The 57,671-nt window shown below is 46.8% G+C and carries 51 protein-coding genes and 2 tRNA genes (1 of these 53 running past the window's edge); 31 read left to right on the forward strand and 22 right to left on the reverse strand.

The window, feature by feature from the left end; translation table 11 throughout:
• Positions 1-191: 191 nt before the first annotated feature.
• The 13 genes from ACYQ2M_RS13095 to ACYQ2M_RS13155 form a co-directional block, all read right to left on the reverse strand.
• Positions 192-1,892 carry an ArnT family glycosyltransferase gene (locus tag ACYQ2M_RS13095; protein ID WP_459916801.1) on the reverse strand — a complete coding sequence of 567 codons (1,701 nt, stop codon included), beginning with the start codon at positions 1,890-1,892 and terminating at the stop codon, positions 192-194.
• 58 nt (positions 1,893-1,950) lie between these two features.
• Positions 1,951-4,026, reverse strand: a complete 2,076-nt coding sequence (locus ACYQ2M_RS13100; protein ID WP_459916802.1) for a tetratricopeptide repeat protein — start codon at positions 4,024-4,026, stop codon at positions 1,951-1,953.
• Positions 4,027-4,045: 19 nt separating this feature from the next.
• Positions 4,046-4,825, reverse strand: a complete 780-nt coding sequence (locus ACYQ2M_RS13105; RefSeq protein WP_459916803.1) for an ABC transporter permease — start codon at positions 4,823-4,825, stop codon at positions 4,046-4,048.
• The gene (locus ACYQ2M_RS13110; RefSeq protein ID WP_459916804.1) at positions 4,822-5,745 is read right to left on the reverse strand and encodes an ABC transporter ATP-binding protein; all 924 of its coding nucleotides are present in this window, start codon (positions 5,743-5,745) and stop codon (positions 4,822-4,824) included. The genes ACYQ2M_RS13105 and ACYQ2M_RS13110 overlap by 4 nt, the downstream gene beginning before the upstream one ends.
• The gene (locus tag ACYQ2M_RS13115) at positions 5,738-6,433 is read right to left on the reverse strand and encodes a hypothetical protein (protein WP_459916805.1); all 696 of its coding nucleotides are present in this window, start codon (positions 6,431-6,433) and stop codon (positions 5,738-5,740) included. The genes ACYQ2M_RS13110 and ACYQ2M_RS13115 overlap by 8 nt, the downstream gene beginning before the upstream one ends.
• Before the next feature lie 27 nt (positions 6,434-6,460).
• Positions 6,461-6,847 carry a type IV pilin protein gene (locus tag ACYQ2M_RS13120; RefSeq protein ID WP_459916806.1) on the reverse strand — a complete coding sequence of 129 codons (387 nt, stop codon included), beginning with the start codon at positions 6,845-6,847 and terminating at the stop codon, positions 6,461-6,463.
• Between the two features lie 584 nt (positions 6,848-7,431).
• Positions 7,432-7,830, reverse strand: coding sequence for a type IV pilin protein (locus tag ACYQ2M_RS13125; protein WP_459916807.1), 399 nt, complete (start codon positions 7,828-7,830; stop codon positions 7,432-7,434).
• A gap of 374 nt (positions 7,831-8,204) precedes the next feature.
• Positions 8,205-9,620 carry a sigma-54-dependent transcriptional regulator gene (locus ACYQ2M_RS13130; RefSeq protein WP_459916808.1) on the reverse strand — a complete coding sequence of 472 codons (1,416 nt, stop codon included), beginning with the start codon at positions 9,618-9,620 and terminating at the stop codon, positions 8,205-8,207.
• A 125-nt stretch (positions 9,621-9,745) separates the two neighbouring features.
• On the reverse strand, positions 9,746-11,038 hold the full coding sequence (locus ACYQ2M_RS13135; RefSeq protein ID WP_459916809.1) for a dihydroorotase: 1,293 nt from the start codon (positions 11,036-11,038) through the stop codon (positions 9,746-9,748).
• A complete protein-coding gene (locus tag ACYQ2M_RS13140; RefSeq protein ID WP_459916810.1) occupies positions 11,022-11,960 on the reverse strand; it encodes an aspartate carbamoyltransferase catalytic subunit in 939 nt (312 codons plus the stop codon). Before ACYQ2M_RS13140 ends, ACYQ2M_RS13135 begins: the two co-directional genes overlap by 17 nt.
• Positions 11,961-12,072: 112 nt before the next feature.
• Positions 12,073-12,726 (reverse strand): signal peptidase I, encoded by a 654-nt coding sequence (gene lepB / locus ACYQ2M_RS13145; RefSeq protein WP_459916811.1) that lies wholly within the window; start codon positions 12,724-12,726, stop codon positions 12,073-12,075.
• 300 nt (positions 12,727-13,026) lie between these two features.
• Positions 13,027-14,187: a homocysteine biosynthesis protein gene (locus ACYQ2M_RS13150; RefSeq protein WP_459916812.1), complete on the reverse strand. Its 1,161-nt coding sequence runs from the start codon at positions 14,185-14,187 to the stop codon at positions 13,027-13,029.
• Positions 14,188-14,205: 18 nt separating this feature from the next.
• Positions 14,206-15,585 carry a M23 family metallopeptidase gene (locus ACYQ2M_RS13155; RefSeq protein WP_459916813.1) on the reverse strand — a complete coding sequence of 460 codons (1,380 nt, stop codon included), beginning with the start codon at positions 15,583-15,585 and terminating at the stop codon, positions 14,206-14,208.
• Positions 15,586-15,895: 310 nt separating this feature from the next.
• Between ACYQ2M_RS13155 and kdsA the strand changes: the two genes are divergently transcribed.
• The 17 genes from kdsA to ahbD all read left to right on the forward strand — a co-directional run bounded on the left by kdsA (position 15,896) and on the right by ahbD (position 29,584).
• Positions 15,896-16,708, forward strand: a complete 813-nt coding sequence (gene kdsA / locus ACYQ2M_RS13160; protein WP_459916814.1) for a 3-deoxy-8-phosphooctulonate synthase — start codon at positions 15,896-15,898, stop codon at positions 16,706-16,708.
• Positions 16,705-17,226 (forward strand): KdsC family phosphatase, encoded by a 522-nt coding sequence (locus ACYQ2M_RS13165; RefSeq protein ID WP_459916815.1) that lies wholly within the window; start codon positions 16,705-16,707, stop codon positions 17,224-17,226. Before kdsA ends, ACYQ2M_RS13165 begins: the two co-directional genes overlap by 4 nt.
• 29 nt (positions 17,227-17,255) lie before the next feature.
• Positions 17,256-17,810, forward strand: a complete 555-nt coding sequence (lptC, locus tag ACYQ2M_RS13170) for an LPS export ABC transporter periplasmic protein LptC (RefSeq protein ID WP_459916816.1) — start codon at positions 17,256-17,258, stop codon at positions 17,808-17,810.
• Positions 17,811-17,918: 108 nt separating this feature from the next.
• Positions 17,919-18,503, forward strand: coding sequence for an LptA/OstA family protein (locus ACYQ2M_RS13175; protein ID WP_459916817.1), 585 nt, complete (start codon positions 17,919-17,921; stop codon positions 18,501-18,503).
• Between the two features lie 2 nt (positions 18,504-18,505).
• Positions 18,506-19,228: an LPS export ABC transporter ATP-binding protein gene (gene lptB / locus ACYQ2M_RS13180; RefSeq protein WP_459916818.1), complete on the forward strand. Its 723-nt coding sequence runs from the start codon at positions 18,506-18,508 to the stop codon at positions 19,226-19,228.
• 1 nt (position 19,229) lies between these two features.
• The gene (rpoN, locus tag ACYQ2M_RS13185; protein WP_459916819.1) at positions 19,230-20,666 is read left to right on the forward strand and encodes an RNA polymerase factor sigma-54; all 1,437 of its coding nucleotides are present in this window, start codon (positions 19,230-19,232) and stop codon (positions 20,664-20,666) included.
• A 12-nt stretch (positions 20,667-20,678) separates the two neighbouring features.
• Positions 20,679-21,245, forward strand: a complete 567-nt coding sequence (hpf, locus tag ACYQ2M_RS13190; RefSeq protein WP_459916820.1) for a ribosome hibernation-promoting factor, HPF/YfiA family — start codon at positions 20,679-20,681, stop codon at positions 21,243-21,245.
• 29 nt (positions 21,246-21,274) lie between these two features.
• The gene (locus tag ACYQ2M_RS13195; RefSeq protein ID WP_459916821.1) at positions 21,275-21,733 is read left to right on the forward strand and encodes a PTS sugar transporter subunit IIA; all 459 of its coding nucleotides are present in this window, start codon (positions 21,275-21,277) and stop codon (positions 21,731-21,733) included.
• Between the two features lie 117 nt (positions 21,734-21,850).
• Positions 21,851-22,732, forward strand: a complete 882-nt coding sequence (rapZ, locus tag ACYQ2M_RS13200; protein WP_459916822.1) for an RNase adapter RapZ — start codon at positions 21,851-21,853, stop codon at positions 22,730-22,732.
• Positions 22,729-23,148, forward strand: coding sequence for a PTS sugar transporter subunit IIA (locus ACYQ2M_RS13205; RefSeq protein WP_459916823.1), 420 nt, complete (start codon positions 22,729-22,731; stop codon positions 23,146-23,148). Before rapZ ends, ACYQ2M_RS13205 begins: the two co-directional genes overlap by 4 nt.
• Before the next feature lie 90 nt (positions 23,149-23,238).
• Complete coding sequence (gene tpiA / locus ACYQ2M_RS13210; protein WP_459916824.1) at positions 23,239-23,997, forward strand: triose-phosphate isomerase; 759 nt, start codon at positions 23,239-23,241, stop codon at positions 23,995-23,997.
• A gap of 6 nt (positions 23,998-24,003) precedes the next feature.
• The gene (secG, locus tag ACYQ2M_RS13215; RefSeq protein ID WP_459916825.1) at positions 24,004-24,312 is read left to right on the forward strand and encodes a preprotein translocase subunit SecG; all 309 of its coding nucleotides are present in this window, start codon (positions 24,004-24,006) and stop codon (positions 24,310-24,312) included.
• 12 nt (positions 24,313-24,324) lie between these two features.
• Positions 24,325-24,409, forward strand: a tRNA-Leu gene (locus ACYQ2M_RS13220).
• A 147-nt stretch (positions 24,410-24,556) separates the two neighbouring features.
• A complete protein-coding gene (locus tag ACYQ2M_RS13225; RefSeq protein WP_459916826.1) occupies positions 24,557-26,302 on the forward strand; it encodes an AAA family ATPase in 1,746 nt (581 codons plus the stop codon).
• The gene (gene ahbC / locus ACYQ2M_RS13230; protein WP_459916827.1) at positions 26,299-27,507 is read left to right on the forward strand and encodes a 12,18-didecarboxysiroheme deacetylase; all 1,209 of its coding nucleotides are present in this window, start codon (positions 26,299-26,301) and stop codon (positions 27,505-27,507) included. The genes ACYQ2M_RS13225 and ahbC overlap by 4 nt, the downstream gene beginning before the upstream one ends.
• A 2-nt stretch (positions 27,508-27,509) precedes the next feature.
• Complete coding sequence (gene hemB, locus ACYQ2M_RS13235) at positions 27,510-28,484, forward strand: porphobilinogen synthase (RefSeq protein WP_459916828.1); 975 nt, start codon at positions 27,510-27,512, stop codon at positions 28,482-28,484.
• On the forward strand, positions 28,481-29,584 hold the full coding sequence (gene ahbD / locus ACYQ2M_RS13240) for a heme b synthase (protein WP_459916829.1): 1,104 nt from the start codon (positions 28,481-28,483) through the stop codon (positions 29,582-29,584). Before hemB ends, ahbD begins: the two co-directional genes overlap by 4 nt.
• A 408-nt stretch (positions 29,585-29,992) precedes the next feature.
• On the opposite strand, the gene ACYQ2M_RS13245 is transcribed toward ahbD, so the two are convergent.
• The 4 genes from ACYQ2M_RS13245 to ACYQ2M_RS13260 form a co-directional block, all read right to left on the reverse strand.
• The gene (locus ACYQ2M_RS13245) at positions 29,993-32,083 is read right to left on the reverse strand and encodes a 6-phosphofructokinase (protein ID WP_459916830.1); all 2,091 of its coding nucleotides are present in this window, start codon (positions 32,081-32,083) and stop codon (positions 29,993-29,995) included.
• Positions 32,084-32,160: 77 nt separating this feature from the next.
• Entirely contained in the window at positions 32,161-32,892 is a 732-nt protein-coding gene (locus ACYQ2M_RS13250; protein ID WP_459916831.1) for an amino acid ABC transporter ATP-binding protein, read from the reverse strand.
• Positions 32,889-33,902, reverse strand: coding sequence for an amino acid ABC transporter permease (locus ACYQ2M_RS13255; protein WP_459916832.1), 1,014 nt, complete (start codon positions 33,900-33,902; stop codon positions 32,889-32,891). The genes ACYQ2M_RS13250 and ACYQ2M_RS13255 overlap by 4 nt, the downstream gene beginning before the upstream one ends.
• A gap of 326 nt (positions 33,903-34,228) precedes the next feature.
• Complete coding sequence (locus ACYQ2M_RS13260) at positions 34,229-35,056, reverse strand: transporter substrate-binding domain-containing protein (RefSeq protein ID WP_459916833.1); 828 nt, start codon at positions 35,054-35,056, stop codon at positions 34,229-34,231.
• Between the two features lie 426 nt (positions 35,057-35,482).
• Here ACYQ2M_RS13260 and ftsY point away from each other — a divergent pair, with 426 nt between their 5' ends.
• Positions 35,483-36,391, forward strand: coding sequence for a signal recognition particle-docking protein FtsY (gene ftsY / locus ACYQ2M_RS13265; protein WP_459916834.1), 909 nt, complete (start codon positions 35,483-35,485; stop codon positions 36,389-36,391).
• A gap of 11 nt (positions 36,392-36,402) precedes the next feature.
• A complete protein-coding gene (locus ACYQ2M_RS13270) occupies positions 36,403-36,813 on the forward strand; it encodes a YebG family protein (RefSeq protein WP_459916835.1) in 411 nt (136 codons plus the stop codon).
• Positions 36,814-37,027: 214 nt separating this feature from the next.
• Here ACYQ2M_RS13270 and ACYQ2M_RS13275 read toward each other — a convergent pair whose 3' ends face one another.
• The 3 genes from ACYQ2M_RS13275 to ACYQ2M_RS13285 all read right to left on the reverse strand — a co-directional run bounded on the left by ACYQ2M_RS13275 (position 37,028) and on the right by ACYQ2M_RS13285 (position 40,706).
• Entirely contained in the window at positions 37,028-38,233 is a 1,206-nt protein-coding gene (locus ACYQ2M_RS13275) for an acetate/propionate family kinase (RefSeq protein ID WP_459916836.1), read from the reverse strand.
• A gap of 39 nt (positions 38,234-38,272) precedes the next feature.
• Positions 38,273-38,980: a GntR family transcriptional regulator gene (locus ACYQ2M_RS13280; protein WP_459916837.1), complete on the reverse strand. Its 708-nt coding sequence runs from the start codon at positions 38,978-38,980 to the stop codon at positions 38,273-38,275.
• A 322-nt stretch (positions 38,981-39,302) separates the two neighbouring features.
• Positions 39,303-40,706 (reverse strand): aminotransferase family protein, encoded by a 1,404-nt coding sequence (locus ACYQ2M_RS13285; protein WP_459916838.1) that lies wholly within the window; start codon positions 40,704-40,706, stop codon positions 39,303-39,305.
• 370 nt (positions 40,707-41,076) lie between these two features.
• On the opposite strand from ACYQ2M_RS13285, the gene ACYQ2M_RS13290 reads away from it, so the two are divergent.
• The 6 genes from ACYQ2M_RS13290 (at position 41,077) to ACYQ2M_RS13315 (ending at position 47,925) form a co-directional block, all read left to right on the forward strand.
• Positions 41,077-41,925, forward strand: a complete 849-nt coding sequence (locus ACYQ2M_RS13290) for an aminotransferase class IV (protein ID WP_459916839.1) — start codon at positions 41,077-41,079, stop codon at positions 41,923-41,925.
• Entirely contained in the window at positions 41,925-43,121 is a 1,197-nt protein-coding gene (gene alr / locus ACYQ2M_RS13295; protein WP_459916840.1) for an alanine racemase, read from the forward strand. The genes ACYQ2M_RS13290 and alr overlap by 1 nt, the downstream gene beginning before the upstream one ends.
• Positions 43,118-44,428 carry a CapA family protein gene (locus ACYQ2M_RS13300; protein WP_459916841.1) on the forward strand — a complete coding sequence of 437 codons (1,311 nt, stop codon included), beginning with the start codon at positions 43,118-43,120 and terminating at the stop codon, positions 44,426-44,428. The genes alr and ACYQ2M_RS13300 overlap by 4 nt, the downstream gene beginning before the upstream one ends.
• Before the next feature lie 44 nt (positions 44,429-44,472).
• Positions 44,473-45,381, forward strand: coding sequence for a hypothetical protein (locus ACYQ2M_RS13305; RefSeq protein ID WP_459916842.1), 909 nt, complete (start codon positions 44,473-44,475; stop codon positions 45,379-45,381).
• A gap of 151 nt (positions 45,382-45,532) precedes the next feature.
• Positions 45,533-46,516 carry a D-alanine--D-alanine ligase family protein gene (locus tag ACYQ2M_RS13310; protein WP_459916843.1) on the forward strand — a complete coding sequence of 328 codons (984 nt, stop codon included), beginning with the start codon at positions 45,533-45,535 and terminating at the stop codon, positions 46,514-46,516.
• Between the two features lie 575 nt (positions 46,517-47,091).
• Complete coding sequence (locus ACYQ2M_RS13315) at positions 47,092-47,925, forward strand: N-formylglutamate amidohydrolase (RefSeq protein WP_459916844.1); 834 nt, start codon at positions 47,092-47,094, stop codon at positions 47,923-47,925.
• Positions 47,926-48,122: 197 nt separating this feature from the next.
• On the opposite strand, the gene ACYQ2M_RS13320 is transcribed toward ACYQ2M_RS13315, so the two are convergent.
• Positions 48,123-48,923: a sulfite exporter TauE/SafE family protein gene (locus ACYQ2M_RS13320; protein WP_459916845.1), complete on the reverse strand. Its 801-nt coding sequence runs from the start codon at positions 48,921-48,923 to the stop codon at positions 48,123-48,125.
• 687 nt (positions 48,924-49,610) lie between these two features.
• On the opposite strand from ACYQ2M_RS13320, the gene ACYQ2M_RS13325 reads away from it, so the two are divergent.
• Positions 49,611-49,742 (forward strand): YjbQ family protein, encoded by a 132-nt coding sequence (locus ACYQ2M_RS13325; protein WP_459916880.1) that lies wholly within the window; start codon positions 49,611-49,613, stop codon positions 49,740-49,742.
• A 272-nt stretch (positions 49,743-50,014) separates the two neighbouring features.
• Here the strand turns inward: ACYQ2M_RS13325 and ACYQ2M_RS13330 are convergent.
• Positions 50,015-50,090: transfer RNA gene (locus ACYQ2M_RS13330), tRNA-Thr, on the reverse strand.
• Between the two features lie 53 nt (positions 50,091-50,143).
• Between ACYQ2M_RS13330 and mfd the strand changes: the two genes are divergently transcribed.
• From mfd to ACYQ2M_RS13355, 5 genes are all read left to right on the forward strand, one after another.
• Positions 50,144-53,713, forward strand: coding sequence for a transcription-repair coupling factor (mfd, locus tag ACYQ2M_RS13335; protein WP_459916846.1), 3,570 nt, complete (start codon positions 50,144-50,146; stop codon positions 53,711-53,713).
• A 160-nt stretch (positions 53,714-53,873) separates the two neighbouring features.
• Positions 53,874-54,839, forward strand: coding sequence for a SurA N-terminal domain-containing protein (locus ACYQ2M_RS13340; protein WP_459916847.1), 966 nt, complete (start codon positions 53,874-53,876; stop codon positions 54,837-54,839).
• A 450-nt stretch (positions 54,840-55,289) separates the two neighbouring features.
• Complete coding sequence (gene mgtE, locus ACYQ2M_RS13345; RefSeq protein ID WP_459916848.1) at positions 55,290-56,654, forward strand: magnesium transporter; 1,365 nt, start codon at positions 55,290-55,292, stop codon at positions 56,652-56,654.
• Complete coding sequence (gene recO, locus ACYQ2M_RS13350; RefSeq protein WP_459916849.1) at positions 56,655-57,425, forward strand: DNA repair protein RecO; 771 nt, start codon at positions 56,655-56,657, stop codon at positions 57,423-57,425. It begins immediately after the preceding gene.
• A 30-nt stretch (positions 57,426-57,455) separates the two neighbouring features.
• On the forward strand, positions 57,456-57,671 hold the start of the coding sequence (locus ACYQ2M_RS13355; protein WP_459916850.1) for a GHMP family kinase ATP-binding protein. It continues 828 nt past the right edge of the window; 216 of the gene's 1,044 nt are visible here — the first part of the coding sequence; the start codon lies at positions 57,456-57,458; its stop codon lies beyond the right edge, outside the window.

Below are 57,671 nucleotides of genomic sequence, written 5' to 3' on the forward strand. Positions count from 1 at the left end.
TGGCATCATTTTTTTGAGTACAGCTTCTCTTCGTTCCGTTGTGTATCGCATGAACTTCCTCCTGTATTTCTATAATAGAGTTTTTCAGTTCATGTGACAACTATCCTAACAGTGGGGGGTTGTCTCGTCTAAGTCATCATAGCCCAAACTTTATCATAAAAGGAGGCTTATTTAAGCATTAAAACTAAGGTTCACGTTTCCTTTAATTCATAAATTGAAAACCCCTTTTCATCAAACTTCATTTCACTCCAATTCCTGATAAAATCCAAAAACAGATTCCTCTTGTTTTCATCCTTTATATCTGAAAATATGCGATCTTTAAAAGATGAATTATTTATCATCAAGTGTGTAATCCCTAATTTGTGAAGCTCATCCCGAATTTCCCATGGAAAAGAAACACTATTAATCAATCCATACAACAATTTTATATTTCGACCTTCATCTGGAAAATATTCACGATTACAATAATAGCCACGCTTGCCAATATAAAAGAACAAAATTTTAGCATTGGAAGAAAGGTGCTCATTAATATATTGAAATGCCGGATATTCATACCGATACGAACTTATATACTCGTCTTTTGAAACGTTGCCGCTAAGATAGGAAAAAGGCTTAATATATTCAAACTGTTCTAAAAAATAACCGCCATGGGACCAAGTAAAAAAGATCAAGAGCAGTGCCCAAAATCCGAAAACAATTTCCCTTTTCATTGTTTTAAAATAACTATTCCGCAATAAAAAAATAATATTTTTCAAACCATATACTGATAAAATCACCAGACAAGGGATCACCGGTGAAAGATATCTTATCCTAACGACACTACCCAAAATAGCAAACAAAATAAATAAAACAGAAAATGAGACCAAAATCTTTTTTTCAGATTTATATGGATCAATACTGCCAGGAATAGACACAAAAGAAAAAAGAGGAAGAAACAATAACAGAATGGAAAGTTTTCCATCAAAAAGCTGAAAATCATTATCTTTTCCCTGAAAAAAAATTCTTATCGGCAGCAATACGATTTCCCACCACTTCTCTCCATATACAAACTTTCTGTAGGCAAACCTGCCAATCGCCATTTTTCTTTCCACAGATTGAGGCAAAGCTTCAATCTTAGAACTGATATCGCATTTCGGGTTCATTTGAACATTAAAATAACTATTATAAAGTGGATAAACGGGATTCCGGGTCCAAACATAATTTCGGGTCATCCATGGAGAGAAAACAATAAGGGCCATTAATCCAAAAATCAAACCAGCCCCAACAGCTTTAATCTGAATATTAGAAGTACCAATTTTAAAGCGAGAATAAATAAAAGGAACAAATAATGTCAAAAGAAAAAAAACAATCAAGCCATTGTACTTGGTACCCATGGCCAATCCACAACAGGTACCTGCTAACAGTAAATATTTAACTTTAAAATCTGTCTCAATCCATTTCAATATACCCAGCAAAGCAGCAGTGGAGAAAAAAATCAAACCTAAATCAACGTATACGGTGATGGAAAGTTTTATGATAATGGGAATGGACAAAAAAAGAAACGCGCCCCAAAGTCCCCAGTTGGTATCCATCCGTTTTTTTAAATATTTAAAAATTAATACCGCTGTCATCAAAGCAAAGGAAAAATGAATAAATTTAGGCGCTATGTCAGACCCCAGATACAGAGCTACCATATATAACAGATCAAGGTTCATGGGATAATAGGAATAAGACATGCAGGGCAGTGGGAAAAAACCGCCATGTTCCAGGTAAAGCTTGGGTATTGCCAGGTGATGCACCAGGGCATCTCGGCTGATGGGGGGGGCCAGGCTCAGTATGATAATGCAAATGCAAAGAAGAAAAATGGCTAAGCAAAGACTTATCAAATAAAAATTTACGGGTCTGAACTTCAAATGCACCATTTTTTTTATATTTAAAAAGAACAATTCACAGACCCTGTTTCTGCCAATTCTACAGCTGTTTATTCATTGCAAGTTTTACAGACTCCCTTAATCTTCCAAGAGAAAGATCAACCATTGGGAAAGTTTCTTTTTCCAGTTCCATAATCTTATCTAAAATTACCGGCAAGGGAAATCGAGATAACATTTGCTTTAAATACAAGTTTTCCATATCGAAACGGTCCGCATTAACTGCATTTTCAACAAGCACAAAATATAAAAATAATTGATCATCAAAGTTCATGCCATCAATGGCCAGACTGAGATAATGATTTGCCTTGGCTGAATTATGGAGGTGAAAATGGTATAATCCAAGGTACATTTGAGATTTGGCATTTAACGGTGATAGTTTAAATGATTTCAAAATATAGGATTTTGCTTCACGGGGCCTGTCCATTTTCAACAGCAGATGGGCTTTCATATAGAGATAAACAATATCCGGTCGTTTCTTCTCATGAATCAAAATACCAACTTGCTTTTCAGCGGTCTCCAGTTGATTCGTGGAAAGCAGACTGACAATATAATTGTATCTGGCATTATTGGAGTCAGGGTAGGCTTCCACAGCCTTTTGCCCATAAAAAACAGCCTTATCAAATTCTTTTTTTTGCATATAATTAAATTGAAGGTTGTCATAGGAGACCATCCTGGAATAATCAGGGCTTTTATCCTCCAGGGACAAGGCTTTTTTATTTAATGCAATGGCAATGTCATACATCCCATTCCGTTGGTAATAAAGGCTTGCCAAATTTTGATAACACCTGGGGTTACCCGACGCCGTCTTAATGGCCGTTTTCCACAGCGTCTCCTCCGTCTGCCAGTCAAAATTGCGGGTATAGGTTGTAAAACCAGTTAAAAACAAAAAAGCGGTTGCACTAATTGCAATCACAGAAAACATCCACTGATTTCTTTTTCGATAAAAAGTCAAGGCGTTATGCAAGCCCGCTGCAACAGGAAGAAAAAGAAACATTGAGGGTAGATAATTTCGATGTTCAAAAATCAATTCCAAAGGAAGGATGGTGGACTCCACAAGGTGATTCACAAAATAAAACAATACTACAAAACTCACAAATGGCCGTTTTTTTATATTTGCAACACCAATGCCCAAGAGAGAGGCAATTGCAATAATGGACGGTAAGGTATTCCAGGGAGAAAATAAAGATTTAGATATTTTGATATCATGTACAATTGAATAATTTGAGGCTACAGGATAAACTATCTGCTTAAAATATAGAATTAAAATTCTGGATTCAGTCATCAATCTTTCCCAAAGGGTAAACGGCCTATGAGTGTAACCGTTCAAAAAACCAAAAGGATTTTTATAAAACAAAAATGCGGCACCAATTAAAAATATTATACTGAAAATGCCTCCTAATATGAAAAGCATTTTTTTTTGAAAAGATATTTGCTCCAATTTATGAAAAAATATAATTTCAACAAGAAGAATACTCAACGGGAGAAGCGCAGCATTTTCTTTACACCCAACAGCCAAAATTCCGTTCAACAAAAAAAGCAAACAGAAAACCAGACGTCCCCTTGTGGATGATGCCAGGCGAGCTTTTAAATAACAATAAATAGAAATGATATAAAACATGGCCGCCATGGAGGCCATTCTCTGGACAATATAGGTAACGCCTTGGGACTGAATGGGGTGAATAACCCATAGAATGGTAGAGAGAAGGGCAATGGAATATCTCTCCTTCAAATATTTTTCTCTTAAATTATTTGTTTTAAATAAGTGCAGGGTGGCAAGATACAAGAATAAAGCAGAAATGATATGGATAACCGTGTTAACAAGATGGTATCCCCAAACATTACTCTTTCCAAAGTACCAGTTGAGTGCAAAGGACAGCATCGCCACGGGACGATAAAAAGAATTACCATTGTAATAGCCACCGTTTATTGCGGCTTTCATGGAATTCAGAAGAGAAGCGGGGTAAAGATCTGATATATGAAGTTTGGGATTTTCGACAATATTTCCAAAATCATCAAAATGCCAAGAAGCATTAAAAGTATTACTGTAAATCAAGCTAATAAAAATAGATATCAACAAAAAAGCGGATATCCTCTTTGGACAAAATCTTTCAGTCAAAGTATTTTTCCAATATCTTTTACAAAAGTCTTCTTGATCTGAAGATCAAAATAGCCACCAACAGTGCAGTGATACTCCAGGAGCATGACAGCAGAAGACTTTTAATCATCATGTTCAGTTCAATTGGTTCATTGTAAAGCGTTGGAGCACGATAATTTAAGGCTTCTAGGTTGGGAAGGGCATGATATAACAATATTAACAATTTTTTAAGAAAAATTTCAGATGTGTTGACAGAATAGATATAAAGATATTTGCTCCAGTGTCCCAAAAAGAATAAACTGGTGAGGATAAATCCATGTAAAAGTGGAGACGTCATAACCGCAAAAAGAAGGCTGAATGCGGCAAGTACAACCCATTCCGAAAAAATAAAAAACAACGTTATAAAGAAAGAGAATGTCAGCGATTTTCCTGCAATCAACAATTGAATTGAAAAAGCGGAGGAAAGCATAAAAAAAAGAATGGCCATCACCACAACGATACCACAGAATTTTCCAATAAAAAATTCGGTCCTGCCCACCGGCCTTGATAGAATTAAATAGATAGTTTTCTTTGTAATTTCCTGCTGAATGACCTGAGCGCCCAAAAAGATAGCGCTGATCACCCCCCAGTATCCCATAATCCAGAAACCCATATTCAGAATGACTCGTTTTTTGTCGCCAATGGCCATATTCCCCAGTATATCTGACAAAACAAAAAACATTACACCGGAAAGGAAGAGGATAATAAAAGTTTTATTGCGCATATTTTCTCTGACAATATTGAATGCCAGGGTCATAATCTGAATGATTCTTCTATTCATTTGAACATGTCCTTGAAACTCGGATAAACCGACGTTAAAGAATCAATTGATATTTCATCCTGCTGACTGGCAAGTGCTATCAGTTGTTTTTTTCCTACATGGTCCAATTTAACAAAAAACGATCCGTCAGGCTGTCTCTCAATGTGATTCATGTGAAATGTCGATTTAATGCGCTCTATCATTTGAGGATCAGACTCATTAATATTAAAAACAACTTGATATTTTTTTTCAATAACGGGCAAATCCTTAAAACTTCCTTCCCACTGTATACTGCCTGAAGCGATCATCGCTATACGATCCGAGAGTCTCTCGACATCCGACATGATATGAGAGCTGAAAAGCAGAGTACCACCGCTCTTCTTGAATTCCATGAGGATATCGTGAATATTTGCTCTCCACAGAGGATCCAATCCACTCATAGGTTCATCAAGAATCAAAATCTCAGGCTCGTGCAAAAACGCCTGGACAAATCCCGCCCGCTGCGTCTCCCCTTTTGACATGGCACTCAAAAGGGTGTCGGTTTTGTGAGTCAATTCAAATTTATCTAAAAGGAAGGGAACTCTTTTTTTTAAATATTTACGGGGCAGGCCTGACAAAGAACCTAACATTTCCAACCATTCACCAAGTTTCAGATATGGGGGAATATATTGACTTTCAGTCAAAAATCCAATTTTGGATCTAATGGAAGAGGCAAAAACAGATTTCCCGTCAATTGATACAAAGCCTGTGTCCGGTTTAAGTATTCCTGCTGCAAGTTTGATAGTGGTTGTCTTGCCAGCGCCGTTGGGACCGACAAGCCCCAGAGAGAAGCCTTTGGGTATTTTTAAACTCAGATCTCTAATGATATTGACCGGCTTCATGAGAAAACCCTGTCGGATAGAATAATTGACATTATTCCATTCAAGAGTCGTATCAGTCATGATCGTCTGTTTCCATTTTTCTTATTTTATTTTGTATGACTTGTCTTTGTTGCGAGTTGTCTATAATTTCCAATGCAGCTCTGTCAAACATATCGATAAAATCCTGGCTGTCTGATTTCAGAGCTAATGTGGCAGAAAGGCTTGCTAGATATGAAGGTGCTCCTTTAATCTTGGAAGCTTTTAATAAAGAAATGGAGGCGGATTCCATATCCTTGAAATGCTTCCAGGCTATATATCCACTGAGAAAATGTAATTCCCAAACCAAGGGAAGATGTTTCAATCCTTTATCGATGATGCCCATGGCCTGAAAAGGAGAATCTGCCTCAATAAAAAGGGATATAGCCCCAAAAGTGTAAGGCAGTTCCCACTTTGGCGATAGATCGGTAATGAGTTCAAGCAGGAATGACAGATAATCATACTGGTTATCCGTAATGGAGTGTGCCCCAAAATAATAGCAGGTTCTCATCCATATTAAATCACTCAAAAAATCAGGATCAGCTGGCGAAAACAGTCGGGCGGGAAGTGTGTTCAGGGGAAGATATGTAATCTCATCACCACTTTGAGTCTCGCACCATGGACAGTCAGGATTGTCAAATGTGTATGAAAATCGATGAGTCATCAGATCTGATTGCAGGGAAAAGGTAATTGTCGAAAAAATAAATATTAAACATAATATTAATATTTTCATATCGTTAAGCCAATAAAGATTAAATTATTATTTACAGGCATTATCTAAATTATTGAGGACACCATCCTGATTCATGGTCCACCTGTCATTTCTACCTTGTAATGTTGCGGTGGCAGTCGCAAGGAAGGTTGTCGATGTGGGGACAGAAATAATGATAGAATAATTTGAAGTTCCTTTTGTGGCAAATCCGATGGCGCTCAGGCTTGTGGTGTACATATCATATGACGCAAAGTATGCCTCTTCTGTTGTTCTTACCGCGCCCAAATTATATTTTGCTTCAGACTGCTTGGCCTTGCATTGATAAAGAATGAAGTTTGGAATTGCAATGGCTGCTAGAACGCCAATAATTGCTACAACAATCATCAATTCAATTAAAGTAAAACCTTCTGATATATCAGAAAAATGTTCCATCATGATCACCTCGCTCAAACAAAATTTAGGCGTGATCTTAAAAAAAGGCTCATGTTACGTTATTAGGTCTCATTATGCACAACGGCACTTAATACCTGACTCTATTATAACTCTCTATTCGCTCATTTTGAGGGTTTAATCATTAATTTTGAAGTTCAGGCATTGTTATCAAATAGATAATCAACAAATTTATATATTTTAAAAAAACATTTTGGTCCTTTTTAATTTTTAATCATGTCTTTATATCAATAAACACATAGAACAAATAAGTGAATGCTGAGTTGAGGAGCACCCCACGTGGTTTTACTGCACCAACTCGTTGTTCAGTGTGCTGCGGCACGCATCATACCCATTTTCAAAACCCTATTCAGTGTGCCGCAGGAGCACTGAATAGGGTTTTAGAAATATCAAAAATATATTATATTTCAAACTATCGAATGTATTGCCGAAAATTTTCAAGATCTCACAATCAAGTAAAAAACAAGACCCCGAAATCCAACAAAAACCACCAAAAGTAAAATTATAGGGGCGAAATATCAAAACGATAAATACGCCCCATAACGAACATTATAGAAAAAAATCCTATTTTAGTTCTGACATGCGTTAGTCGTGTTGGTTAAAGTTCCATCGTTAGTAATTGTCCAAACATCATCTCCCGCTGCAGTTTTAACACCATTACCTTGGGATGTCGCTGTAGCAGTAAAAGTCGTGGTTCCAGCACTAGTATATGTATATCGATTATTTCCTTTTGTTGAAAAACCAATAGCCCCCATAGTGACAGCGTATTCATCATGCTCTGCAAAATATGCTTCCTGCATGCTCCGGATGGTTCCCAGATTGGATTTTGCTTCAGACTGTTTAGCCTTACACTGATAGTTCAGAAAATTTGGAATAGCGATGGCTGCCAAAATACCGATAATGGCGACAACGATCATCAACTCAATCAACGTAAAACCTTTTTCATTTCTTTTAACTTTTTGAGACATAATGTCCTCCTGAAATGGATTATTGGATTAAAAAAATAACATAAATACATATTTAGTCAAAGCATAAATCATACCAAAGCTTAGATCCTCTCAAAGATACACACCTTAAAATACTGATATATATAACAAATATTTATTACAAACGCAATTTCACACAAAGAATCTACTTCAATAGGAACTCTGTTCATTGACAAATTTGGGTAGAAACATAACAAAATTTATATCTACAAGTTTAAACATGAACACGGTCAACCAATTTCACGAAAGCATCCATCAAATATATTACCAAAACAGTGCCTTCCTGAAGAGCATTATACTAGTGAATCTAAGGCGTTTTCCCAATTTAACTCCATAGGGCATCGTGTTTTTTCACATTAATGATCTTTCCCTTCCCCTTCAGCATCCCCCTGTTTAGCAATCCGATACCGGATAGACCGCAAATTTATACCCAGCAACTCAGCAGCACGACTCTTATTACCCCCGGAAACCTCCATAGCCTTCCTCAAATAAGCCCCTTCAATGGAAAAAAGAATCTCATCAAGATTAACGCCATTCTCCACCTCCTCCAGATCAAAGCGCTGGTCTTTAATCCCTTCTATCCACCGACGTCTCTTATGTGTGGAAATAGTCAAACTCTCAGGCAGAATAATATTGGTGGAAGACAACGCCACACTGCGTTCAATCAAATTTTCCAGCTCCCGAACATTACCAGGAAAGGTATACTGATTCAAAAAATCCAGGGCATAGGACGATATCCGGGAAATATCCTTTTGCATCTTTGCAGAATATTTTTCAATAAAGTGGTTGGCCAAAAGATTAACATCCCCGGCCCGATCCCGCAACGGCGGCACCTTGATGGGGATTACATTAAGCCGGAAAAAAAGGTCCTCCCGGAAATTGCCGTCTATCACCTCATTTTCTAATTTTTTATTGGTGGCGGAGATGATACGCACATCCACAGGTATTTCTGAAGTTCCCCCCACGGGTTTCACGGAAGTCTCCTGTACCACCCGCAACAGCTTCACCTGGAGCATGGGGGTAAGCTCCCCGATTTCATCCAAAAAAATGGTACCCTGGTGGGCCGCTTCAAACAACCCTTTTTTGTCGGACACTGCCCCGGTAAATGATCCCCGGGTGTGGCCAAAAAACTCACTTTCAATGAGGGTTTCCGGAATACCCGCACAGTTCACCACCACAAAGGCGTTGTCCTGTCGGTCACTCAGATCGTGAATAGCCCGGGCAATAAGTTCTTTACCCGTGCCGCTTTCCCCGGAAATAAGCACATTGGTCTTAGTATTGGCAATCTGGCGGATGAGCTCATAGATGCGCACCATACCGGAACTGTCTCCAATGATTTTGCCGAAATGGGCATGGCCCTCTTCCCTGGGAGATCGATTTCTCCGGAGACAATCAGGTCGTTTAAGTGCCAGCCCCTTCTCAATGGAGCGCTTAAGTTCCGTAGTGTTAAAAGGTTTAGGAACAAAATCAAAGGCACCCTCGTTCATGGCTTCCACCGCCACCGCTGTGGTGGAAAAGGCAGAAATCATTATCACAACAGTGTCCGGGTCTTTCTGCTTGGCCGCCCGCAAAATATCAAGCCCGGTGAGATCTCCCAAGCGAATATCACACAAAATCATATCAAAGGACTTCTTTTCAATGATTTTAAGAGCCTGTTTCCCATTATTGGCAAGGGAAATCCCGTACCCCTCCTGGGTGAGCATCACATCAAGTAACTCACGCATGCTCAGTTCATCATCCACCACCAGAATATGTGCAGAACAAGTGTTCATTATCCCCTTTACGATCCTATTTTTTTAACTGCAGAGATGTACAGACAAAGTGGCCCATGTTGTGAGCAAGTCCCAGACAAATTTAAAGGCATCTGTAATGCAGCAAAAAAATAACCATCAAACGGTTAAACATCCTTTTCAAACACCACCCGACCCTGAACCAATGTCATCCACGCCTCCCCCTTTACATTAAATCCCACAAAGGGCGTATTCACCCCCTTGGAGAAAAAGGTATCCGGATCAATGGTGTGATAGGCTTCGGGATCAATAATCGTTATATCTGCTGGATTACCCGGTTTCAGATCATTGTCAATGCCCAGAATGGCCGCCGGATTTTTGGACATCTTTTCAATTAACTGGGAAAAGGTCAGTTGCCCCTCCTGCACCAGCCCAAGGGATAAAGCAAGGGAAGTTTCAAGCCCCACTATGCCAAAGGCCGCCCGGTCAAACTCCACCTCTTTTTCCAGGGGAGAGTGGGGGGCATGGTCCGTGGCAATGATATCCAGGGTACCGTCCATCAGACCCCCGATGATGGCCTGACGATCTTTTTCTGTTCGCAGTGGCGGATTCATCTTGGCATGGGTGTCATACTGGGCTACGGCCTCGTCGGTGAGGGTAAAGTAATGGGGGGCGGTTTCTGCGGTTACCTTTACGCCCCGGGCTTTGCCGTGGCGGATGGCATCCACGGATTCTTCGCAGCTCACATGGGCAATGTGAAGGCGGGCACCGGTGAGTTCAGCCAAGGCAATGTCCCGCATGATCATGATGCTTTCCGCGGCATTGGGAATGCCTTTGATGCCCAGTTGCGTGGCCGTGATCCCTTCGTTCATGGCACCGTCCCGGGCCAGGGAAAGATCCTCGGCATGGGAAATCACCGCAAGCCCCAGACCGCTGGCATACTCCATGGCCCGGCGCATCACCCGTGCATCGGCAACAGGCCGGCCGTCATCGGAAATGGCCACCATACCCTTTTGTTTCATGTCCCCATACTCTGCAAGCGTGTTGCCTTCAAGGCCCCGGGTGATGGCACCCACGGGCAGGATCCGGCATAAGCCCAGCTCTTTGGCACGGTTCACAATATAGGCGGTGACCTGGCTATTATCATTCACAGGAGCGGTATTGGGCATGGGGCAAATGGTGGTGAACCCACCCCGCACGGCTGCCTTTGCACCGGTTTCAATGGTCTCTTTATATTCGTGGCCCGGTTCCCTTAAATGCACATGCAGATCAATGAGTCCCGGTACAGCGATCATGCCCGTGGCATCAATATTTTCAATTTTTGTACCGTCTTCCGACTCAAACTCACCATCGGGATCAATTAATTGCTCAATATATCCGTTCCGGATGATGATATCCCTGTATTCCCCATCCACATTGCCGGGGTCCACAATTTTTGCGCCCTTAATCCTTGTCAGCATATTTTTTTCCTCCTGCCACCAGATAAAACACTGCCATGCGCAATGCCACGCCATTGGTCACCTGCTCCAGGATCACCGAACGTTCGCCATCGGCCACCATATTGGCAATTTCCACCCCCCGGTTCATGGGGCCGGGGTGCATGACAATGGCATCCTTGCGGGCCAGGGCCAGGCGTTCCCGGGTAAGGCCGAACCGGGTGGCATATTCCCGTTCCGATGGAAATAAAATGGTCTCCTGGCGTTCTTTCTGGATGCGCAGCATCATCACCACATCAGCGCCTTCCACACAGGATTCAATATCCGGAGCCAGGTGGCATCCCAGGGTTTCAATGCCCCTGGGGATCATGGTGCCGGGAGCCGTCACAGTAACTGTGGCCCCCATCTTCGTAAACCCGTTAATGTTGGACCGGGCCACACGGCTGTGGGCAATGTCGCCGATGATGGCAATTTTAAGGCCGTCAATGCCCCCCTTTTTTTCCCGCACGGTCATCATGTCAAGCAATGACTGGGTGGGATGGGCGTGGAGCCCGTCACCGGCATTGACAACGGAAGGGGATAATTTTTTTGCAATGAACTGGGCTGCCCCCGATGAAGAATGGCGTATGACAATAATATCCGGGCTCATGGCCTCCAAATTTTTCACCGTGTCAATGAGGGTTTCGCCCTTTACAATACTGCTGGAGCCGGTGGATATGGAAATCACATCAGCACTCAATCGTTTGGCGGCAATATCAAAGGAGAGCTTGGTGCGAGTACTGGGTTCCTGGAAAAAAAGAACGATGGTTTTGCCCCGCAGGGTGGGCACCTTTTTCACCGGCCGTTTATTAATCTCCTTCATGCCCTCGGCTGTGTCCAGGATCATGGTGATGTCCTGGGACGAAAGGGATGCAATATCCAGAAGATCTTTGTGTTCAAATCGCATGGTGTAAATGTTCCTGTTAGGCTTGATCACAGACTCGGGCAGTCATCACAATTGGCGGGTCACCCCCGGAGTCGTAGATGAAAGCCGTCGATGTTGCGATCAAGTTCTCCTGTTATTTTAAAAGGTGCCCCAACCGATTCCAGCGGACACCGAATTCATCGCTGTTCCAGGACCAGTAAATGATAAATGCCTTCCCTTTTACCGCCTTTAAATTTACAAATCCCCAGAAGCGGCTGTCATGGCTGTTATCGCGGTTGTCGCCCATGACAAAAAGTGAATTTTCCGGCACCGTCACCCGGGGAAGGTTATCCCGGGCACTGAACTTTGCAGGAATAATGTGGGGATCTCTGTACACGGCAAAGGCGGAATGATCCTGGAGTTCTCCATTGACATAGAGTTTTTTATTCTTGATCTCGACGGTGTCCCCGGCCACACCCACCACCCGTTTAATGAAATCCTTGTCCGGATCTTCGGGATATTTAAATACCACAATATCCCCTCTTTTGGGGTCTTTCACCGGAATCAGGGTGTACCCGTCGGTGAAGGGCACCTTAACGCCATAGATGAATTTACTCACCAGAATATGATCCCCAATGAGCAGGGTGTCTTTCATGGAACCAGAAGGAATTTTAAAAGCCTGCACCACAAAGGTTCTGATAAAAAGGGCCAGCACAACGGCAATGAGAATGGCCTCTATGTTTTCACGCAAAGCACCCTTAGGTTTCTTTTCTGCCCCGACGGCCGGGGCGCTGGATTGATTTTTCAATGGGATCTGTCCCTATTTTTTTGTAAGAAAACACTGCCTCAAAATACCGACAGCAGAGCCCCCAGCGGCCATGCGGTCCGGCCCGATCGGACCCAGAGGCGATCCGTCCTTTTGCCCTGCCGGGCGCTAAGAAGCGCAGGCTGTGAGGACAAACCTGACCGCAGTTCCTGCGCTTTAGACCGGCAGGACAAAATGGCCGACGAAGGTCCCGGGCCGCATGGCCGCTGGGGGCGGCATAATGCCATTTTCATTCTTCGTTGTGACAGGATAATCTGTCATGTGCTTTAAAAAAAAGAATACTTAAAAAAGATGCTGGGGTTCCCCCAGAAAAAACGTACCGTTTTTAATGGATTCCTTCAACAGCATGGCAATCTTGCGGGCCTTTATCATGCTGGACAAAGGCACTGTGGGAATTTCTTTGCCCTGGATCATGATGGTGCCACTTTTAAGCTCCGCATAGCTCACCTGCCCGTAACTTTTTGAAATCCCCTGGGGATAATCATGGCCATAGTCCACCACCTGGGTGAACAGATCGGCATCACTTACGGACGTAAAGGTTGCCATCTCTTCGTTTAAAATGGGAATGGGAATGCCAAGTCCCACGGAAAGCGAAACCCCATACCCCCTTATGCTTTGACCCACCAGCCATTCCGGAGACATTTCCTTCAGATTCCCCATGACAAAAAGGGTTCCGGCCGGGGTAACGGGCGTACCGTTGAGTGCCCGCTGCACATCACTTTTATGCTGGGTACCGCTCCAGGAAACATACCCCTGGGCACCCCCAAGGAAAATCCGTGTGCCGATGCCGATGGTTTTAAAACAGGGATCATTAAAAAGCGGACTCAATTCCCCGGCGGAGCAATAATTGGCGTTGGCCATGCCCGGTTTCAATGTACCCATATAGGTATACTTGATTTTATCGGCCCGGTTGATGGCGCAATTATAATTCTGATATCCGTTTCTGGGATTGCACATGATGGCCTGGGGAATATCGGCCAGGGTCATGGCCTTTTCAATTCTTCGATTGGGGTAACAGTCGGTGCCGTAACTTTCCGCACGCACCTCAATTTTTTTACCCGCCACCAGATCATGGATGACATGGGCTCCACCATAGTTGAACTCTCCGGGATGAATTTTATTCAACGGATCATCATCACTTACCTGGGTGGCACCCAGGAAACAGTCCACAGCCGCCACACCAGAATAGGCGGGCACATCATTGAACCAGGTTTTGGTGGTTCTGATAACAGGTTTGGATTGGCCGATATTAATAAATGCGCCGGAGGAACACATGGGGGCAAAGGTGCCGGTGGTCACGACATCCACCTGGGCTGCAGCTTCCACCGGGCCATGTTCTTTGACAATACCAATGATTTCTTCGGCCGTCACCACAACGGCATCACCTGATTTTATTTTTGCGTTGATTTCAGCATAGGTCTTGTTGACCTTGAATTCGCCCATGTCTACACCTGATCCTTATTATAATTGAGATTTTACATCTTCGATTTTATCAAGAATATTGTTCTTCAACCATGACATATCCCACCATTCCACGGGATTTACAAACACATTGTGCACAGCCACCCCGAAATGAAGATGATCACCCCCGGCAAGCCCGGTGGCACCGGTGCGCCCGATGATATCCCCCCGGTTAACGCTATCTCCTTTTTTCACGCTGATGGAAGACAGATGGGAATAAATGGTGGCAACCCCCATGCCATGGTCGATCATGACCAGATTACCGAAAATACCTATATTATCCGTGATGATAACCCGGCCGGTGTTGGCCGCCGGCACCGGGGCATTGGACACCGATGCCAGATCTATGCCCATATGATATTCTTTGTCAATGGTCTTGCCATTATATTTGTAGGTTCTATGATCGGCAAAGCTTGCCCGGTTGGCCGCCCCGGAAAGTCTTAAAAATTTTCCCTTCCACAGTATGTCATGGGCAGAGTCAGCCACCAGGGGCTCAAAGACGGCCTCAATATTTTGTTGCCTGAGTGTTTGATTGATGTAAATAAATTTTTCAAGCTCTGGTTTGGCCGCCTTTGTAAACTCAAACTCTTTTTCCTGAAGTTCAAATTCGGGCATCTTCCGGGAAAGAAAGCTGTCAGAAATATTAAGGGTGTCTTTTTTAAACCGTTTTTCCCGGATGTAGTGATAAAAGCCCCTTTTGGCCATGTTGCCTGCGGCATCAACTGCCTGGACAAAAATCTCTGTGCCCGGCCCCTGGAGATGACTCAGGGCAAAAAAAGACGCATGCACAAAGGGGTCTTTGAACAGACCGGAATAACCGGGGAAGTAATTATCTCCCACCCGGACACCACTTTGAACATCAGGCTCAAAGAGACGGTATACGGCAAGACCACTGCCTCCCCGTGAAATATTATGGACCTTGGTGAGCACTTCAATGCGGGGGGGGCGGGTATCAATAATAACCTTTTGCTCCTGCATGGTGAGATTGCCTCTGTTCCAGCCGTTCCAGGAGTGATCCCAGGCCTCCACGGTGATAAGGGCCTCTCCGTCCACCATGCCGTATTTCCAGGACTCCACAGGTACTGTGAGGTTTTCCGTCTGATCTCCTCCCCCCATGAAAAGGAACTGGTATCCCATGAAGGGATATTTTTTATCCAGCAGTACCTTTTTTTTATCTCCCTGGGAAATGGTGATTTTCACCTGTTTCAGGCCGGTGCCCCGGTCCCTGACGGTGGTGGATATATCATAGGATCGTTTTAGATACGCCGATGGTAATACCATTTCAATATCAGGATCTTTTTGCTCAAATTCATTAAAAAGCAACCAGCCGCAGGGAAGAAGCACGAACACAACAAATATAAAAAAAAGGAATTTCCTCATTAATAGGTCCTAATCTTTTCAGTAGGTTATCATTAAAAGATAAAAACCTGAATAAAATAGCAGCTCTGGCACAAGTTATCAAGGTCTTTTCCATTGTTGACTTTTACCCATCGGAAATATAGGTTTTAATGAATATAAAGCATAAATATTCGACCTGGTAATGTAAATGTTTGGGCAGTGCATTATATTTGCATGTTTGGGCTGCGTAGCATACTAATACAATACTATGTGAGCATACCCCAAACAGGTGAAGATGGGGTGTTGACCGAATATTTACTATAAAAAATCCGAAACCATGGTAAAACAAAACATGAATTCATTTTTGCAGCATACAGATTCCAACGAAAAACCTCCCTTTTTTCTCATATCCGGTCCCTGTGTCATTGAAAATCATGACACCACCTGTGAGGTGGCCCGGGTCCTTCAGGATCTCACAAAACGACTTGGCATCCCCCTTATCTTCAAAGCCTCCTTTGACAAGGCCAACCGCACCGCTTTTGATGCGTTTCGGGGGCCCGGCATGGACAAAGGCCTTGAAATCCTGGACAAAATAAAACAGGATCTGGGTCTAAAAATCATTTCCGACATTCATCTGCCCGAACAGGCACAACAGGCCGCCCGGGTGCTTGATTTTCTCCAGATACCAGCCTTTTTATGCCGCCAAACAGATCTTATTGTGGCGGCGGCCCGCACCGGAAAACCTGTCAACATCAAAAAAGGACAGTTCCTGGCCCCCTGGGATTGTATGAACATCATTGAAAAAGCAAAATCCGCCGGATGCCGGCAGGTGAGCATCACCGAAAGAGGCACAAGTTTTGGTTACAATAACCTGGTGGTGGATTTCCGATCCGTGGCCATTATAAAACAAATGGGGGTTCCCGTTATTTTTGATGCCACCCACAGTGTCCAATTGCCGGGGGGCAGCGGAAATGCATCTGCCGGCGAACGGCAATATGCCCCCATGCTGGCCCGGGCAGCCATGGCCGCCGGGGCCGACGGGCTTTTCATAGAAACACACCCAGATCCGGATAAAGCACTTTGCGATGGTCCCAATTCCATCCCCCTCCATGAAATGGAAACCCTCTTATCCACCCTCATTAAAATCAAAAGGGCAATGCAATGACACAGACCAACAAAATGGCTGATATCCAGCTGCTGTTACTGGATGTGGACGGAGTTTTGACCGATGGCAGTATCACCTATTCCGATACAGGGGCGGAAATCAAAACCTTTAATGTCCGCGACGGCCTTGGGTTGCGTCTGCTCATGAAAGCCGGGGTGAAGGTGGGCATCATCACCGGTAGAAAATCCGATGCCCTTGTGATGCGATGCCGGGATCTGGGAATTGAAATACTTTACCAAGGCGTTAAAAACAAATTAACGGCGTTTCAAACCATCATTGAAAAGACAGGCATCCCAGCTGCAGCCACTGCGTTCATGGGCGATGATCTGCCGGACCTTGCCGTTTATCATGCCGTGGACCATTTTATCACCGTGGCAGATGCCCCCATTGAGGTTATTTCCCTTGCCCATTACACCACCAGCGGCAAGGGCGGGCGAGGGGCCGTCCGGGAAGTGTGTGAAAAGATACTAAAGGCCAAGGGACTGTGGTTGAAAACCGTCCAGGGCTTTCTGAAATGAAATCAGGCCTGAAGGACAGAAACAGGTTTTTGTTAATACTTGCAGTCTTCATGGCATGCGTTGTGGTGGCCCTTTTGTCTTTATACGTGGTTAACCGCATCACCCAAACGGCACCGGTGATACAAAACATCGACATTGATTCCAAGACCCTTGTTTCCCTTGGTGTCATGCGCCAGACATCCACCCGAAACGGCATCAAGGAATGGAGCCTTGAAGCCGCCTCCGCCAGAATATTAAGGCAGGAGCACCTGGCCGTTCTCACCGATGTTTCAGTTCATTTCTTTCTTGCCGGGGGGGATGAAATTCATCTGACTTCCCGGGCCGGTACCCTGGACACGGAAAAGCACGACATGACATTTTCCGACACCGTGGTGGTGCGCCATCAAGAACACGTTCTTAAAACAGACCGGTTGCAATATGAGAAGAAAAGACATATAATCTACTCATTGAATCCTGTGGTTTTAACCAGTCCCCGGGCAGAAATGACAGCCAACGAACTCACCCTGGACTTAAACACCCATGTGGTCCGACTCACAGGTGATTTTAAAGGATTCTTCCAGCCCGTGGCCGAAGATTTTAATTAACATAATTTTTTGATATACCGGGCATGTCCTGACAGATACTCGTCCGTCATAAGTTCTATGATTTTGCCTTAACACCACAAATACATCATCCACTCAAAGGGCTTATAAATGATAAAAATCAAACCCTTATTTTTCACTGCGCTGGGCCTTATTACCATGTTAATGCTTCCGGAGTTCCATTGCCTGCTCCAGGCCGCAGACAAAACAACAGATGCCCGACAGGAAAAGGTTCGCATCACCTCAGACAGCATGATATTTGATGAGGCAAATTCCCAGGTGGAATTCAAAGGAAATGTGGTGGCAACCCGACTGGACGTCACCATACATGCCGATCATGTCAAGGTGATACTTTATTCCGAGGCAGAAAAAAAAGACCGGAAAACCACCGACACCACCGCACCGGGTGCTGACAATATCAAGCAGCTCATTGCCTCGGGAAATGTCCAGATGGTCCAGAATGATGGAAAAGCAACGGCGGACAAAGCCGTTTACACTCCCGAGGAGCAAACCATCATTTTAACCGGCAACGCACCCACGGTGATATCTGCCGGCAGCCGTGTAACAGGTAAAAAAATAACCCTGTACCAGGACACCCGCCGGGTGGTGGTGGAAAGTGAGGGCACAAATCGAGTGGAAGCATTCTTTAATTCCGCTGATGCAGACTCAACCTCCAAGGGACCGGGAAAAAAATAAACATGCCCGAGCTGACATTAAATCACCTGGTGAAAATTTATAAGGGAAGAACCGTTGTTAAAGATGTCAACATATGCGTGAAGCACGGTGAGGTAACAGGGCTGCTGGGTCCCAACGGAGCCGGAAAAACCACCACATTTTACATGGCAGTGGGCCTGATTAAACCGGATGAAGGCAAGGTTTTCCTTGACCGGGAAGAAATTACAGACTATCCAATGTATATGAGGGCAAGAAACGGAATCGGGTATCTTCCCCAGGAACCGTCCATATTTCGAAAACTCACCGTTAAACAAAACATTACTGCGGTACTGGAGGTCCTGCCCGATCCCCCGATAAATATTACCGGAAAGGCAGAGGGCCTAATGAAGGAGCTGGGAATTTTAAATCTGGCTGAACAGAAGGCAAGTGTACTGTCCGGTGGAGAACGTAGAAGGCTTGAAATCGCAAGGGTACTGTCCACAGACCCACTTTTTATCCTTCTGGACGAACCATTTGCCGGCATTGACCCCTTGGCTGTGGCCGACATTCAGCAGATCATTGTGCAGTTGACAAAAAAAGGCATCGGCATTTTGATTTCCGACCACAATGTGCGGGAAACTTTGTGTGTCTGCAACACCGCTTATATCATGAATGAGGGAAGTGTGATTGAATCAGGTTCCCCTGAAAAAATCACCTCAAGCAAGTTAGCACGTAAAATCTATCTGGGAGATGACTTTAAACTGTGATATGGCACTTGGACTCCAACAAAATCTAACTTTGACGCAGCAGCTGGTGATGACCCCCCAGTTGCAGCAGGCCATTAAACTGCTTCAACTGTCCCGCCTGGAACTTGCGGGCATGATACAGCAGGAAATGGAAGAAAACCCGGCCCTTGAGGAAGTGGTGGCAGAACTGCCCGAAGAGACCGAACGGACGGACAAGGAAGAAGCGTCCCCGGCCCAGGAAGAACCCATGAAAGAGGTCACCATTGATGAAAAGGTCCGCGATGACATTGACTGGGAAAGTTATATCAATGAATATAACTCCACCGGTCGCGTTCACACGGAAAGAGATCATCAAGAGGCCCCCAACTACGAGGCATTCACCAGCCAGAAAACAACCCTGGAGGCACATCTGCAATGGCAGCTTCTCATGAATGGCCCGACCCCCATGGAAGAGCAGATCGGCAGCCTGATCATTGGCAACCTTAACATTGACGGCTATCTTTGTGCTCCCCTTGAAGAAATTGCCCAGACAGGTAATTTTGAAATGGAAGCCGTTGAAACCCTTCTTAAAACCATGCAAACCTTTGATCCTCCCGGCGTGTGCGCCCGGGATCTCAAAGAAGCCCTGCTCATCCAGGTCAAACGACTGGGAATCACCAACCCCATCCTTGAACGGATTATTTCAGAGCACATCAAGAACCTTGAAAATAAAAACTACAAGAAAATTGCCAATGCCCTGAACATCTCCATTGACAATGTCATCTCCTGCGTCAATGTTATTAAATACCTGGAACCCAAGCCCGGCCGGGAATTCTCCTCGGAGGAGCCCCATTATATACTGCCGGACATTTATGTGTACAAGGACGGAGATGATTACAAGATCGTCATGAACGATGACGGACTTCCCAAGCTTAAAATCAACCGCTATTACAAGGATTCCATCTCCAACGGCACAGAAATACCCAAGGATGCCAAGGCCTATCTCCATGAAAAAATGCAGGCGGCATCTTGGCTGATAAAAAGCATCCACCAACGCCAGAAAACCATCTATGCCGTGATGGAAAGCATTATCAAGTTCCAAAGGGATTTCTTTGACAAGGGGGTTTCTTATCTTAAACCCATGATCTTAAAAGATGTTGCCGAAGACATTGAAATGCACGAATCCACCATCAGCCGTGTAACCACCAACAAGTATGCCTACACCCCCCAGGGGATGTTTGAACTGAAATATTTTTTTAACAGCTCCATCAAACGCACCAACGGTGCGGCCATGGCCTCTGAAAGTGTCAAGGAAAAAATCAGAGACCTTGTGGCGGCGGAAGATCCACAGCACCCGTTGAGCGATAAAAAACTGGCAGAATTACTGGAAAAGGACAACATTGAAATTGCCAGAAGAACCGTGGCAAAATACAGGGAAATGCTTTGCATTCTTCCATCCAGCAAACGAAAACAATTTTAGGGAGGTAACACTATGCAGACAGCCGTAACTTTCAAACGAATTGATCCTTCCGATGCTTTAAAGTCCTATGTTCAGAAAAAGATGGATCGCTTTGACAAGATGCTGGAAAGCCCCGCAGAGGCAAATGTGGTCCTTTCCGTTGAAAAAATCAGACATATTGCTGAAATAACCCTGATCTGTGATCGTATGAAACTCCATGCCAGAGAATCATCTGAAAATATGTATTCTTCCATTGATACCCTAGTGGATAAACTGCGGGGACAGATCAAAAAGAGCAAAGAAAAAAGCAGACAGCACATGTCCGGCAACAAACAAAGTATTAAAGATGAAGAAATTGCCTTTCTCAGTCCGGCTATACCAGATACTGAAGCTGCCACTCCTTCACCGGAAGTTGTTTCAGGGCCGGAGGTGGTGGTGGAATCCATCAATGTAAAACCCATGGATGTGGATGATGCAGTGGTCCAGTTCACGGCGGGAGATGATAATTTCTTTGTGTTCAGCAATGCCCGGACAGAACGCGTAAATGTAATTTATCGACGCAATGATGGAAACCTGGGACTAATACAGCCCCGCAACTAATTGTTTATATACTTCAGGTGTAACTTTACATGAAAATATCAGAGATTCTTCACAGATCAGCCATTATTGCCGATCTGAAATCAAATGACAAAAAAGGCGTACTGGAGGAACTCGCAGCTGCAGTATCCGACATGGCACATACCGACAGTCATAGTATATTAAAGGTATTGCTGGAGAGGGAGCAGCTTGGCAGTACGGGAATCGGGGGAGGGATCGGCATTCCCCACGGAAAACTCAAAGCCATTGATTCCATAGTGGTGGGATTTGGACTCAGTCGTGGCGGTGTGGATTTTGACTCCCTGGACAACAAACCGGTTCACATTTTTTTTCTACTGATTACACCGGAGAATTCCACCGGCAGCCACCTGAAAGTACTGGCACAGATTTCCCGTCTACTGAAACAAAGTGATTTCAAGGATTGTTTAATGAAATCCCAGTCCGTGGATGACATTGTTGATGTCATCCATGGTGTGGATGACGAATTCTGACAACATTGTACGATAAAAGCCGGGCAGAAGTCTTCAAACCATATCTTTTGCCCGGCCAGATCTTCATCACAGACATCACGCGGGTAAACCACCGACCCCCATTCCGGGAGAAAAGGCGTGAAAAACATAAAAATATACATTATCACCGGCCTTTCCGGCTCAGGTAAAAGCACCGTCATGGCAGCACTGGAGGATGCAGGATTTTACTGCGTTGATAACATGCCCATGGCGCTTTTGCCTAAATTTCTGGAACTGCCCGTCCAGAAAGCTTCGGCACTCAACGGATTGGCCTTTGTCATGGACATGCGGGCCAACAATTTTCTTACCCACTACACAGGTATCATGGAAGAACTTCGTGAAAGCGGATTTCATCCGGAAACCATCTTCCTGGAGACCGATGAAGACGTGCTGGTGACTCGATACAGCCAGACCCGTCGTCACCATCCGCTGGATCATGACAAAAGCCTCATCACCAGCATCCGCTCAGAAAAAGAAAAGATGCTCACCATCAGAAGTACCGCCGACCGCATCATTGACACCACAAGCCTGAATGTTCATCAGCTCAAGGCCAAAATCACACAGATGGCCCAGGAAGGCAATTCCATAAAATCCAGGATCAAAATCCATATCCTTTCCTTTGGCTTTAAATATGGGCTACCCAGGGAAGCGGACACGATTTTTGATATGCGGTTTTTGAAAAACCCCTATTTCGATCCGGATTTGAAACATCTTGACGGTGAATCTAAAGAGGTGAGAGCCTTTATACTGACCACGAAAGAAGCCGCACAATTTCTTTCTAAAACCATCTCCCTTCTGGATTTTCTGATTCCACTATATCAAAAAGAGGGCAAGGCCTACCTGACCATTGCCATTGGGTGCACAGGGGGACGACACAGAAGCGTCGCCATTGCCAGAAAACTCTTTGAGCATTTGCACCAGAAAGATAATACAGTTAATATTACACACAGAGACATTAACAGGGATATAACAAACATATGACAGGCCTTCTTGTGGTTACCCATGCCGGATTGGGAAAAGCCCTTATTGAGACAGTGGAATTTATCATGGGTACCAAATATGATAATCTCATGTCCATCTCCATTGACATCAAGGAAAATCCGGACCTGCTGCTGAAAAAAATAAAAAAGGGCATTAAAAAAGTGAGAGATGACCAGGGCGTCATTATTTTCACAGACATGTTCGGCGGAACCCCTTCCAATCTGAGCTATTCCTTTCTGGAAGAGGGAAAAGTTGAGGTGATGACAGGTGTCAACCTGCCCATCCTGCTGAAGGCCGTGGATATCCGAGGTGAGAAGCCCTTGATAGAAACCACTGAAATTATTTTACAATACGGTAAAAGAAGTATTTCCCAGGCCACGGGCATCCTCAAAGGTGATCAAACTAGGCGGGAATAAAAACATATTCCATAATAACTCCGTGGATTTCACAGAATTTTTTAAAAAACCAGATGAACATGCGTGACAAAGAACAAAGGAACCATTTACATGAGCAGAAAACCATTGATCGCTGGAAACTGGAAAATGTTTAAAACCGGACCAGAGGCTGTGGCCAGTGCAGACCAACTGGCACAGCTGGCCGGGGATGTAAAAGATATTGATATCATGATCGCCCCCACCTTCCTTTCCCTGCCCCTGGTGAGTCAGTGCCTTGCAGGCAGCCCTGTTAAAACAGGCGCCCAGAACCTGTTTTATGAAAAACAAGGTGCCTTCACAGGTGAGGTCTCCGCAGATATGATCAAAGCTGCCGGTGCTGACTATGTCATCATCGGCCACTCGGAACGTCGACAATACTTCCATGAAACCGATGAGCACATTTCAATGAAGACAAAAGCCGCCTTACAGGCCGGTCTGATTCCCATTTTATGCATCGGAGAAAGCGATGCTGAAAAAAAAGCGGAAAAGACATTTTCTGTGCTTGACAAACAGATTCGAAATGGGTTAAAAGGGTTTCGTTCTTCCGATGAGGTGAACGCCCTTGTCATTGCCTACGAGCCCGTATGGGCCATTGGAACCGGCAATGTAGCAACGCCGGACGAGGTTGAAAGCACCCATTGTTATGTACGCTCTTTGATAACGGATATTTTTGGAAAAACGCTTGCAAATGCAACCAGGATACTATATGGTGGTTCGGTCAAGCCAGACAACGTCTCAACCCTTATGTCCAGGGAAAATATAGACGGAGCACTGGTGGGCGGAGCAAGTCTTGATGCAGATACTTTCATTAAAATAATTAAATATGATTGATAACTTATGACAACTGTAATTCTCTCAATTCATGTAATTGCCAGTGTTCTTTTGGTTCTCATTGTTCTACTCCAGACAGGAAAAGGCGCCGATATGGGGGCCTCCTTTGGCGGTGGGTCCAGCCAGACACTGTTTGGAAGTTCCGGACCGGCAACGGTACTGGGGAAAATAACAACCGGGGTTGCCGTTATTTTCATGCTGACTTCCCTGACCCTTGCCTACACAGCGGGACATCGGGCGAACAAAACCATAATGACGAACGTATCAGCACCCGTTCAGACAGAAGCACCGGTATCAACAGACAGCAACAACTGATTTCAGGATTATGCCGAAGTGGTGGAATAGGTAGACACGCACGCTTGAGGGGCGTGTGGGGCGACCCGTGGGAGTTCAAGTCTCCCCTTCGGCACCACATATAAAAAAGAGCCGCATACATTTAGATGTATGTGGCTTTTTTTGTTTAAAAAGAGCAAGCTTGGCCATCTACCTGACATCCGTATGGCCGATGTTGTGATTTACACCTTGATTTACACCTTTTTATGATTATAATAACTCAATTATGACTGAAAAACATGAAAACACACCCGACCCCCGGAAAATAGAAAAAGAACTTGGCGAATTTCTCAACAAGAAATTTGGTGGAAAAGTAAAGGTGTTTTCCCCGTCCATGCTGCCCCAGGAAGATAAAACAGCCGGGGGATCCAGCGGCTTTAAAAAAGACCAGGTGCTTGATTTTGCCATCACTCCATCAGAATTAATCTCCTATCTTGATCAGTATGTGGTGTGCCAGAGACGTGCCAAATCCGTTCTTGCCACAAAGATCTGCACCCATTTCAACCGCATCCGTCACCTAAATAGGCATCCGGAATCCAATGGCAGTATCACCGGAAACATCAAAGCCAATATTCTTATGCTGGGCCCCACCGGGGTGGGAAAAACCTATCTTATCAAACTCATTGCCAGAAAGATCGGGGTGCCCTTTGTCAAGGGAGATGCCACAAAATTTTCAGAAACCGGCTATGTAGGCGGTGATGTGGAAGATCTCATCCGGGATCTAGTCAAAGAAGCCGATGACGACATTGAGCTGGCCCAGTACGGCATTGTCTATATCGATGAAATTGACAAGATTGCCGCCTCCCGCCACCTGCACGGGGCAGACATCTCCCGGGCCGGGGTCCAGCGGGCGCTCCTAAAACCCATGGAAGAAACCGATGTTAACCTTAAAGTTCCGCATGATCCGGTGTCCATGATGCAGGAACTGGACAGTTTTCAGAAAACCGGCAAACGCACCAAAAAAAGTGTCAACACCGCCAACATCCTCTTTATTGTCAGCGGGGCCTTTTCCGGGCTGTCGGAGATTGTACAGAAACGCATTTCCAGCCAGGCCATCGGGTTCGGAGCTGAGCTGTCCCGGGATATTCCGGAAAATGAACTCTTAAATGCCCTTAAAACCGAAGACCTGCTCAAATTTGGATTTGAATCTGAATTCATCGGACGACTGCCGGTGCGATCGGTACTGGAATCTCTCACTCGGAAAGATCTCTACGAAATTTTAAGAATGCCCAACAATCCCGTCATCCTTGGTAAACGTCTGGACTTTGCCGCCTATGGCATTGAAGCTGTTTTCACCGAGGAGGCCCTGGAAAAATTTGCAGAACTGGCCTTCCGGGAAAACACCGGGGCCAGAGGCCTTGTAAGTGTTCTTGAAGAATCACTGATCCCCTTTGAAGAAGCCCTGCCCACTTCTGGAGTCACCCGTTTCACCATCACACCAGAAGTGATATCTGCCCCGGAAACCTACCTTGAAAAATGTATCTCCCCTGGACACAGGACCGCATTTGACCTTGCCCACGAGACGGCCCGAAACAGGGAAAAGGCCTTCATTGAATCCTACCTAACCCGAAATCAGGAAACCCTCTCAAAAGAGCACGGCATTGCCTTGAACCCCCAGCGCAATGCCTTGGTGGCCGAATACTTCTGCCGTCACATCACAGAACTTGGCAAAGCTGTGGGACAGATAAAAATCCATTACGATTCCGTTAAAGAGATAGAATTAAACTTTTTCAAAAAACACGATCTGAATATTATTTTTGAGGAAGACGCCATAGATTTTCTCATGGAACAGTTGATTTTACATGACATAGCATCCGAGGAAATCATGGCCAAACTTTATAATGATTTTCACGATGGACTGAGCCTTATTCGCCAGAAATCCGACAAAAACAGATTTTTCATTTCCAGGCAGGCATTGGTGGAACATGAAAATTTTCTGGAAAACCTTATCAGAAAAGAGATATCATCATGATTGGAATTTCAAAGCTGTACTGCGCCACTGTGGAACCTTCGGATACCCTGCGTTACTCCCGTCAATCGGGGCAGTTGCCCTCCCATCTGCTTCAGTTCTCTGCAGATAAAAAGCCGGTGGTGGTATGGAACATGACCCGACGCTGTAATTTAAGGTGCGTACACTGTTATGCACAATCCGAAGACATCTCCTATGACAACGAACTTAACCACGAACAAAGCCTTAAAATGATTGATGACCTGGCTGACTTCGGGGTACCCGTAATCCTGTTTTCCGGCGGAGAACCTCTGGTCCACCCCCGCCTTGCTGAGTATGCCGAATATGCCGTAAAGAAAGGCATGCGGGCCGTAATTTCCACCAACGGCACCCTCATCACCGCAGAAAAGGCGAAAGTGCTGAAGGAGATCGGTCTCTCCTATGTGGGCATCAGTCTGGATGGTCTGGAAGAAACCCACGATAAATTCAGGGGACTTAAGGGGGCCTTTAAGAAAGCCATGCAGGGTATTAAAAACTGCCAGGCAGCAGGCATAAAAGTTGGGCTTCGGTTCACCATCAACAAACGAAACGTCCATGAAATTCCAGGTATATTTGATCTGCTTGAAAAAATGGATATCCCCCGGGCCTGTTTTTATCATCTGGTGTACTCCGGTCGGGGATCTGAGATTGCCAAGGAAGATCTAAATCACCAGGAAACCAGAGACACCCTGGATCTGATCATGGAAAGAACCCGGGATCTCCATAACAGAAACAAACCCAAGGAAATTCTCACCGTGGACAACCACGCCGATGGCCCCTATCTGTACATGAAACTGCTTGATGAAGACCCGAAGCGGGCAGCCGAGGTGTTGGAGCTTCTGCAGATGAATGAAGGGAACAATTCCGGCAGGGGCTTTGGCTGCGTCAGCTGGGACGGCGAGGTCCACCCCGATCAGTTCTGGCGGGAAAAAAGCCTTGGTAACATCAAAGACCGTCCCTTTTCCGAAATCTGGACCGACTCCACCAATGAATTTCTCATGAAAATGAAAGACAAGAAAAATCATGTGGGTGGCCGGTGTAAAGAGTGTCGATGGCTTCCCATATGCGCCGGCAATTTCAGGGCCCGGGCCGAGTCCATCAAGGGTGATCCCTGGGATGAAGATCCCGCCTGTTACCTCACCGATGAAGAGATCAAAAAAACCGCCGAAGACTTGAAAAAGGAGAGCTGACCATGCTGTTTCCTGATTACAGACCCAGAAGATTAAGGGAAAAAGAATCTTTCAGACGAATGATCCGGGAAACCAGTCTTTCCGTGGATGATTTCATACTGCCCCTGTTTGCCGTGGAGGGCAAGGGCATAAAAACGCCCATTGCCCCCCTGCCCGGTCAGTTTCATCTCTCGTGTGACAACCTTGTAAAGGTGGTCAAAGAAGCGGCGGATTTAAACATCCCCGCAGTGATGCTCTTTGGACTGCCCGGCAGCAAAGACCCCCTGGGAACCCAGGCCTATGCAAAGGACGGCATCGTTCAGAAAGCCATTAAAACCGTTAAAGACGCGCTTCCGGACATGACCATACTTACAGATGTGTGCCTATGCCAGTACACCGACCACGGACACTGCGGCATGGTGGAAAAGGGAAAGGTGGACAATGATGCCACCCTGGATCTGCTGGCCCGAACGGCCCTGTCCCACGTCAAGGCCGGTGCCGACATGGTGGCCCCGTCAGATATGATGGATGGCCGCATTGCAGAAATACGGGGCACTCTGGATGAAGAAGGATTTTCCCATATTCCCATCATGTCCTATGCCGTGAAATATGCCTCGGCCTTTTACGGCCCCTTCAGAAGTGCGGCGGACTCCACCCCGCAGTTCGGTGACAGAAGAAGCTACCAGATGGACCCGGCCAATGCCCTGGAAGCGGTGCGGGAAGCCACCATGGATGTGGAGGAAGGGGCTGACATCATCATGGTGAAACCTGCCCTGCCCTATCTGGATATCCTTGCCCGGCTGAAGCAGGAAATTGATCTGCCCCTGGCCGCCTACAATGTCAGCGGCGAATATGCCATGATCAAGGCGGCGGAAATGATGGGCTGGGTGGACGGTATCAAGGTGATCATGGAGACCCTGCTGTCCATTAAGCGGGCCGGGGCTGACACCATCTTAACCTACGCGGCCATGGAAGCGGCAAGGGAACTTGGACGATGACACATCCGCATCCCCATGGCGGGGGACATCCCGGTGGCGGGCATGGCACAAAGAACGCCATCCGCCTGGTTGCCTGGGAAACCACAAGACGCTGCAACCTGGCTTGTGTGCACTGCCGGGCTGCGGCAGAAGATCATGTATATGAAAATGAACTGGACACCAAAGCCGCCTTTAAACTTCTGGACCAAATCCGGGAAACCGGCCAGCCCATCGTTATCCTCACCGGAGGAGAACCCCTTTTAAGACCGGATATCTTTGACATTGCCCAGCATGGCACAAAGATCGGCTTACGAATGGTCATGGCCCCCAACGGTACCCTGATTACCGCTGACAATGCACGGCAAATGAAAGACTCCGGCATTAAGCGCATCAGCATCAGTCTGGATGGCTCCACCGCAGCGGGTCATGATACCTTCCGGGGGATTAAAGGAGCCTTTGCCGGTGCCCTTAACGGCATTGAACATGCAAAATCCGTGGGCCTGGATTTTCAGATCAACACCACCATCACCAAGACCAATCTGGATGAAATCCCAAAAATCCTTTCCCTGGCAGAATCCCTGGGGGCTGTGGCCCATCATATTTTCCTGCTGGTTCCAACGGGCCGGGGAAAATATATTGTGGACCAGGAAATTGATGCCCGGGAATACGAAAAAACCCTGAACTGGTTCTATGACCAGCGGGACAAAACACCATTGCAGCTAAAGGCCACCTGCGCCCCCCATTACTACCGGATTTTGCGCCAGCGGGCAAAGGCGGATGGTAAAAAAGTCACCTTTGAGTCCCATGGCCTGGATGCCGTCACCCGGGGATGCCTTGCCGGAACAGGTTTTTGTTTTATTAGTCACACTGGGGAGGTGCAGACCTGCGGATTTCTGGATGTGCTGTGTGGGGATATCACAAAGAATACCTTTAAAGAGGTGTGGGAAAACTCCGAGGTCTTTAACAAACTCAGGGATTTTGACAACCTGGACGGGAAATGCGGCATCTGTGAATATAGAAAAGTGTGCGGCGGCTGCAGGGCCCGGGCATTTGAGGCCACGGGGAACTATCTTGCCCCGGAACCCCTTTGCACATATCAGCCCCCGGGACAAAACAAATAAAAACAATGCCGGAGATGAACACAACATATTCATTTCCGGCATTATTTTTTTATATGAAAAAGCGGGTACTGGGTGCTGGGTATTATTAGTATACCCTGCTTTTTCTATTTTCGCTGTGGCTGGTGTTTTACAGCCACGCATATTTTTTTATAAAAAGGTAGCCTTCAAGTCTGCCTCAGCAGAGCCCCTCCCCCGATGGGCAATAGGAACCGGACAATCGAGCTGTCTACAGTTCCGGGCCGGGCCCATTGCCCGTCGGGGGAGGGGCGGCAAATGCCATTTGGCTCCGCGTCTACGACCCTATCTTCGTTGTGTCCGACAGGACATGTGGGTTTATATGAAAAGGTAGCATCCAGATTTACCTCAGCAGAGAGTCCCCCCTCGATGGGCAATAGGAACACCGGCCAGCTATCGGATGGCATTCAATGTAAGCATAATGGGACGGTTCTCATCCCCATCTTCCACCAGTGCAATGGGACGTGGTTTTCGATAATGATCCCCCCCCGCATCGGCGGCCATCCACTTCTCCCGCAACTGTTTGAGCACCTTAAAAGCATTTGAATCCAGCTCCACAATGCTTTTTTCCATGACCAGGGCCAGTTTTCCCTTGCGCTCTTCAAGGTGCATCAACCGGGCAATGGGAATACCAAGGGGTTCCCATTTGGACATTTCATATTCCAGATTCTTGATCACCGCCATCTGCCCGGTGGCACCGTTGGCAATGAGATTAAAGGCGGTCAGCCCCAGATTATAGGTGTAATTGCAGTCAAATCGGGTGGGATTGGTTCCCCTGCCGTCATACCCGTAAAAATGATTCTGGGTTTTAAAGTTGGGCACTGATTTTTTATAGATGGTATTTACGGCCGGGGGGATGGCATCATCCGGGGAAATCAGACCCGCTTCTTCCAGGGCAAACCTAAGGGTTTTCATGGAAATAATGGTGTTTTTCACAATCAAATGCCCGGTTTTCCCATAATTTTTAAACAGCACACTACCGTATACATCTGCATCCAGGCCGCCCTCTTCCATGATCTGCACGTAAAGATCCGGGGCAATACCCACCTTGTAGGTACCCTTTTCCTTGAGAATATCCAGATAATCCTTGACCATATCCATTATAATCTTTTCTGTCTTTACCTGGGAAAACTGAAAATTACCGTGGGTGTCCCGTTCCACCAAAAGCCCTTCCTGGAAAAAGGAGGGCAGATCGTTGAATAACTCATCATCCCGGGCATTCCAAATGGGGGAGGCTTCCTTTTCGCTGATCCCCCGGGAAAGCCGCCGCAGATAGTCAAGCTTTGCGTCCAGGCTGGGAAAGGATGCATGGAAATCCAGATCATGGATCTGATTATAATCGCCGATGATGGTATTGAGCTTGATGATGAAAATCTGAATTTCATTGATGAATTCCAGCACCCCTTCGGGAATGATCATCACCCCGTAATTTTTGCCATGGGCCGCCCGGCGCACAATGACATCACAAATCAGCCGGGACAGGTGACGAAGGGTGATGCCATAGGCCGTGTAATCCACGGTGCCTTCCTTCTCTGCCGCCCGAATGCGCTCCTGATCCACATAATCGGCAAGGTCTTCACCAATCAGGGTCATGTTGGCATGGGTCTGCAGGGCCGCCTCTAGTGCCAGGTGGCTCGCCACCCGGCCCATGACCTTGCAGACATGCCAGTATTTAAGGTCGGAACTTGCGTCCGTACATAAATTACTGATATTATGTGAAAAAGCCCGGGCCGCAGAATGAAAGCCAAAGGAAATGGCGCAGAGCTTCTCACCTGTTTCCGTGGAGATCTGGATGTCTCCATCAATGGTTTTGGGAATGCCAAGCACTTGAATACCGTAGGGTTTAAGTTCCTGGGCCAGAAAAGCGGCATTGGTATTGGAATCATCCCCCCCCACAATTACCAGGGCATCCAATCCCAGTTTCTGGCAGGACTTTCTGGAAAGTTTCATTTTTTCCGGGGTATCGATTTTACTTCTACCGGTTTTTATCATGGTAAAGCCGCCCATGTTTCGATGGAGGTCCACCAGATCCTTTGTGATCTCCACATACCGGTGCTCCATAATACCATCAGGCCCCAATATGAAACCAAACACCCTTGAATCCGGATTTGCCTTTTTTGCGGCATCAAAGATACCGGCAATCACATTGTGCCCCCCCGGGGCCGGTCCCCCTGAAAACACAATACCGATACGCCTTTTTTTCTTGAAAAATGCCTTGTGATCAGCCTGTGCATGGGAACCGTCCACAAGCTTTTGCACATGATTATCTATAATGTCCGGCAATTTTTTTCGGGCTTCTGTGTTCAGGGAAAACAGATATTGTTTCTGGGGTTCCAGCACAATGCATTCAGATTTAAACACTTCGCACTGTCGGGGCACATAGGAGCGCCGGTTCTGGGTTTCCATGCTGACATCGCCGATGACACGTAAAATTTCAGGATGGGTTAAAAGGCTATCAAGATCGTTTGTTTTCACATCATTCATGGGTGTTTATCTCTTAAAAAATTTTGGGATCATGCCATGGGACGATCCGGCAGTTGGTAACCAACCGCGCAGGGTTTTTAAAGAATCTGTTTCAGGAACAATTTGGTTCGGTCATGGCTGGGATTAGTAAAAAAGTGTTCCGGCGTACCCTCTTCAATGATTTTTCCCTCATCCATGAAGATAACCCGATCGGCAACCTCCCTTGCAAAACCCATCTCATGGGTCACCACCACCATGGTCATTCCCTCCCTTGCAAGGGCTTTCATAACATCGAGCACCTCACCGATCATTTCCGGGTCCAGTGCAGAAGTAGGTTCATCAAAGAGCATGGCTTTGGGGTTCATGGCCAGGGCCCGGGCAATGGCCACCCGCTGCTGTTGCCCACCGGACAACTGATCAGGATAGACATATTTCTTATCGGCAATGCCCACCTTGCTCAAAAGAGCCATGGTGATCTCATCTGCCTCTTTAGCAGAACGCTTGCGCACCACGTTCTGGGCCAGATTCACATTATCTTTAACCGTCTTGTGGGGAAAAAGGTTGAAAGACTGAAATACCATGCCCACTTCTGCCCGCACTTTATTTATGTCTGTTTTGGGGTGGAGAATATCCACACCATCTATGAAAATCTGCCCCTTGTCCGCGGTCTCCAGACGGTTCAAACATCGCAAAAAGGTACTTTTCCCCGATCCAGATGGACCAATAACCACCACCACTTCACCCCTGGCAATGTTTTCAGAAACGTTCACAAGGGCATCCACCCTGTGGGGTACCAGAAACACTTTGGAAATATTTTTAACGTCTATCATGAATGGATCATCCTTTTTTCAAGATATTGTAACAACATGGACAGGGCAAAGGTGAGCACCAGGTAAAGAATGGCGCACACAAACCAAAGCTCAAAGGGCTGAAGACTGGTGGTGACAACTTCCCTTGTGGCTTTGGTTAATTCACGGATGGCAATGATGCCCAACAGGGATGAGTCCTTGATAAGGCTTATGAATTGACCAGCCAGGGGTGGGATAATCCGGATGAAGGCCTGGGGCAGAATTACATGGTACATGCTCTGGGCATAGCTCATGCCAAGGCTTCGGGAGGCTTCTGTCTGCCCTTTATGGATGGACTGGATACCCGATCGAACGATTTCCGCCACATAGGCACCGGTGAAGGTGGCAAGGGAGGCCACGCCAAACCACAGCGGGGGGACCTGATTAATGCCGTTCTGGGCCAGCATGGTGTTTACAAGGGTTCCCAGTACAAAATACCAAATAAAAATCTGCACCAGCAATGGGGAGCCCCGTACCAGTTCAATGTAAGTGATGGAAAGCCATTTAAACGCAGGATTAGACGAAATCCTGGCAAGACCGGCAAAAAGCCCTAACAAGATACCGAAAAGAATGGCCACAAAACTGACCTTCAGAGTAAGCCACAAGCCTTGGAGCAGGATTCCCACCCGCCATTCACGGTAGCTACCAAGGACATCCCCCTCAAAGATACTGTCCCCTTCATATATCCGAACATCCTTTGAAGGATAGGCGTAATCAACATTTTCGCCATCATCACCGGCAATTCTAATGATGGTACCCTCTTTGGTTTCTTCAATGGTATCAATGGTCCCGGCAACATCGGAGCGCACCTCTATCTGTTCATTAAAAAAGAAATACTGGGGTACACGGTACCACCGCCATGTATAATCAATTTGAAGTGTGCAATAATAAAGGCTGCCGATGCCCAGGAATATAATCATAAAAAAGACAGCCACCCATGAGTAATATTTTTTTTTCTGCTGTTTCTGAAGTAGAGACGCAGTGGATTCCATGATAAGTCAGAACTCCCTTCGTTCAAAACAATTCGGTTCGGGTGTAAACCCTCCCTGTCAGGTATGCATTTCCTGGGGTTGATTCTAACATTGGCCACCCCAGTCAGTCGGTGGTCCCAAGGGGTCGGGCTTTTGTTATTGTGCTTATCAACCAAGGCCGATGTTAAACCCAAACGCCGCCGAGAATGCCAATAACAAAAAACCTGCCCCAAGTGGCCGATGTTAGAAGCAACCCCCATTTCCCGAACAGGATGGGGATATTTTTAACCATGCCCAAAAAGTTGGGAACACCCTGGAGTGCACCCAACTTCATATCGGAAATGCCCTTACTGAACGTTTTTAATCCAGTCCGTGGAGCGAATCCATTTATTGTAAATCTTGTCATACCTGCCATCGTTTTTTAACTGACGCAGAAAATTATTAAGAAAATTCATGAAATCCGGATCACCTTTGTTGATGGCCCAGGCAAGGGGCTCAAAGGTAAACGGTTCATCAAGAAAAATAACTTTGCCTTCTCCCTGGTTTGCCATGAATACCACACAATAGGGAAGATCATACACAAAGGCATCAGCCTTACCGTTAATGACTTCAAGAGCGCCTTCGGTTTCTGTTTCAAAGGACTTGTAGGTACATTTGGGAATTTTTCTCTTCACCGCCATCTCTCCGGTGGTTCCAAGTTTTGAGGTGACAATGTATTTGGGATCATTCAAGTCTTTATAGGACGTAACTGCACCTTCATGCTTTTTGTTAAGCAGAATGGTCTGCCCCACAATGATATAGGGATCGGCAAAATTGACTTTAAGATTTCTTTCCTGGGTGACGGTCATGCCGGAAGCAATGATATCAAATTTATCGGTGATCAATGAAGGAATAATGCCATCCCAGGCGGTGTTAACGGGAACGAATTTAACGCCCATCGCCTTGGCCATTTCCTTTGTGATATCAATATCAAATCCCACAAACCGACCCTTCTGGTCCGTCATTTCAAAGGGCATATAACCCGCTTCAAATCCCACCCGTAACTCACCCTGTTTGATAATTTTTTCCAGGGTTGACTTCTGGGCAAGTTCAATATCCGCTGCAAAAGAAACGGAGCCTGCAAAGAAAAAGATTCCCGCAATGAGGGAAAGAACAACTGATAAAGTTTTTTTCATAAAACATTCCTCCTTTTTGGAATTGGGTACAGACATATCGGCAAAAAATTTGCCGCAACAGGGTGTAGTCACAACATCAGGCACTTTTAGACAAACCCGCTGATTAGAACGGGGGCCAAATGGTATGATCTTACCTCGCAATACAGATACATAAGGTCTTGATCGCAACACAGATAGTTGGGAGGATACATTAAAACAAATGGACTTGGTCACAACATGGGCCACCCCTTATTCTCTCTATATGAAGATAGCAGGAAAGTAAAGCCTCTTTCCACCCGAAAATTTTAAATTTAACTCAAAAAGGTAAAGAAACTCCCCCCTGAATTATACACCCCTGGAACAATGGATATTTGAATCTTTATGACAGTCATGATAAAGAAGAAGCCGAAGTCATAACTTACTTAAAAATCGTTTGGAGAAAGAACATTGGGAATTTTTAACCGTCTTAAAAAAGGACTCAGCAAAACCCGGGAGATCCTTCTCACCGACATAAACGAGCTATTTTCCGCTGAAAGACAAATTGATGACAACCTCCTTGAAGAGCTGGAGGAAATCCTTGTCATGTCGGATCTGGGCATGGATGTCACCATGGAAATCATGGACAAAATATCCAGAAAAGCCAGAAAGCTCAAAACAGCCGATGAATTAAAATCCATTCTGAAAGAAGAACTCAGGGCCTTGTTTCCACTGACAACGGATACGTCTGCGGAACCTGAAACCATTGGTCCCCGGGTGATCATGGTGGTGGGAGTCAACGGTACAGGGAAAACCACAACCCTTGGAAAACTGGCTTTAAAATTCTCAGCCCAGGGTAAAAAGGTACTCATTGCCGCCGCAGACACCTTCCGGGCCGCGGCCATAGAACAGGTGGAAATCTGGGCCAATCGTGCCAATGTAAAGGTGGTAAAACACAGGGAAGGCTCAGACCCTGCAGCGGTGGCCTTTGATGCCGTGGAAGCCGCCATTGCACGGGGTATCGACATTCTGCTCATCGATACGGCCGGCCGGTTGCACACCCAGAAGAATCTCATGGAAGAACTGAAAAAAATCAGACGATCCGTGGGAAAACGCTTGGCCGGGGCTCCCCATGAGGTGTTGATGGTGCTTGATGCCACCACCGGACAAAACGCCCTGTCCCAGGCAAAATTATTCAATGATGCCGTGGGAATCACAGCCCTTGCCCTTACCAAACTTGACGGCACTGCCAAGGGCGGCGTGGTGGCCTCGGTGGCCCGAACCATGGATCTCCCCCTGAAATATATAGGTGTGGGAGAAGGGATTGAGGATCTGCAGGATTTTGATGCAAACCTGTTTGTCAATGCACTTTTTGATTAGAGGAGTAAAAAATGGCGGTCATCGTTAAATATGTCGTAGTCAGAGACGGAGACGAAAAAATGACATTTGCCACAAAAAAAGAAGCCGATGCCCATGATAAGATGCTGGATATTGCAGATAATCTGTATCAGTTCTTAAAAACAGAAGATCTGGACATCAGCCCGGAGCAGTTGGATACGCTTTCTTTACACCTTGCCAGAAACAAGGACGCAGTACTCCAACTTTTAAGGGGCGGTAAACCACCCTCCTCCAAAAAAAAAGGAAACTCCCCGAAGACCAAAGAAAGTTCAACTTTGAAAAAGCCGGAGAAATCTGCCAAAAAAGAGAGCCTGAAATCCGGCAAGGCAGATAACACCAAAGAAAATACCACGGAGAAGGATAAACCGGATGAGGTCAAAAAGAAAAAAACAAAAACTGCCTGAAATAAAGCATATCTAAAAAATCCATGATCCAGGAGGAGAACTCCACCACAAATCAGTGGGGTGCAATCCCATTTTGCCGCTTCTACGCTTGATCAGATAGAGGGGGTCAGGGAAGAAACAATTGCAAAAGCCCCTTTCCTGGTCGGAAAGGGGCTTTTGTATCATGGTAAATGGTAGCCTGAGATTTTCTCATTATTTGGCTTGTGGTGAGGGATCAGGATTGGATAATTTCCATAACTTCCCGGGCAATCTGCAGCTCTTCATTGGTGGGAATCACCCAGATCTGCACCCGGCTGTCTGCTGTATGAAGTGCTTTGGCCGACGATATACGGCCCTGGTTTTTTTCAATATCCAGTTCAATGCCAAGCCCGGACAGATTGGCGCAAATCCCTGCTCTGACAATGTCGTCATTTTCCCCTATGCCGGCGGTAAAAATCACGGCATCCACCCGACCAAGGGCCGCAATATAGGCACCGATGTATTTTTTCACCTGATAGGTGAACATGTCAAGGGCCAGGGCGGCACGACCATCTCCCTTTGATGCGGCATCATGGATGTCCCGCATGTCATTCATGCCGCAGACCCCCTTAAGACCACTTTGCTTATTAAACACTGTGTCCAGTTCATCGGCGGACATGCCGGTATTTTCCATGATATATCGCTGGATGGCCGGATCAATATCCCCGGTGCGGGTTCCCATCATTACACCTGCAAGGGGGGTCATGCCCATGGAAGTATCAATGCAAAGCCCCTTTTCAACTGCGCACATGGAGCAGCCATTGCCCAGGTGCACGGTGATCATATTTAATGTGTTCAGGGGTTTATCCATGTGGACAGCTGCGGTCCGGGCCACGTATTTATGGGAGGTGCCATGAAATCCATACCGCCGCACCCGCATTTTTTCATAAAAGTCATAGGGTAAGGCATAAAGAAAGGCCCGGGCAGGCATGGACTGATGAAATTCCGTATCGAACACGGCAACATTGGGAATCCCGGGAAACAAAGCTTCTGCAACTTCAATGCCCATGAGATTGGGGGGATTATGCAGTGGGGCCAGGGGGGTATTTTTTTCAATGACTTTTTTAATATCGGCATCTATGATGACGGCGGCTCGGAAATCTTCTCCTCCCTGGACCACCCTGTGTCCGATGGCATCAATTTCATCCTTACCTTTAATAACCCCTGCATCTGCATCCACAATAAGCTTTGTCACCAGATGCATGGCATCCCGATGATCGGCGATTTTTTCTTCCAGGATAAATTTTTCCGGTGCGGCTCCGATGAATTTTTTGTGGGTCACGTTTCCCATATCTTCACCGATTCTTTCCACAACTCCACTGGCCATGACCTTGCTTTCCACCATGTCCAGGAGTTGATATTTCAATGAAGAACTACCGGCATTAATAACAAGTACAATCATTTTATTTTCCTGTTTTTACACGTTTTTCACATTGATAAATTACGATTCATTTTCCAGGCTGGCTTTCTGTTTTACAATATCCCGCGATCTCATGGTATGAAATTTAACAATGTAATCCTCCTGAACCGTGTAGGACCAGTGAACATCCTTTAGCACCGAGGCAGCACCGTTGCAATCGCCCTTTTTTAAGCACTCAATAAAATCAAGATGATCTTTGCAGTTTCGTCTCTCCCAATCACTGATATAAATTCTGCTGGGGAAATCGTACAGGTGCTGCTTCACCGGAAGAATGGTTTTTTTAATCAAAACATTGTCCGACAAATCCACATACACATTGTGAAATTCAAGGTTGGACTGAAAAAAACATTCATAATTGTTCTCTTCAATTTCACGAAGCATTTTCTCATTCAAAGCTTCCATCTTATCTATGTGGGCCGGAGTAATCATGTCAAAACAATTCTGCACAATGGAGGCCTCCAGGGGTCCCACCAGTTCATAGATATGTTTAACATCCTGGAGGGTCAAGGCGTTCACCCGGACCCCCCGGCGGGGCAGTATGGTCACAAAGCCTTCGAGCTCCAGTAGAATCAAGGCATCCCGCAATGGAGTTTTGCTGATACCCAGCTGGTCGGCAATTTTACCGATATTAATGGTGGAGCCAGGCAAAAACACCCCGGAGTTCATTTGCTCCCTTAAATATTGATATACCTGCTCACTTAAAGACAAAACCTTCAATTTCTGACTCATTTTTAGCTACCCAATTCTTTTTAAAATACGTCCACCAAAAAGCCTGATGCCGTTTGTGATGTAGAAAATAACTGACTGTATGGCTGCCGTCAAGGGGGGGATTAAAAATCGACAATTACTGCCAATTAAAAAACTCAGTGCTGCAATGGCGGAATTAGACAGGATCGGGTTTTATGAAATCAAGCCAGCCCTTTCATCAACGCTGAAGTCCAAAAGTTAAATTCACCATAAGGGACTTAGATCAAGCGAAGTGGGGCTTGATCATAAACCTTTCATGTGGGGGAGAGATTTATGATCAAGCCCCTAAAGTGTAACTATAAAATTAACAGGAAAAAGTTTTTTTAATGGCAGCTCGCACTGCGGCAACAATTTCATCCACCTCTTCTGTGGTGATGGACAGACAGGGAGCAAAGTTCATGATGGTATTCATACCGGGGAGACTGGAATTGGTCCGCCCCACAATAACACCCTGCCCCATGATATTACCCATCAATGCACCCATTTCTCCTTCGGTTATGGGGGTATTGCTCTGCTGATCCTTTACAAACTCAATACCACAAAAAAGGCCCACACCCCGGACATCTCCCACCACGGGAAGATCTTTCAGAGTTTTGAGCTGATCAAGGAGATAGGCTCCAACCTTTTTACTGTTTTCCACCAGATTTTCATCTTCAATGATCCGGGTGCTTTCCAGAGTTGCGGTCATGGCAGACGTACATCCGCCATAGGTGCTGATGTCACAAAAATAGTTCATGCGGGTATCGGCATTGGCCGGATCATTTAAGAAAATATCATAAATTTCCTGTTTCACAACGGTGGCGGACAAGGCTTCGTAGGAAGATGCAAGCCCCTTGGCCATGGTGACTATGTCCGGGTCCACATCATAGTGGGAATGCCCCCAGAACTCACCGGTGCGGCCAAATCCACACACCACCTCGTCCATGATGAGCCACACGCCATATTTTTTACAGATATTCTGGACAATGGGATAATATTCTTTCACCGGCGGAAGAATACCACCGCCTGCGGTGATGGGTTCCACAATCAGCGCACCCACGGTTTGAGGCCCTTCCTTTAGAAGGATCTCCTCAACGGCATGGGCACATTCCACATTACATCCGGGATAGCTCTTATTATAATCACATCGATAGCAAAGGCACTGTGGCACTTCCACAAATCCCTGTACAAAGGGACCATAATCATTTTTACGCTCAAACTGACCCGTAGCACTTAAAGCGGCAATGGTGGTGCCATGGTAATCCCGATCCCGGTACAGAATTTTTTCCTTACCTTTGCGGGCGGGATCAATTGTTGATGCCTGGCGCACAATTTTAAATGCTTTTTCATTGGCTTCAAAACCGGAATTGGGAAAATACACCTTCTGAAGACGGGGACGTTTTTCCAGAAGTTTATTGGCAAATTTTATAGAAGGAATATTGCCGAACACACCGGCGAAATAGGGCATTTTTTTCAGCTGGGCACAAACGGCCTCTGCAATGAAATCACGGCCGTACCCCACCATGACGCTCCACACGCCGCCGGAAGTAGCATCCAGATATTCTTTCCCCCGGATATCGGTCACGCGCAGTCCCTTACCTTCCACAATAATCATCTGCTCCTGATTTTCAACGCATTTGTGAGGTTTCAGGTGATGCCAGAGACTTTCTCTATCGCCCTTTATCATTTCTTCAACATCATATTCAAGCCAATCCGTTTTTGATCCCATGACACTCACTCCTCCATTTAAACTTTATAGATACCGGCCCAGCGTTTCCACGGACATGGCGACTTCATTTTTATTTTGTCAATGGCTGTACCCGGTACCCACCACTTCTTTATAAACAGATACAAAATCTAAAATATCAGATATCAGATATCAGATTGTTGTCAAAAAAATTTTTTATTCTTTCATATAAAATATAATTGGCCAAACAAGACACTATATGGTATACGATTATAATAAATTCCATCCATTAACACGGGAAGACGTTAAAAAACAGGCTTTTATCACCCCATCTATCTGGCCATACTCTTAAAACCAAGGGTATGATCCAGGTATAAAAAAACACCACCAACTAATAAATAAGGAGAAAAAAGTGGATATTTATTACATTGACGGAGAATTTGTTGAGGAGGACAAGGCAACCCTGTCAGCAAAAGACATCACTGTTTTAAGGGGTTTTGGGGTATTTGATTTCCTGATTACTTACAACAAACGTCCCTTTTATCTGGAAGCCCATGTGGCACGTCTTGAAAACTCTGCCAAGGAAATCGGGCTGACCCTTCAGCACACCAATGCCGAAATCTGCGACATTGTTCGCCAGACCATTAAAAAAAATACCCACCATGATGAGTCCAATATCCGTATTGTTTACACCGGCGGTATCAGCCCCGACGGCGTCACTCCCCAGGGCAACGGCAAACTAATGGTCATGGTCACTCCTAAATACATGCTGCCCGACTGGTGGTATGCCGATGGTGCCGCCGTCATCACCGTTGACATGGAACGCTTCATCCCCGAATCCAAGAGCACCAACTACCTTTCTGCGGTGTTTGCCCAGCAGGAGGCCCACCGGGTGGGCGCCATAGAAGCCATCTACGTGGATCGAAAAAACCGGGTGCTTGAAGGCACCACCACCAACTTTTTCGGGTTTAAGGGCAACACCCTCATCACCCCCCCGGATGGCATGCTGCCGGGTATCACCCGCAGTGTTGTGCTGGATCTGATCAAGGATAAATTCACCCTGGAACTGCGCCACATTGACATGGCCGAGCTTGGGGAAATGGATGAAGTATTTATCTCCGCCTCCAACAAAGAGATTGTGCCGGTGATCAAGATCAACGACATGGTGGTTGCCGACGGTAAACCCGGTGACAAGACCCGTCAGGTGATGTCACTTTTTAAAGAATACACCACGGCATATGGACAGGGAAAGGTATCCTGATGTCCCCCGTTAACGCTGCATTATTACCGCAGACGGCTGTGAATGTTGATCTTTCGGCATTGGTCCATAATCTGTTGCAACTTCGTCGGACCACGGCATCATCGGCACAGATCATGGCGGTAATCAAGGCCAATGCCTATGGGCATGGGGCAATGACTGTTGCAAAGACCCTGATTAAAAACGGGATTTCTTTTCTCTGTGTAGCCCGGGTATCTGAAGCGGTGGAGTTAAGGGATGCCGGTATTGACACCCCCATCCTGCTGTTTGGAGATGTGTTACCCTGTCAGGTCGCCTACATGAGCAGCCATGACATCAGGGCCACCGTCACCTCCCTGGAAACAGCCCGCATTATTTCAGAAGAAGCCATCAAATGCGGCAATACCATCAAGGTGCACATCAAGGTGGACACGGGCATGGGTCGGCTGGGAATTCTGCCATCGGCCCTTTCCATGTCCCCCCCTGTGGATGGCCACGGCCCGGCCGAAGAAGAAATTCGGAACATTTCTGCCCTGAAGGGTCTGTTTGTGGAAGGCATTTACACCCACTTTGCCAGTGCCGACTGCCGGGATAAAACCCACACCCTGGGTCAAATGGCTCTTTTTTCCGATCTTCTGAAACGACTGGATACCCGTGGTATTTGCCCTCCCTTAAGTCATGCGGCCAACAGCGCCGCCATTCTGGAGATTCCCCAGAGTCATTTAAACATGGTCCGGGCCGGTATCTGTCTTTACGGGCTCTGGCCCTCCATTGAAGTGGACCATAAACTGGCGGATCTGAAACCGGTGATGTCCATCACCTCTTCCATCATTCATATAAAGAAGGTGCCCAAGAACTTTGGCGTAAGCTATGGCAGCACCCATGTCACCCCCAGCGAGACAACCATAGCAACGGTTCCCATCGGATATGCCGATGGTTATAACCGCCTGCTCTCCTCCAGAGGCTGCATGATTGTAAAAGGGGTGAAGGTCCCGGTGGTGGGACGGGTGTGCATGGATTTCACCATGATTGATGTGGACAATGTTCCCGATGTAAAGGTGGGAGATCCGGTGACCATCATGGGCCGGGAGGGAGATTGTGAAATCAGTGCCGATGACATTGCCGATTTGTGCAGCACCATCAACTATGAAATCGTGGCTTCCCTCACCCGACGTATGCCCATCCGATATACCCATGGAAAGGAGAAAATATCCCTATGACCCCCCTTCCTTTTATAGACTGGCAAACGGGAGATATCCGTTTGCCCACTTCCCAGGACAATCCCGATGTGGACAAAAACAATCCCAGGGCAGATGTGATCATCGCCGGAGACTGGGCCCCCATAAGGGCATTTGGCCCCCTGATTGAAACAGATCCGGTTTCCATCTATGGCGATCTTTATCCCCTGCTCTGCGGTGCTGACCTTTCCATTGTCAATTTAGAAGCCCCCTTAAGCGATACCGGGCAACCTGTTTGGAAAAGCGGTGCCGTATTCAAGGGAGAGACAAAACATGTAGAGGGGTTATCCTGTGTTCCCTTTGATGTGGTGACCCTGGCCAATAACCATATGTTTGATTTTGGTCAGGCGGCATTCCAGGAGACCCTGGATGTACTGGATAAAAATCAGATCAGGCATCTCGGGGCCGGAAACAGTCTGGAGGAGGCTAAAAAGCCCTTGATCCTCACGGTGAAGGGCCTCACCATCGCCCTTGTCAACTTCAGTGAAGGCGAAGACCTCACCGGCGCGGACACGGCAAAACCAGGGGTCATGGGCTGGGATCTTTCCCTGATGGAAGAGACCATCAAAGGACTGAAGGGCAGCGTGGATTTCATCATTACCATCAGCCATTGCGGGGTTGAGTACATCCCGTTTCCCCCGCCCTATGTCACCAACGCCTTTAAACAGATGGCCGATGCCGGGGCCGATGTGGTCATCGGGCATCATCCCCATGTTCCCCAGGGCATTTCCGTATATAACGGGGTTCCCCTCTGTTACAGCCTTGGTAATTTTGTATTTTACCAGGATACCCGGCTGGTGCATCGAAAACAGGGCTACATGGTAAAACTGGTTCTGGAAAAGCACCTGCCCCCGGCCCTGGAGCTGATCCCCTATGAAATCCATGACAGGGGAGTGTCATGCCTGAAGGAAAGCGCAAAAAAACGCTTTCTTCAAGGTTTGAAGGAAATCTCAGATCCCCTTGACACCCCGGAAGGCATTGAAGATGCCTGGCACGGTTTTCTGCACAACTATGGCACCGATGGGTTTTTCAATGAGATTGAAATGCTTATGAGCCGCATGAAAGAAGACCCGAAAAAAGGGGCGGCCATGTTCAGAAACCGTCTCACCACCCTCCAGCATTTTCACCACTGGAAGGATGCCATGTCCCGCATGGTGGAAGGCACCCTGGAATCCTCACCGGACTGGGCAAGACAGTTGACCCGGGAATGGCTCACTCGCACCCTAGATGATCCACAGATGTCTCCGGCCACCCACTCGGTACAAAAAGCGGGGGAGGCAAGCAGATGACAGTTACCCGGACAAAGGAACATATAACCGGCAGGACGTTGCAAATGCCAGAAATAAACCATGCTGCAGAACAAACCCTCCTGATAACAGATTCCGGCCTGGGGGGGCTGTCGGTGTTCTCCGAGATTGCCAATCAACTGAAGACAGGTTCTCCCTGGAAAAGTGTCAATCTCATCTATTTCAATGCCTGGCCCGAATCCCACCGCGGATACAATCATTTTCCAGACATGGAAACCAGGGCCCGGGTGTTTCACAATGCCTTAACCGCCATGGCTAATTACCATCCCCATCGGATATTCATTGCCTGTAATACCCTTTCGGTGATTTACCCTGAAACCCCCTTCAGCAGGGAAACAGACATTGAAGTCACCGGGATTGTGGCGGACGGGGCGGACATGATCCATGACAATATGGTTCAAACTCCGGACAGCCGGGTAATTATCTTTGGCACCCCCACCACCACCTCGGCCCGGTCCCATGAGATGCGGCTGAGACAGATGGGCATTGAAAAAGGTCGTATCTTCAACCAGGGGTGTGTGGATCTGGCAGGCAAGATTGAGAGGAATCCCTTCAGTGATATCGTGCCGAAAATGATTGATGACAATGTGAAAAAGGCCGCGGCAAACATGGGCAATACCGCTGGCCGGGTGTTTGCAGCCCTTTGCTGTACCCATTTCGGATATTGCCGGGATCTTTTCATGGAAGCCATGAGAAAGCATATCACCAAAGATGTGGTGATATTAAATCCCAACGAATCCATGACCCGCCGAGCTTTAAACCAGAAAAAAACGGTCACGAAACATCCAGAAATCAATTTTCACATTGTGTCAAGGATCCCATGGGAAACCGCGCGCATTAACGCCTACCGTCGATTGCTGGAAAAGATTTCCCCTGAAACCGTGGCGGTACTTGGCAGATATGAGCTGAACCCGACCCTGTTTTCTGTAATATAATATAAACCGCCATGTCGGCCCGCCGGGGGCTCTGCTCTCGGCATTTTCATATAAACATACATGGCAAATTAGTCTGCCACAGCGAAAAACGAGAGCCCTTTAATTCCAGCATATTGGTGAGACTTTCATACAAAAAAATGGAGATAAAAAAATGAAAAAAGTACTGATCATCACCGGCCCGGCCGGAGACGCCCAGGGCTGGGGAGATCTTTCAGTTACCCAGGAGGTATGCAAAGCCATTAATGAGGGTGACAACTGCGCAGAAATCGCATTTGTCAACAACATGGAAGAATTCTACAAGGCCATTGAAGAAAAAGAATACGATATCATCTGGAGCTGCCTTTACTATATCAACAGCAAATCAGATACCATCGGCTTGAACGAAGACGGTGAGTGGTTTGCAGATATCTTTGATGAGAGAAAAATCCCTTACATCGGACCCAATGCCGCCACCATGAAAGCCCTGATCAACAAGACCGCCACCCATGATATCCTCACGGCAAAGGGCGTTTCCGTACCCTATCATTACCAGATTGATCGCAATGATCCATTACCCGAGCTTACCTACCCTGCCTTTGTGAAACCCAGCTATGAATCCAGATCCGTTGGCATCAGTGATGACAGTGTGGTCAATTCGGAAGACGAACTAAAAAAACGGGTGGCCCACATCCACGACACCTATGACCAGCCAGCCCTGGTTGAAGAATATCTGCCCGGTGATGAGTACACAGTTTTAATGCTCGGCAACGGTGAGCACCAGGAATTTCTACCCGGCCAGGTGCTGGTGGACCCCGCACTTTTCGGCAAATATCCCATTTTAAGAAGTGACTTGAGGGGGGTGGGTGCCACTAAAATCAGACCCGCCGGGAAATATGCCGACCAGGCCAACGAACTGTGCCGCCAGGCCATGGAAGCCCTCAACTGTCTGGACCATGTCCGGGCAGACATGCGTATGGATGCCAACGGGGTCCTTAAAATCATTGAGGTCAACGGCATCCCCGGCCTGAAACCCATAAAAAGCTGGAGTCCCCAGATGTTCACCATGCACCACGCCTCCGGTGATGAGGCCCAGGATTACAAAAAACTGGTGAACCACATTGTCACCTCGGCCCTGGCACGGTTTAATCTAATTTAGAGCAAACAGGGCTACCGCCATAAGTTTGGACAAATTCGATCATCATTTTATTTGCAAGGCCCATTTCATAGGTATTTGCAAACGCTTTTTATATGAGAAAGCGGGTACTGGGTTTTGGGTTCTAGGTACTGGGTTCTAACAGCAACTACTTTTTCATTATTCGTTGTGGCAGGTACTTACTGCCATGTATGTTAGATGAAAAGGTAGCCTTCAAGTTTACCTCAGCAGAGCCGCCCCCCGACGGGTAATAGGAACCGGCCAATCGAGCTGTCTACAGTTCCGGGCCGGGACCATTACCCGTCGGGGGGCGGCGGAATATTGCCATTTGCCTCCGCGTCTACGACCCTATATTCGTTGTGTCCACCAGGACATGCGGGTTGGCCCGCTTTATGTTGGTAGCCAATTTTTTGAATGCCCATAAAAATGCCAGGTCAGGCTCAGCAGATTATGAGCCTGACCCCATTGGCCCACCAGGTGTGACGAGTACCCCATGTTGTGACTAATCCAACAATTGATGACTCCTCTTATGGCCCAGACCCAATTTTTAAAAAAATGATTTTATGGAAAAAAACACCATGCCCCTTCCTTATATACCTTCAATAAAAAACGAAATCGCCCATAAGGGTGGCATAGCAGGAACAGACCCTTTACAGGGATTTGCCTATGATTTTGATTTTTCCACCCCCATCATTGCCACGGCCATCCATGCCGGTCACCTTGTTCGGGAGGAACTCTTGCCTTATATGGTCATTCCTCCGGCCCAGCGTCTGTTTGAAGAGGATACGGCCACGGAAAAAATGATCAAAGGGTTGCCCAACACCATATGGGGGTTGGAATCCCGGGCCGTATACGATCTCAATCGATCACCGGATTTGGCATTGCCCCTCACCCCGGATAAATTCTGGGGAATTCAGGTATATGGTAGCCAGCCCACCCCGAAAATGAACCGCAAAAGCCTGGACAGCCACACTCGGTTTTACGATTTTATGGGAACTGTGGTCACCCATCTGTTGAACAAATTTAATATCTGCATTGTGCTGGATATTCATTCCTACAATATTTCCAGACAGAAAGACAAAGGATTTTCCTCCCCGCCGGTGTTTAATCTCGGAACCGCACTGCTGAATCGATCCAGGTGGGCACCTTGCATCCATAACTGGCTGTCAGGCCTTGAAAGCATCTGTCTTCCCAATGGAATTGACACCACAGTGGCTGAAAACGAGGTATTTGAAGGAAAAGGACATCTTTGCCAACATCTCAGTCAATGGGATGAGCGCATTCTGGTGCTGCCCACAGAGGTTTCCAAGGTCTATATGGATGAGCACACCGGAGAGGTGCATGAAGGGGTGGTAAAGGCCATTAACAGTGAATTTTTACGTATCTCGCCCCAGTTATTAATCCAACGATAAAAAAGAACAGGACTTATGACAATTACAACCTTGTCATATAAAAACGGCCCATGCCACCATTTAAGGAGCGATATGGGCCATTATAAATCTCAATCAAACTGTCTGGTGATAATTTAGATCCTCAAGACTGATTTTGATGGTTTGGGTGATGGCAGGCACCACTTTTAACACAGCTTGCGTAGCATCCTTGTCATTACTCAATGCACAAACCACAGCATACCTGCAGCCATCAGGAGTAATACATGCACCCCAACCATGTACCCCCGGTAACTGACCCGCTTTAAAGAAACTGCTCCCACAAGAAATCCAATCACCACTGCAGGGGCATACATAAGGGACTGCACCAAAGTACCCTCGGTCAGCACACCGGTGACACAAAAAAGAATGACCAGGACAATGTCGGTGACGAGAAAGTAGATACCCATAATACCTTTGGCTTTTTCAGCATCGGTAAATCTGGCAGTAGCATAAATAACGGCCGGTGGGCCACCTGTGGTATAGGCACCGATAAACCAACCGCTGATAATACCAAGCACAGCACCACCCAGCGAAGTGGAAGCAAATCCATGAATCATTTTTTCTCCCCACCTGTTTCTGGCACTTAACACTGTTAGAACAATGAATACGGCCAGCGCACGCTTCATCACAATTTCGGGAAACCAGTTCAGGGAAAAAACCCCAACGGGAATGGCAATGGCTGCCCCCAGAAAAAGGGATTTTAAATCCTGCCATTGAAGGGTGCGTCCATACCGCCAGGTATTGAGCAATACCAGGAGCACCGAAAAAGGAAATTGAATGGCCACGGCCATTTTCACGGGCATAACCAGAGCCAGAAGAGGAACAGCCACCAGGCCATATCCAAATCCGGCAAAACTGAAAGCAAAGGCCGCCATACAAAGACAAAGATTTATAATCACATCTACCTGTTCCTGTTTCTTTATAACCCGTATGTCCTGGTGAATACAACGAAGACTGAAAAAAGCTGTTGCTGTTAACATACAGTACCCAAGTACTCAGCACCTGCTTTTTACAATTTTGGAAGATATCTAATACATCACGTATTGTCAATGCAGTCCACCATCATGTGTAAACAAGCAATATTTGAACCATCTGCTTCTTTCTTGCCGGAGTGAACTTCATTCGCACTCCTGCGTCATTCCCGGGCAAGACAAGACGATGATCAAGCCCCAATACCAAGCCTTCTGGGGCGTGATCATCGGTCTTACCGGTATTATCTTCAGCTCACCGGAGGATTTAAAGATATCAAAATTCTGGCCATTGTGGTGGGAGTCCCTTCTTTTTTGTGGGCATTGCCTTTATCTTCTCGGTGTACTTTATGTTAAGGGATGCAAAGGCAAAGAAAATCTAATTTCCTGTTTCATTGGCCGGAATCAAAATTTAATTTGACCTGAATCAGCTAAAAACAGCTCGCATTTTAAAAGGGCATATTGTCGAATCAATGGCAATGCGCCTTTTTGATTTTTGATGGATATCAAGGAGTTGTTCACCTGACCTGCATATCAATCTGACATACAGATAAAGAGACTTTTTGTGAGTGCATTCCCATTTTTCCAGCTTGGTCATAATATGTTTTGTCTCGCATAGTTGGCGGGGCCAAAGGGGACAGGCTTGTGTTATTGTACTTTTGACGACAGGCGGTGTCTTAACTCAATATAAAAAGACAGATCATGGGTAGAAAAAGTGTTGTGACAATCACGGAAGGCAAGCTTGATTTCGGCACATGGGAACAAATTTTTTATGGTGAATTTGACGGTAGAAGAAAAAAACGTGTTTTGGTCAAAATGATTGGAGAATAAAAGCTTTGCCCTTCTCCATGGGTATGCTGGGACTGGGTAGGTTGCGAAGCTTTGAAAAGATTAAGCGAATTGCAAAAGAAAGAACTACATACCGGGTATGCATACCATGGGTTGTTTTTTCAAGGATGGCCTGATATATGGTTGTCAGCTCTTTAAAAAGCGGTATGCAAACGGTATGCATTTTACGCACCCGAAATGCCATAATAAAGGGTTTTAAAGAAAAACAAAAAAAGGTTACAAGCTGGAAAGCCTGTAACCATAGCGTTTTTCACTGGAGCCGATGAGCGGAGTCGAACCGCTGACTTGCTGATTACGAATCAGCTACTCTACCAACTGAGTTACATCGGCATTTGAATGTGTGACTACCTTTAATGCTTATGACGTCTAAAATCAAGAAAAAAATGAAAAACACCCTTTTAAAAGAGATCAACAAACCCGCCTCCCGCCTGGAACTCACCGGAATGAATGGTGCAGAAAAAGGCTTTGTGGTGTCACAGCTGTGCCGGGACATGGAAAAAACCGTTGTGGTCATTGTCTCGGACCATAAAAAGGCCATGCGCTTCATGGAAGACATCTCCTTTTTTTTGCCAAAACTGCCGGGAAAGAAATCCAGACGCCTCTATTTTCCGGGGTATCATATCCTGCCCTTTAAATCCCTTTCCTACCATGGGGCCACCGCTGCCAAACGCCTGAGCGTTCTCAACCATCTTATTTCAGGAAGGGCGCATCATCTGGTGGTGACAAGTGTTGATACCCTGCTGCAAAAACTGGTCCCCAGAAAAACCCTTGCCGATGCCCAGGAACTGATCATCAATAACGAGGAAATTGACCGGGATCTTCTCATTGCACGCCTCAATGCCGGCGGTTATCAGCGGACATCTCTTGTGGAAGAACCAGGTGATTACTCGGTGCGGGGGGGGATCATGGATATTTTTTCACCCAATTACGCCCTGCCCCTGCGGCTTGATCTCATGGGGGATCTGGTGGAATCCCTGCGTTTTTTTTCCCCCATTTCCCAGCGGGGTACAAAGGAGCTTAGAGAAGCCATCATCATCCCTGCCAGTGAAGCCGTGCTGGAAAGAAGCACCCTTGCCCATGTCCTGGGACGTCTGCGCCAGGCGGCATCGGAATCGGACATCGGCACGGCAAAAATGCGGGAATACGTGGATCGAACCAAAGAAGAAGGACGGTTTCCCGGCATGGAAAGCATGCTGTCCATTGTGTACCCGCAGCTGGACTCTTTCTTTGATTATGTGGACACCGACACACTTTTTGTAATGGATGAGCCTGACCTGCTGCTGCAGGCGGCTCGTCAGTTTGAAAAAAGTGCCCGGGAAAATCTTGAAACCGCCCGATCGGAAAAAAGATTGTGTGTGGCCCCGGAATCCATTTACATGACCTGGGACAATGTCATCAACCAGGTTTTTAATAGAAAAACCATTGCCTTCAAAGCCGTTGATATCCAAAAGCCCGAAGCTATCCTGCCCGTTCCCGGTGAGACTGCCGCAAAAACACCCGCCGCCGATGAATCCGCTAACAAGGTGCCAGAAGCCCCATCTGCAAGGGTTATGAACCCCGGTTTTAAAAACAATGCCCTTCTGTCCGCCGAGCTTAAAAGAGAAGGCCGCCACGAAAACATTTTACTGCCCCTGGCAAAATGGCTGGAGGAAAAACGGGACATGGGTATGGCAGCGGTTGTGGTATGCACAAGCGAGGTCCAGGCCACACGGGTGGTTTCTCTTTTGCAGCCCTATGGTATTGAGCCCATGCGCCTGGATCAATTTCCCCGGTCCCATGCTCTTTCCCCGGGTATTTTTCATGTGGTGGGCAATATTTCTTCGGGATTTGTACACCCCGAAGAAGGTCTTGCCCTGATCACGGATCAGGAAATATTCGGAGCAAAAAAAAGAATCCGGAAAACCGGTACCAGCCGGGTAAAAACCAGTTTCATCACCCCGGAAGAGCTCAAAGAAGGGGATATCGTTGTCCATGTGGAGCATGGCCTCGGACAATATGAGGGACTTCGCACCATCACCATGGAAGGTCTTTCCGGTGATTTTATCCTTATCTCTTACCGGGATGAAGACCGACTTTATCTTCCGGTGGATCGCATGGAAATGATCGAAAAGTATGTGGGGGTGGAAGGCTACACCCCGCTTCTGGATAAAATCGGTGGGAAAACCTGGGGCAAAGCCCGGGCCAAAGCAAAAAAAGAAGTGGAAAAAATGGCCGGGGAGCTCCTTAAAATATATGCCGAACGCCGGGTGAATAAGGGGTACGCCTTCAGTGCCCCGGATGAATACTACAACGATTTCCAGGCGGCATTTCCCTATGATGAAACCCCGGATCAACTCAAAGCCATTGAAGACGTCCTCACCGACATGGAGGATGAAACCCCCATGGATCGACTGGTGTGCGGAGATGTGGGGTATGGCAAAACCGAAGTGGCCATCCGGGCCACCTTCAAGGCCGTAAATGATGGAAAACAGGCCGCCGTGGTTGTCCCCACCACCATTCTGGCGGAACAGCATCTGCATTCCTTCCGTCAGCGCTTTGCCGGGTATCCGGTGACGGTGGAGGCCCTGTCCCGGTTCCGAACCGCGGCACAACAGCGTAAAATTTTGGAAAACCTGGCATCGGGTAAGACCGATGTGGTCATCGGCACCCATCGCCTTCTCCAGAAAGACGTTCATTTTAAAGCTCTGGGACTTCTGGTTGTGGACGAGGAACAAAGATTCGGGGTGAAACACAAGGAAAGCCTTAAAAAGAAAAGAAGCACCATTGATGTACTTGCCCTGACAGCCACCCCCATTCCGAGAACCCTTCATATGTCCCTCACCGGCATGCGGGACATCAGTGTAATATCAACTCCCCCCGAAGATCGACAGCCCATTGTGTCTTATATTTCAGAATATGATGATTCAGTGGTGGCAGATGCCATCAAACGGGAGCTTGGCCGGGGAGGTCAGATATTTTTCATACACAATGAGATAAAAACCATTTTCAAGATAGCGGAGAATCTGCAGAAACTGGTCCCCCAGGTAAGACTTGGGGTGGCCCATGGCAGACTTTCGGAAAATGAACTCGAAAAGGTAATGCTTCAATTCATCAACAAAGACATTGACCTTCTGGTATGCACCACCATTGTGGAGTCTGGCCTTGATATTCCGTCAGCAAACACCATGATCATCAATAAGGCCGACCGATTTGGCCTTGCCCAGATCTACCAGCTCAGGGGACGTATCGGCCGTGGGGAAGACCAGGCCTACGCCTACCTGTTTGTACCCGATGAGAACCGGCTCACCCGGGATGCAAAAAAACGCCTGGCCGCCCTCATGGAACACCGGGATCTGGGCTCTGGATTTCAGATTGCCATGAAAGATCTCCAAATAAGGGGCTCCGGGTCCGCTCTCGGGGGTGCCCAGTCCGGTCACATTGCCGCCGTTGGTTATGACATGTTTTTAAAACTTCTGGATGAAGCGGTGTTGGATCTTAAGGGTGAGCCCAAAATTGAATCCCTGGAACCGGACATCAATATTGCCATGTCCGCCCATATTTCAGAAGATTATGTCCAATCCATTGAGCAGCGTCTGACCATCTATCGACGGCTATCCCAGATGACTGAACCCACCCAGGTACTGGCCATGCAAAAGGAACTCATTGACCGTTTCGGCAAGCTGCCCGAAGAAGGGGTAAACATGCTCTTTAAAATCATGCTGCGGGTGCTCAGCGTCAAAGCTGGGGTAAAAAAGATGGATATCACCCCCACCGCCATCTCCATGGTATTTTCGGACCTTCACCAGAAATACCCTTCAAAGCTTGCAGGTGCTGTATCAGAAATTGTACCTTCCCATGAATTCACATCGGAGAATGTGCTGAAAATAACCGTGGGCGCCCGCATGAAAAAAATCACCCGGGCCCTGGTGGAGGCCAGAACGGCATTAAAGATTATTGCCGCCGGGGTGAACTGATTCATGTCTGGTACAGAAAATTCTTGAAAGAGATGCTGGCCCATGTTAACACATAGTGTTTATGGTTTTGCGCCTGTCCCCCGGCCTTCAGGGCCAGGCCACACCAACACCCGGCTTGACATCGGCTATCCACACACCTAAAACGGAGCTTATAACTAGTATGACAAAGAATTATCGCTTTGTATATTTTTGTTTGATTTTTTTGATTTTAATCCCTGCCATGGCCTCTGGGGAAATTGTGGATCGCATTGTTGCCGTGGTGAACGACGACATTATCACCCTTTCCGAATTAAACAATGCCATTCGACCCTATGAAGAAAAATTATCCACCTCCGGATATTCCCAGGAAAAAATGGAAGCCATGCAGTTTAATCTCAGACAGGAAATGCTCAAAAACCTGGTGGATCGCAAGATAACCGATCAGGAGGTAAAAAAACTTGGCATGACCGTTTCCGATCAGGAAGTGGACAACGCCATTGAGCAGCTCAAACGCTCCCGGATGATGACCCAGGAGGATCTGGAAAAGGCACTGAAACAGGAAGGGCTGACCTATGATGCCTATCGAGAAAAAATCCGTCAGGAAATCCTGCGGCCCAAGTTGATTAATTTCAGTGTTAAATCAAAGGTGATCATCACCGACCAGGATATTAAAACCTATTATGAGGCCCACCCGGAAATGTATGGTGGAACAAAAAAAATATATCTGAGAAATATTTTAATCAGCGGGGGTGCTCTTTCCGTGGATAGCCTTGTGCAGGAAAAATTCAATGCCGTCACCCAGGCCCTTACTAACGGTAACTCCTTTGCCGATGTTGCCAGGCAATATTCCCAGGCACCCAATGCCGCAGATGGTGGAAAAATCGGTCTTTTCGGACTGGATGCCCTGTCCGGGGAAATTGCCGATGCCGTAAAAGACCTAGCCGCCGGTGAGCACACGGCATTTATCCAGACGGATCTGGGCTACCAGATGTTCTTTGTGGAAACCATTGATGATGGCTCCAGCACATCCCTGGAGGCGGTTTCCGATGAGATCAGAAAAAAATTATACGATGACATTGTGGAAAAAAAGTTTAATGCCTGGATTGAAGACCTGAGGGAAAAAGCCCACGTCAAGCAGATGTTGTAACCCCACGTCACCAGACGTCCGATTTTAATGGCCCGTTCCAGACCTTCAACATCGGTACCTGCTCATATAACAAGCGGAGCTTGGTCACAGCATGGGTCATCCGTCACGATTTGGTGAAGCAACGGGGTCAGGCTCTATACTTTTTATAACCACTTTATTTTCAAGGCAGAGTCAAATAAAAGCGCCAATAACGCAAGCCTGAACCCATCCCAAAGTGGCCCATGTTGTGCCAAATCTCAACAAGGGGGCTCGAACATGTGTTTTTGATGAATCAGGTTTTTATTCGGGATTCATATGATTGACGATTCCCGGCGCATAAAGGCCAACTCAAACAAGATCCTCAATCAATCAGCAACATCCTACTCAGAGAGGCATACGATCAAGCCACAGGATCAAGCACCCAGTTTCCATAACCTAACACCCATGACCCATTACAACAGAGGTTAACAAATGCAGAAAGAGCGCCATAAAATACTTGCAGAAAGTGTCAAACGCCTGTTAAGACGTGGTGCCACTAAATCCCTGCTCAATATAATCAAAAAAACCCACGCAGCAGATCTATCCCTTGTTTTTCGTGAGCTGTCCAGTGAAAATCGGATGAAAATGTTTGAACTCATGGATGACCCGGAGCAAAAGGGGGTGCTGTTTTCCGAACTGGAAGAGACTGTTTTCCTGGAAATTATGGACCACATGCCCATTGATGAGGTGGTGGATGTCTTTGAAAACATGGCAGCCGATGATGCCGCAGAGCTCCTGGGGTATCTGGATGAAGAAAAAGCAGATGTCATCCTGGAAAAAATGAACACCGAAGACTCCCTGGAAGTGGAACATCTCATGAGCTATGGTGAGGACAGCGCCGGCAGCATCATGGTGCCGGACTTCATCGCCCTGAAAGAAGACATGGGGGCAAGGGATGTCATTGAGGCCCTGCAGAACGAGTTCCTTGATGTGGAAATGCCCTTTTATGTCTACGTCATTGACGCCTATGGTAAACTTGTGGGGGTCAGTTCACTGCGGCAGCTGGTGGTGGTACATCCGGAAAAACCCCTTAAGGATTTCATGACCCGGGACATCGTGTCGGTGAAAACCTACACCGACCGGGAAGATGTGGCCCAGCTGGTGGCCCGGTACGATTATCTGGCAGTCCCGGTTGTGGACGATGACAATCGCCTGGTGGGAATTGTCACCGTGGATGACGTCATTGACATCATCAGCGAAGAAGCCACCGGCGATATTCTTAAAATGGCAGGTGTGGGGGAGGACTACATTGAAACCCAGACAGTGCTCCGGGGTACCCGTATCCGTCTGCCTTGGCTGTTCACTAGTTTTCTGGGGGGGCTTGCCGCTTTTTTCATCATCGGCAATTTTGAAGAAAGCCTGCAGAAATATGCATATCTTGCCGCCTTTATTCCGGTGATCATGGGCATGGGTGGAAACATCGGTACCCAGTCTTCCACCATTGTGGTACGCGGTATTGCCACAGGAAAAATTGACACCGGAGACCTGGTGTCCGTGGTGGGAAAGGAGCTTGCCATCGGGGTGATCCTGGGTCTTGTCTATGGTATTTTCATAGGAATTGTGGCCAAGGTACGCTTTCATCAGGAACCCCTTTCCCTGCATCTTGCCTTTGCCGTGGGGTTTGCGGTGATCACCTCCATGTCCGTGGCAGCCCTGGTGGGCTCCCTTGTTCCCATGCTCTTTGAAAAAGCCAACATTGATCCGGCAGTTGCCACAGGCCCCTTTGTAACGACATCTGTGGATATTGTCAGTGTCTACTGCTATTTCATGATTGCAACGGTTCTATTGGGAATTTAAATGGAACCTTTTTCCACGGACGCAATTTTGATCCGCCGCACTGAGTATGGGGACCATGATCTTATTATCACCTACTTTACCCGGTCCATGGGCCGATTGTCGGTGATGGCCAAAAACGCCCGGCTAAGCGTCAAGCGATTTGCCGGGGCTCTGGACCCGTTCACGGTGATGAATATCCAATGTACCTGGCCAAAACGTAAAAACCGCATGCCCATTTTAAACAATGTGGACATAGAAACCGCCTTTGCCAGAATTCGAACCAATGCGGTGCACACAGGGTATGCCAGTTACTGGCTGGAGATGGTTAACGCCTGGATGGAGGAAGGCAGACAGGAACCCGAACTGTATGATCTGCTGTTCCATGTGTTAAAGCAATTAAACGGCGACACCATGGATGTAAAAGTATTAAGTCTTCTGTTCCAGATACGATTCATGGGTATTTCAGGGTTTTCCCCCAACCTTTCCTGCTGCGGTATGTGTGAAACCCCCATTGATGAGATTTCCCAGGGGCGTATCACCTTTGATTTTGCAGAGGGCCGATTGGTGTGCAACCGATGCGGCACCGGCTCCATCAGCCACGGCATCACCGTGTCCAAGGGCACATTAAAACAGCTGTTCTGGATCAATACCACGGACATGGGACGGGCAGAAAGACTGAAAGTTTCCCCGGAGGCCATAAAAGAAGGCGCAGCTCTGCTGGAAGCCTTTATTCCTTTCCACATTGGGAGGGACATGAAAAGCCTGACGGTACTCCGTCGGCTTATGGACTGATTTTTTTATAATCCCAAATAAGAGATCCAGATGAACTTTAAAACCATACTTGAAAAAAAAAGCATCACAGTGTCTGTTCCCTGCCGCATTGACCTTGGCGGCACCCTGGATATCAGCACCTTTTTCCTTCCCCTGAATCACCTGAATCCCGGTACGTTCAACATTTCCCTTGATCTGAGAACCACCGTCACCCTGTCCCCCTGGCGAACAGGCTATATAAAAATATCCTCCCGGGGCTTTGAAAGT

The sequence above is a fragment of the Desulfocicer niacini genome (assembly GCF_054657595.1).

What these genes read in the sequence shown, in the direction of transcription:
- ACYQ2M_RS13105 (WP_459916803.1), bottom strand. Translation starts at nt 4,825, where the DNA reads ATGAATAGAAGAATCATTCAGATTATGACCCTGGCATTCAATATTGTC.
- ACYQ2M_RS13110 (WP_459916804.1), bottom strand. Translation starts at nt 5,745, where the DNA reads ATGACTGATACGACTCTTGAATGGAATAATGTCAATTATTCTATCCGA.
- ACYQ2M_RS13115 (WP_459916805.1), bottom strand. Translation starts at nt 6,433, where the DNA reads ATGAAAATATTAATATTATGTTTAATATTTATTTTTTCGACAATTACC.
- ACYQ2M_RS13120 (WP_459916806.1), bottom strand. Translation starts at nt 6,847, where the DNA reads ATGATGGAACATTTTTCTGATATATCAGAAGGTTTTACTTTAATTGAA.
- ACYQ2M_RS13125 (WP_459916807.1), bottom strand. Translation starts at nt 7,830, where the DNA reads ATGTCTCAAAAAGTTAAAAGAAATGAAAAAGGTTTTACGTTGATTGAG.
- ACYQ2M_RS13130 (WP_459916808.1), bottom strand. Translation starts at nt 9,620, where the DNA reads ATGAACACTTGTTCTGCACATATTCTGGTGGTGGATGATGAACTGAGC.
- ACYQ2M_RS13135 (WP_459916809.1), bottom strand. Translation starts at nt 11,038, where the DNA reads ATGCTGACAAGGATTAAGGGCGCAAAAATTGTGGACCCCGGCAATGTG.
- ACYQ2M_RS13140 (WP_459916810.1), bottom strand. Translation starts at nt 11,960, where the DNA reads ATGCGATTTGAACACAAAGATCTTCTGGATATTGCATCCCTTTCGTCC.
- ACYQ2M_RS13150 (WP_459916812.1), bottom strand. Translation starts at nt 14,187, where the DNA reads ATGGGCGAATTCAAGGTCAACAAGACCTATGCTGAAATCAACGCAAAA.
- ACYQ2M_RS13155 (WP_459916813.1), bottom strand. Translation starts at nt 15,585, where the DNA reads ATGAGGAAATTCCTTTTTTTTATATTTGTTGTGTTCGTGCTTCTTCCC.
- kdsA (WP_459916814.1), top strand. Translation starts at nt 15,896, where the DNA reads ATGAATTCATTTTTGCAGCATACAGATTCCAACGAAAAACCTCCCTTT.
- ACYQ2M_RS13165 (WP_459916815.1), top strand. Translation starts at nt 16,705, where the DNA reads ATGACACAGACCAACAAAATGGCTGATATCCAGCTGCTGTTACTGGAT.
- ACYQ2M_RS13175 (WP_459916817.1), top strand. Translation starts at nt 17,919, where the DNA reads ATGATAAAAATCAAACCCTTATTTTTCACTGCGCTGGGCCTTATTACC.
- lptB (WP_459916818.1), top strand. Translation starts at nt 18,506, where the DNA reads ATGCCCGAGCTGACATTAAATCACCTGGTGAAAATTTATAAGGGAAGA.
- rpoN (WP_459916819.1), top strand. Translation starts at nt 19,230, where the DNA reads ATGGCACTTGGACTCCAACAAAATCTAACTTTGACGCAGCAGCTGGTG.
- hpf (WP_459916820.1), top strand. Translation starts at nt 20,679, where the DNA reads ATGCAGACAGCCGTAACTTTCAAACGAATTGATCCTTCCGATGCTTTA.
- ACYQ2M_RS13195 (WP_459916821.1), top strand. Translation starts at nt 21,275, where the DNA reads ATGAAAATATCAGAGATTCTTCACAGATCAGCCATTATTGCCGATCTG.
- ACYQ2M_RS13205 (WP_459916823.1), top strand. Translation starts at nt 22,729, where the DNA reads ATGACAGGCCTTCTTGTGGTTACCCATGCCGGATTGGGAAAAGCCCTT.
- tpiA (WP_459916824.1), top strand. Translation starts at nt 23,239, where the DNA reads ATGAGCAGAAAACCATTGATCGCTGGAAACTGGAAAATGTTTAAAACC.
- secG (WP_459916825.1), top strand. Translation starts at nt 24,004, where the DNA reads ATGACAACTGTAATTCTCTCAATTCATGTAATTGCCAGTGTTCTTTTG.
- ACYQ2M_RS13225 (WP_459916826.1), top strand. Translation starts at nt 24,557, where the DNA reads ATGACTGAAAAACATGAAAACACACCCGACCCCCGGAAAATAGAAAAA.
- ahbC (WP_459916827.1), top strand. Translation starts at nt 26,299, where the DNA reads ATGATTGGAATTTCAAAGCTGTACTGCGCCACTGTGGAACCTTCGGAT.
- hemB (WP_459916828.1), top strand. Translation starts at nt 27,510, where the DNA reads ATGCTGTTTCCTGATTACAGACCCAGAAGATTAAGGGAAAAAGAATCT.
- ahbD (WP_459916829.1), top strand. Translation starts at nt 28,481, where the DNA reads ATGACACATCCGCATCCCCATGGCGGGGGACATCCCGGTGGCGGGCAT.
- ACYQ2M_RS13245 (WP_459916830.1), bottom strand. Translation starts at nt 32,083, where the DNA reads ATGAATGATGTGAAAACAAACGATCTTGATAGCCTTTTAACCCATCCT.
- ACYQ2M_RS13250 (WP_459916831.1), bottom strand. Translation starts at nt 32,892, where the DNA reads ATGATAGACGTTAAAAATATTTCCAAAGTGTTTCTGGTACCCCACAGG.
- ACYQ2M_RS13255 (WP_459916832.1), bottom strand. Translation starts at nt 33,902, where the DNA reads ATGGAATCCACTGCGTCTCTACTTCAGAAACAGCAGAAAAAAAAATAT.
- ACYQ2M_RS13260 (WP_459916833.1), bottom strand. Translation starts at nt 35,056, where the DNA reads ATGAAAAAAACTTTATCAGTTGTTCTTTCCCTCATTGCGGGAATCTTT.
- ACYQ2M_RS13270 (WP_459916835.1), top strand. Translation starts at nt 36,403, where the DNA reads ATGGCGGTCATCGTTAAATATGTCGTAGTCAGAGACGGAGACGAAAAA.
- ACYQ2M_RS13275 (WP_459916836.1), bottom strand. Translation starts at nt 38,233, where the DNA reads ATGATTGTACTTGTTATTAATGCCGGTAGTTCTTCATTGAAATATCAA.
- ACYQ2M_RS13280 (WP_459916837.1), bottom strand. Translation starts at nt 38,980, where the DNA reads ATGAGTCAGAAATTGAAGGTTTTGTCTTTAAGTGAGCAGGTATATCAA.
- ACYQ2M_RS13285 (WP_459916838.1), bottom strand. Translation starts at nt 40,706, where the DNA reads ATGGGATCAAAAACGGATTGGCTTGAATATGATGTTGAAGAAATGATA.
- alr (WP_459916840.1), top strand. Translation starts at nt 41,925, where the DNA reads ATGTCCCCCGTTAACGCTGCATTATTACCGCAGACGGCTGTGAATGTT.
- ACYQ2M_RS13300 (WP_459916841.1), top strand. Translation starts at nt 43,118, where the DNA reads ATGACCCCCCTTCCTTTTATAGACTGGCAAACGGGAGATATCCGTTTG.
- ACYQ2M_RS13305 (WP_459916842.1), top strand. Translation starts at nt 44,473, where the DNA reads ATGCCAGAAATAAACCATGCTGCAGAACAAACCCTCCTGATAACAGAT.
- ACYQ2M_RS13310 (WP_459916843.1), top strand. Translation starts at nt 45,533, where the DNA reads ATGAAAAAAGTACTGATCATCACCGGCCCGGCCGGAGACGCCCAGGGC.
- ACYQ2M_RS13315 (WP_459916844.1), top strand. Translation starts at nt 47,092, where the DNA reads ATGCCCCTTCCTTATATACCTTCAATAAAAAACGAAATCGCCCATAAG.
- ACYQ2M_RS13320 (WP_459916845.1), bottom strand. Translation starts at nt 48,923, where the DNA reads ATGTTAACAGCAACAGCTTTTTTCAGTCTTCGTTGTATTCACCAGGAC.
- mfd (WP_459916846.1), top strand. Translation starts at nt 50,144, where the DNA reads ATGAAAAACACCCTTTTAAAAGAGATCAACAAACCCGCCTCCCGCCTG.
- ACYQ2M_RS13340 (WP_459916847.1), top strand. Translation starts at nt 53,874, where the DNA reads ATGACAAAGAATTATCGCTTTGTATATTTTTGTTTGATTTTTTTGATT.
- mgtE (WP_459916848.1), top strand. Translation starts at nt 55,290, where the DNA reads ATGCAGAAAGAGCGCCATAAAATACTTGCAGAAAGTGTCAAACGCCTG.
- recO (WP_459916849.1), top strand. Translation starts at nt 56,655, where the DNA reads ATGGAACCTTTTTCCACGGACGCAATTTTGATCCGCCGCACTGAGTAT.